Raw genomic sequence first — 57,671 nt, forward strand, 5'->3', positions numbered from 1 at the left:
CATCGCTTCAATTGGTGATGTCAAAAGTGGGCGCAACAAGTGATGAAGGTCAAAATTTCCAGATCTTTAGTCAAGATGAGCACAGCCAATGGATATCGCATGTAAGAGGGACGTTAGTAGCTAGACAAGCTAATTCTCAGCCCCAACCTATCAATCTTGAACAGCTATTGTCTGAGTGCCTCGGTGTATTGTCTGTGACAGAATTATACGCATTATGGAAGGCTCGAGGTTTGCATTTTGGCTCTGATTTTCAAGCTCTTGAGCAAGTGCAACAGGGTGAAGGGCTTGCTATAGGGAAGGTTACTCTGCCGGAGTCGTTGCTTGGTGGTGACACATCTCTAGATACCCAAGGACGAAGAATTCACCCAGCTATGTTGGATCTTTGTTTACAGGTCATGTTTGTCAACATGTTCGACCCTGCAGATAAAACCGACAAAGTTTGGCTGCCAGTGTCGATGAAAAAAGTGCAGGTTTATGGTGCCGCAAACAATACCCTATGGAGTGTGGTAAAAGTAGTCGATACCGCTGAAGTGAGCTTGGATACACAAAGTTTAACCCTGAATATTTTGGTATGTGACGATGCTGGTAAAGTAGTTGCCAGTATAGAGGGATTAACGGCTGTGCGCATAGCAGGTAAGACGCTGCGTAGTCATTTTGGTAAGGAAATAGAAGACTTTTACGAATTGAATTGGGTGCCATCATCTGAGCCTGCTATACAGGAGCAGAAAACAGGCACTGGCCATTGGTTGGTATTTGCAGACAGGTCTGGAGAGGGAGAGGCTTTAGCGGCATCACTTCAGCAGCAGGGTGATAGTTGCACCTTAGTCTACAACCAAAGCGCATCAAATGACGAGAATGTAAAGGGGGATTACAGCACTCTCAATTGTCGGGAAATATACCATATCGACCCTAACAAGCTCAGCGACTTTGAACAGCTTTTTGAACAACTTAACGAAAGTAAAAGAGAACCTCTTAAGGGAGTTGTGCACCTTTGGAGTTTAGATGTCTTACAGGTACCTGAATTAACGCTAGAGGCATTGAGCCAGGCACAAAAGCTAATCTGCGGTAGTGTATTACACCTACTACGAACATTCTCTGATCTACAGCATGCAAAGTTATGGTTGGTTACGCGTCACGCTGTGAATTTGTCGGGTGAAATAAGTGAATTAGCTGTTTGTCAGGCACCACTGTGGGGCCTTGCTAAGGTCATATCACAAGAGTATCCGAAGTTTTGGGGTGGGATTATAGATGGTCCATCTCAATGCGACTTACTTCGTGAAATCACAGTCTTCGCAAGCTGCGATAAAACCGAAGATCACATTGCTTATCAGGATGACAGGCGCTATGTCGCTAGAATGCAAAAAAGCCCCACGCTGCCGCAGCAAGGAAAAGTAGAGCTGTCTGCTGATAAGAGCTACCTAATTACAGGAGGCTTAGGCAAGCTAGGATTACATTTGGCTCGCTGGTTGGTGGAAAAAGGAGCGTGCAATATCGCGTTGGTAGGGCGGAGCACGCCTTCTGACTATGCACAAGCTGAGATTGCAAAGCTACAGCACTTGGGAGCCAATATCTTAGTTATCAAAGCTGATGTTGCCAATCCAGCCGATGTTTCTCGGGTTTTCCATCAAATCAACTTAGATATGCCGACATTAAAGGGCATTATTCATGCAGCAGGAGTGATTGACCGTAAAGCACTGCATCATCAAAGTTGGTCTCAGTTTAGTCAAGGGATGGCTGCAAAAGTTGAGGGGAGTTGGAATTTACATCATCACACGCAGTCCTTACCGCTAGACTTCTTTGTACTCTTCTCTTCGTCAGCTGCGCATTTAGGTGGCCTCAATATGGCCAGTTATGCCGCGGGTAACGCTTTTATTGATGCGCTCGCACAATATCGCTATCAACAAGGACTCACCGCACTAAGTATTAATTGGAGTTTTTGGGCTGATGGAGGTATGTCAGACAGCATTGAGGCTGAGGACAGTTTGAGTAAATTCATGATGTCCACAGATCATGGCTTGTCGACTCTTGAATCGTTACTTAGTAACCCTCAACAAGGCCGAGCGTTTGTGTTTCCTGGTGGGTTAGCTACGTTTTTAGCGGATTTTTATCCTGGAGAAATTCCAGCGTTTTTACTTGAGCTGGATCAGAAAGACTCACAGGATGCTAGCGCTATGACTATTAAACACCAGCTAGAGCAAGCGAGTTGGCGACATCACGATGAGATCTTAGAGCGTTTTATTCGTGAAAAGTTAGGGTCGGTCCTTAAACTAAGCCCCGCACAAATTGACTCACAACAACCACTGAATTCGATGGGGCTAGACTCGTTGATGACCGTTGGTTTAGGGAACCATATCCGTTCAGAGTTAGGTGTAGATATAGCCATCACTACATTAATGGGGGATGGGACTACATTGCTTGATTTGCTTGCAGAGCTTAATCCTTTACATGACCGTAATAGCAAACCACAAGATGCGCTAAAAGAAGGGGAAAAGGAGTTTAAGATATGAGTGTTGTGCAAACGGTACGTACCTTATTGGCCGACCTTAAGGAGATTAACTGTCGAATTTGGGTGGAAGGTGGGGATTTAATGGTGCGAACGACGGGATCAGGGATCACTCCAACGCTAAAAGCGCAATTGCAAGCCAATAAACAAGACATAATTGCTTATTTAACCTCGCTCAGCGATGCAGTATCAGAGACGCGAATGGCGTCCACCCTTGAAACCCGAGATATGTTAGAGCATTCAATTCAGTTGCCAGCGCTTGTGAAGCAGGAACAAGTAGAAACATATGAATTATCTTACGGTCAAAAAGCTTTTTGGTTTTTGTATCTAAATGCTCCCAAAAGTCCTGCGTACAATGTAACCATGCACTGGCGTATTTTATCTTACTTGCATGTACCTACACTGAAATTGGCGCTACAGACACTGGTTGATCGCCATCCATCATTGCGAAGCACATTTTCTGTTCGCAATGGTGAACCAATGCAAACAATACATCCCCATCAAAGTGTGTGTTTTGAAGAGTTTGATGTGGTGGGTGAAAGTGACGAGCAGGTATATCAACGGGCACGCGCCTCTTATTTGCGCTTATTTGATTTAGAGAATGGTCCATTGCTTCGGGCCAGTTTATTTAAACAAGCTGTAGATAAGCATATTTTGCTGATAACCACACATCACATCATTTCAGATGGTTGGTCGTTTTGGAATTTGATGTCGGAATTCTTAACGCTGTATCCAGAGCTAAAAGCTGGGAAACCCGCTAATTTTCCTCCACTTACCTGGCAATATCAAGACTTTGTTAGTTGGCAAAGTAAGTTGGTTTCTAGTGAAGGGGGGGAGCGGTTATGGAAATACTGGCAGAAGCAGTTGGCTGAGCAACCTCCAAGTCTAGATTTGCCTGCTGATAGACAGCGCACATTATCGCAGTCTAATAATGGGGCTTCTATTATATTTACTTTACCAAAGGCGCTGACTCAAAAACTTAAAACACAGGCTCGTACGTCTGGACATACCTTGTATGTGATGTTGGTTGCCACCTTTCAGGTATTACTTCATCGCTATACTGGACAGAATGACATTTGGGTAGGATCTGCCGCAGCAGGCCGCAGTTTAGTTGAATTTAAAGATATTTGTGGATGCTTTTTTAATTTTATAGTGCTACGCGCAAAGCTAGATGCTGAGCAAAATTTCGCTCTGTTTCTTCGTCAGGTGCAAAAAAACACGTTAGAAGCCTTGGCTCATCAAGACTATCCTTCTTTGTTGCTAATAGAGCGTCTGAAACCGCGAAGAGACAGTAATAGCTTCCCTCTGTTTCAAGTTGAATTTAACCTACAGCAACCTCAAGAAGATGATGATTTGGCGCCATTTTTCTTGGGTGCTGATGAGAGCTATACACTCAAGCGTGGTGAACTGACACTGAAGCCTTTCAGGATGACACAACAAGAAGGACAGTTTGATTTAAGTATTGATCTTATTGATGTGGCGGGAGAGTCTTTATCTGGGATATGTCGGTACAATTCAGATTTGTTTGATGCCTGCAGAATAAAGCGTTTGCTTGGGCATTATGAAACCTTGTTAGAGGCGGTGGCGGAAGATCCTCAGACTAAAATCGCTCAGTTGCCGCTGTTAACACCACCAGAGCAACAGCAGTTGTTACAAGAGTGGAGCAACATCGCGATGGCGTCTATTGACGCTCCTCAAAGCTGTGTTCATACGCTGTTCGAACAACAAGCTGTTTGCAACCCTGATGCCATAGCGCTGACATTTAGGCATCAGCAAATAAGTTATGGTGAACTTAATGTACGTGCCAATCGTCTCGCTCATTATCTTCGTATGCAAGGCGTGGGACCTGAAATACGCGTTGGTTTATTTTTAGAGCGATCCATTGATGTTGTGGTCGGATTAATGGCCATTCTGAAAGCCGGTGGTGCTTATGTTCCGTTGGACCCTGATTACCCACTTGAGCGCCTCTCTTTTATGGTTGAAGACGCGGACCTTAGGGTCTTGGTTTGCCACGATGAAACTAAATCTAAATTACCTAAAAGTACAGTGAACGTACTAGATATTACCGCCGAAACCGAAGTGATAGCACGACAAAGTAGTGCTAATCCGGAGACCTTAACTGGAGTGCAAAACCTCGCCTATATTATTTACACTTCAGGCAGCACAGGTAAACCAAAAGGAGTTTGTGTAGAACACAGGAATGTGGTGCGACTTTTCCAATCTACAGAGCAAACTTTCCATTTCGGTAAGCAAGATGTGTGGACACTCTTTCACTCGCACGCATTTGACTTCTCAGTATGGGAGATTTGGGGGGCATTAATTTACGGTGGGTCACTGGTGATAGTACCCTATATGACTACGCGCTCTCCTTCGCTGTTCTATGAATTGCTCATAGAACAAGGTGTCACTGTGCTTAATCAAACGCCATCTGCGTTTTATCAGCTGATTGAGTATGAGCAAACGCTACATGCTCACATTGCTGAACAGTTATCGCTTCGCTGGGTGATCTTTGGAGGTGAGGCTCTTACACCTTCTCGGCTTAAACCTTGGTTTGAACGCCATGCTGAACAAAGGCCAACTTTAGTCAATATGTATGGGATCACTGAAACGACAGTACATGTGACTTTGCATATCCTCACTGCAAGCGACACAGATAAGCGAGCCAGTAACATTGGCAAACCAGTCTCGGATCTGAATGCTTACATTCTTGACCAGTGGCAACAACCTGTACCGATAGGGATCCCCGGTGAGCTCTATGTTGGTGGTGGGGGAGTTACTCGAGGGTACTTTAATCGACCTGAGCTAACTGCAGAGCGGTTTATTGAAGGTGTATTTAAGCGTGATGACAACACACGCCTTTACCGTACCGGTGATCTTTGCCGATGGTTACCTGATGGGGATATCGAATATCTTGGGCGGGTTGATACACAGGTGAAGATTAGAGGGTTTCGTATCGAATGTGGCGAGATTGAGAACACTTTACGGTGCCATGCACATATTCAGGATGCAGTGGTAGGTGTTGTGGGTGAAGATGACAACAAGCAACTTGTCGCTTGGCTAGTTGGCTTCCCGATTACGACAAGCCAAAGCGATGAACCTCTTGAACTTGCTAAGGATGAGTTACGTGCTTATCTACGTACTTCGTTACCTGAATGGATGCTCCCTTCACGGTTTGTTTTGGTTGAGGATTTGCCCCTCACACCAAGCGGAAAAGTAGACCGTAAAGCATTATCTGCATCAGAAATCACACTAAAAGATGTAAAGACCGATGTCGTGCTACCAGAAACTGACCTCGAGCGAACATTAGCAGATATTTGGTGCGAATTACTGACACGTAAAGATATTGGTATCCATGAGAATTTCTTTGAAGCAGGTGGTAATTCAATGTCTATTGTTCGACTTCAGTCCAAGCTGAGAGAGCAAATTGACATAGAAGTCGCGGTAGCGAAACTATTCGCCAATCCCACTATTTATACTCAAGCTCGTTACCTAACTGGGAGCCAACATAAACGAACCACTCGCAGTAGAGCCGGTGAGCGGCGTACCCGTCAAGAGTTGATGAAAAAGCAGCAACAGGCGCGGCAACAACGTCGTTCGAGTCGCCAGACTGACATTAAGTGTTAAATAAGGAAAATACGATGATGAATTTACCAAATATAAGTGATTCGGACATAGCCATTATTGGTATGTCTTGCCGCTTTCCCGGTGCAAAGAATATAGAGACATTTTGGCAGAATCTCAAAAACGGAGTCGAATCAATCACGACTTTTTCAGATGAAGAGCTACTCGACGCAGGCATAGAGCAGACGACACTTGAGCAGCCAAACTATGTTAAGGCTGGAGGAGTATTGCCAGATGTTGATATGTTCGATGCTGCGTTTTTTGGATTTACACCACGAGAAGCAGAGATCACCGACCCACAACAGCGACTTTTTCTTGAGTGTGCTTGGGAGGCGCTCGAAGATTCAGGTTACACCGCTAAAACACATCAATATGCTATTGGTGTGTATGCTAGCGCTAACTTAAGCTCCTACATTATAGATAATTTGCAAACAGCGGATAAATCTCAGGATGTTTTCGAATTTTTCCCAAAACTAATTGGTAATGATGCTGATTATGTAGCAACACGAGTGTCGTATGAGCTTGACCTCACAGGTCCGAGTATGGGGATCGCGACTGCTTGCTCAAGTGCTTTGGTGGGAGTGCATGTGGCATGTCAAAACCTCCTTAATGGAGAGTGTGATATGGCTTTAGCTGGAGGTGCAGGGCTTGTTCTGCCACAAAAAAAAGGTTACGTGTATTACGACGATATGCATGTGTCTGATGATGGTCATTGTCGTGCCTTTGATGCTGAGTCAACAGGCACGGTATTTACCAATGGGGTTGGGGTAGTGATCCTCAAGCGTTTAGAGGATGCTATCGCTGATGGTGACATTATCCACGCTGTTATTAAAGGATCTGCTGTAAATAACGATGGTGGCATGAAAGTGGGTTACATGGCGCCGAGTGTGGAAGGGCAAGCCAATGTGATTTCAGATGCCTTAGCGGTGGCCAACGTTGAGCCGAGTAGCATTTCCTATGTGGAAGCTCATGGCACAGGTACGCGACTTGGTGATCCTATCGAAATAGAAGGGTTGAGCCAAGCTTTTGAAGCGCGTACTGGGAATAAATTGCCTATTGGTACCGTGAAAAGCAATATTGGACATATTGGTGCGGCAGCAGGGATTGCCGGCCTTATTAAAACCGTACTTTCCCTAAAAAATAAACAGCTACCACCAAGCCTTCATTTTAAGACACCAAACCCTAATATTGATTTTGATAACAGTCCTTTTTATGTGAATAGCGAACTTATTGATTGGCTGGAAGGTGATGGTCCACGCCGAGCTGGGGTTAGCTCTTTCGGGATCGGTGGCACGAATGCACACGTCATCTTGGAAGAGGCGCCTGTTCTAGAGCGACAGGAGGTAGTGAGAGAAGAAGCTCGTCCATTGCAATTATTAACATTGTCTGGGAAAAGTGAAATCGCTCTTCAACAACAAGTCGTTAACTATGTTGATTATCTCAGTTCCCATCCTGACACAGCTTTTTCTGATATATGTTTTTCAGCCGCAAATCAGCGTAGCCATTTTGAGTATCGCCTAACTTTGGTCGCAGAAAGTACTAAAGAGGCGCTACAGCGACTAACAGATAAAAACTATCATGTCGGAAGCGCTGCTGAAGAGTCTCCTAAATTGGCCTTTTTATTTACAGGTCAGGGCGCTCAGTATTTAAAAATGGGTCAACAACTATTTGAGACACAGCCGCTATTCAAAGACACACTAGAACATTGCGATGACATTCTGAGACCACTTGACATTCCATTGATTGATTTTCTGTATGCTGAAGATGCAGATCCTGAGCTACTAAATCAAACTATTTATACGCAACCAGTACTATTTTCATTGGAGTATGCCTTGGCACAGCTTTGGCAATCTTGGGGCGTACAGCCAGATGCGGTAATGGGTCATAGTGTAGGTGAGTATGTAGCGGCATGTGTTGCTGGTGTGTTTAATTTAAAAGACGCTTTAACGCTTATCACAGCGCGCGGTCGTTTAATGCAAACCCGATGTAAGCAAGGAGAAATGCTGGCATTGCCTGTCGGAGAGACCAAGGCGCTGGAGCTGATAGCAGAATTTAAGGAAAGCGTGTCAATTGCGGCAGTCAATGGCCCTGACAGTGTGGTGATTTCAGGTGATATTGAGTCTATACAGAAGATTTCCGCCAGTTTAGTGATTCACAAGATAAGCGCTAAACCATTGGTGGTATCTCATGCTTTTCATTCGGTGATGATGGAGCCTATGCTCGCTGAGTTTGAGAAAATTGCAGCAAGTATTAATTATTCAGCGCCTCATATACCGATATGCTCAAATGTTACTGGGACTACTCTCAACGAACAATTCGCCACAGCCACTTATTGGGTCGAACAAGTGCGTCAACCCGTGCAGTTTGCATCTGGTGTCAAAGCGTTGCAAGAGCAAGGTATCAAAGCTTTCTTAGAAATTGGACCTAAACCTGTGCTGTTAGGCATGGCGGCGAACTGTTTGCCACCTGATACAGACGTGATTCAATTACCAAGTTTGCGAGAAGGCGAAGACGACTGGTTACAGTTGCTGGATAGTTTAGGGCGGTGGCACCGATGTGGTGGTGATGTAAATTGGCAAGCGTTTGACGAAGGCTATCAACGAAACAAAGTACCGTTACCATATTATCCTTTCCAGCGTCAGCGTTATTGGATTGAAGCCGATAAAACAGCATCTTTAACACAAACAGCAAAAACGCACCCACTTCTTGAATTCTTATTCCAAGATGAGCTTGAGCACTTCGAACAGTTCAAACGACTGAACAGTCTTGTCGATGACAAAGTAAAAGCGATGGACCCATATGAGCGTTTAAAGCTACTTCAGGTATTTGTTGAGCAAGATAAAAGAAGCCGCACGGTTACCAAATATTACGACTCAACTGCAAATTTGGAGACCCAAGACTATCACCTTGAAGAAGGCCGTTTTTTGAACTTTGGACCATTCTTTGAGGTGGTGCCAGGCTTTTCTTGGGTCTTGGCATTTTCTGATGCTCAAAAGTATCCGGAGCACTCCCGACTGGTACTGACTGCTCAGAAATCGATGCGAGAAGTCTTATTTAGAAAAGTAGATTTTGATGCTTGTGAAAAGGTGATGGACTTTGGATGTGGCTTCGGAACGGATATTTGTGTGTTAGCAAGAAAATACCCGCATCTTCAGCTTAGCGGTTACAGCATTTCGGGCGAGCAACTTGAGGCTGCAAATAAAAAAATATCTAAATTTGGCCTTGAGGGTCGAGTAGCAGTGTTCAATCGTGATAGTGCTATAGAGGAGTTCCCAGATCAGTTCGATTTGATCTTTGGGTTTGAAGTGGCACTACATATCAAAAATAAAACGGCACTCTTTGCAAATATCGGCAGTCACCTCAATCCAGGTGGCAAACTGGTCTTGGCTGATATTATTTCTAATACCCTGTTTGACATTGATCACGTGGAAACATCGTCATTTTTGATTACCAAAGATGAATGGGTGGAACAACTTACGAAAAACCAATTGAAGGTGATTGATTGCATAGATGCTAGTCATGAAATCGCAAACTTCCTAGAAGACCCGAATTTTGAAGTCAATCTGGCGACATTTGATTTAACCGATGAAGCACGTGCCGGTATTCGTTCACATAACCAGCTGGGGGGGCTTCTACGTCGTGAACTAGCGAGCTTTGTATTACTTAGTGCCGAGAAGGACACGCAGCTAAGCAGTGCTGAACTAAAGCGTTTAAACGAAGTCGGGTTAAGCAAGTTGAAGACTTATACCGAATTATTAAAAGGCTGTGTTGAGCAACATTTGTTGCCAGATAGTCTGTACGAAACGAATTGGCTACCGAGTGAGATAAGTGTTACTGATGAGCATGTAATTACTGCAAAAGGGCGCTGGTTGATTTTTTCTGATACTGGTGGTTATGGCCAAGAATTGGCTCAGCAATTAGAAAAAATGGGTGATGCTTGTATACAAGTTTATGCTAAAAGTGCACTTTGCGAGCACACTCTTCCAACCGCTAAAGGTAGCACTGTTTACCATTTAGACCCTGCTATACCACAAGATTTTCATTCGCTATTCGCTAACGTATCGGGTTCAGATCCAGAACTTAAGGGGGTTGTGTATCTTTGGGGTTTAGATAATCCAGATACAGCTAAGCTGACAACTGAATTGCTGACTCAAGCTCAGTCCCATAGTTGTGGCAGTGTTCTACATCTAGTTCAGGCACAAATCAAGCTAAAACAATCAGCCAAACTTTGGTTAGTTACTCATGATGGGGTGCAAGTAGAGTCCAAGAAGCATCCCCTCAATATTACTCAATCTACCCTATGGGGATTGGGCAAAGTGATAGCGCAAGAGCATCCAGAACTGTGGGGAGGGATGCTTGATAAACCTACAGTGACAGAACTGTTATCTGAGCTCACTTCAAGTGATAGCGAAGATCAAGTGGCATATGCTAATGGACAGCGATATGTGGCTAGAGTTTTACCGGCTAAGGCGCTAGAGGTGCGTTCAGGTGCTGCGTTGGATCCGCATGGATGTTACCTCATTACAGGCGGGCTTGGTGGGTTAGGGTTGCAGCTTGCTAGTTGGATGGTTAGAAAAGGTGCGCGTAATTTGGTTCTGGCTGGTCGTAGCGCTCCCTCAGATGCCGCAAAGGCAACTATCAAGCAGTTGCAATCTGAAGGTGCTGAGATACTAGTAAGTAGTATTGATATCGCCAATCAAGCACAAGTTAACGCTTTGTTCGATCAAATTACTCAGCGAAAAGTCCCACTCAAAGGCATTATTCACGCAGCTGGTGTAATGGATCAAAGCAATTTATCAGATCAAAACTGGTTGCGTTTTAGTCGAGCAATGAGGGCAAAAGTAGAGGGTAGCTGGAACTTACATACGCTTTCTCAACAAATGGAATTGGATTTCTTTGTTTGTTTTTCATCCTTGTCTTCACTATTAGGAGGTCTGGGAATGGGTAGCTACGTGACAGCTAACACCTTTTTGGATGCGCTAGTTCAGCATCGCGCTCAAATAGGGCTTCCTGCTCTTAGTATTAACTGGGGAGTGTGGTCTGAAGGTGGAATGTCCAAAAATATAGCTAACCTAGCTAGAGCGGGTGATACGAGCAGCCCGGAAGAGGAGTTTATTCTCGGTGTTGATTCAGGCTTAGCAATTTTAGATGCGTTAATAGGGCAACCAAATGTGTCATGTAAAGGAGTATTGCCTGGTGATCCAGTGAAGTATCTACAGACCTTTTACCCGGTGCAAGTCCCGCCTTTCTTATCTGAGCTGACGCGCAGAGAATCGAAGGATGAGCCTTTGAATTCAATGATTCAGCTGTTGCAGCAAGCTTCACAAAAAGAGCATAAAGAGATGTTAGTTGATTTCATTCAAAGCAGCCTTGCTGAGGTGTTGCGGATGGAAACTGCACAAGTAAGTGTGCAGAAATACTTAACTGCTTTGGGATTAGACTCTCTTCGCGCAGTGGAGTTTAGAAACCGGATCCGCACAGAGCTCAATATTGATATTCCGATGAGTAATATCATGAAAGACATCAGCGTGATGGAGTTAGCAGAACAAATTGGGACCGTATTGCGGAAAACTCCAACAGACGACAAGGAGGAGTTGTTAAACCAATTGGACTCCAAAGCGTTGAGCGGTGAAGAAATTGACTCTCTTTTTGATGAATACTTCGGCTAGATGGAAAATAGGTTGAACAGATGAATAATACTCAAGAAAACAACAAAGCGCTCACCACCGAACAAAAGCGAGCACTCTTACAACAGAAGCTACGTGCCGAAGTTGAGCTCAATAAGCACCAAAAGCATGTTAAAGAAGAGCAATTTGCTTACATCAGTGAGGCGTTGCCAGAGGTTAAGTCCGATCCGGATGGACGCTTTTTACCGTTTCCACTGACTGAAATCCAACAAGCTTATATGTTAGGTCGTGAAAGTAGCTTTGATTTTGGCGGTTTTGCCTGTCATTGGTACCATGAGATAGATTGCCCTTATGATGATCAACAGTTTAGTGCGTTTAACGAGGTCTGTAGAAAGTTAATTGATCGCCATGACATGTTACGCGTTGTGATGTTACCCGATGGGCAACAGCGCGTGCTTCCTCCAGAGGAAGTTCCACCTTACTCTATTGCAATTACAGACTTGAGCGAACAATCAGAAGAGGAAGTTACGTCACAGCTCATCGCGCTTCGTGAGGAGATGTCTCATCAGGTAATTGATGCTTACACCTGGCCTATTTTCGACATTAAAGCAGTTCGTACCGGACCACAGCTTATCAGGCTGTTCGTTAGTATTGATATGTTGGTGGTAGATGGCTATAGCGGTTTCTTATTATATAAAGAGCTTTATCAATTGATGAATGAGCCGCAAATTGCACTCCCTCCGCTACCACTGAGTTTCAGAGATTATGTATTGGCCTCAGGTAATCTCCAAGACACGATATATTACCAAAAGTCGCGCGATTATTGGTTCAATCGTATAGACAAACTACCTCCAGCTGCGGAGCTACCGTTAGTGCCCGCCTCCGCTGAAAATACACCTGTTCGATTTAGTCGCAGACACGATACTCTTTCAGCCGAACTGTGGCGCAAACTTAAAGAGCGAGGAACAAAACTAGGGTTAACACCTTCTAGTATTCTTACGGCAGTGTTTGCTGAGATCTTAAGTATGTGGAGTAAAAGTTCCCATTTCATACTTAACGTAACGCAATTTGACCGCCTACACCCACAGGTAAATGATATTGTTGGAGATTTTACTGCTCCGATGTTGTTGGAAATTAACAATACCAGTGTTGAATCATTTGAGCGTCGAGCGATCCGTATTCAAAGACAACTGTGGGAAGACCTAAGTCATAATGCAATCAGTGCGGTTGGCGTGTTACGTGAGATGACCAGGCGGCGTAAAGGGGCGTATGTCACAATGCCGATAGTGTTTACAAGTACATTATGGTCTGGTTCCGAACAAGAGAGTTTTGCAGGAGATATGTCTCCAAAAGGATGGCTTGGCGAGTCTGTATATGGCATAACCCAAACGCCCCAAGTTTTATTGGACCACCAGTTAGCGGAAATAAAGGGCGAACTGATTGTAAGTTGGGATTGTGTTGAAGAGCGGTTTCCTAAAGGGCTACTCGATAACATGTTTGACGCCTATCTTGATATGTTGAAGTTGTTAGCCTCCGATGAAAGCGCATGGCAACGTATCTCTTTCCAAGAAGAGCTACTAGCCAGTCAACTTACACAGCGAGCATTAGTAAACGACACAAAAGAAGTCGTTACGACAACACTACTACACGAGCTGTTTTTGGCCAGCGCACTTGAAAACCCTGCTGCACCCGCGGTGATCTCTTCCCTGCGGACCATAACCTATGGCCAACTATTGGCGCTCGCAGAACGGACTGCTCATTGGTTGCAGCGTCATGGAGCAGCACCGAATACTTTAGTTGCGGTGGTGATGGAAAAAGGTTGGGAGCAAATTGTTGCTGTGCTTGGCATATTGATGTCGGGAGCTGCTTACCTTCCTGTGGATGTTCATCAACCCACTTCTCGTAGGCGCTCGATTTTGGCTGATGGGAGTGTGCGCCTCGCGTTGACACAAGAAAAATTTGATAGCCTAGAATGGCCAAGCGATATTGAACGATTATGTATAACCGATGACCGCTTAGCGAGAGAAAAAGCGGTGGTAGCTGAAGTGCTAACTAGTCCTGAAGATCTCGCTTATGTATTGTATACATCTGGCTCTACCGGTACGCCTAAAGGCACCATGCTACCCCATCGAGGGCCTGTGAATACTATTTTGGATGTTAATCGTAAATTCGGTGTGTCAGACAAAGATAGAGCAATCTGTCTGTCAGCACTTAATTTTGATCTCTCTGTATACGATGTGTTTGGCATGTTGGCAGCGGGTGGCGCATTAGTGCTTCCCGATCATGATAAGGTACGAGATCCTGCTCATTGGCAAGATATGATAACGGCGCACAAGGTTACTCTGTGGAATTCAGTACCAACCCTTCAGCAAATGTTGGTGGATTATCTAGCATCAAGTGGCAAGACTGATACATCAAGTATGCGCCTGGTGATGATGAGTGGCGATTGGATCCCGATTGAATTGCCTAAACGCATTAGAGAATTTTGGCCGCAGATGACGATAGTCGGACTTGGCGGGCCAACAGAAACCTCTATTTGGAACAATTATTATGTGATTGAAGACGTTGATCCTCGTTGGACGAGTATTCCGTACGGTAAACCACTCGCAAATCAATCCTTACACGTTCTTAGTGATAACTTTGAACCTTGCCCTGTTTGGGTCACTGGAGAGCTTTACGTTGCAGGTCATGGTCTAGGTAAAGGGTATTGGGGGGATGAACAAAAAACGAAAGCGTCTTTTATCACTCATCCAAAAACCGGTGAACTTCTATATAAAAGCGGTGACTTAGCGCGCTATCTTCCTGATGGCAACTTGGAGATTATGGGGCGCTCAGACTTCCAAGTGAAGATCCGAGGTCACCGTATTGAACTTAACGAGATAGAGTCAGTACTTTCTGAATACCCCGGTGTTCGCGATGCCGTTGTAACGGCGGTTGGCGACGATCGTCAACTTCAATCTCTAGCAGCATTTGTTGTACCCGATAATATATGCAAGTCGAACGGGGTTAATGAATCTTTACATAAAGAGGAGGTTATTCTAGATCAGTCGATGGGGCTTGAATTTAAACTAACGCAACCTGGGATTCGACGTATAGAAGACGACGCGTTAGAAATATCTATTACTGCGCCGGAACTTGATAGTTCAGCTTGGCTTGCGCGTCAAAGTTATCGACAGTTTCGTCAAGAGCCATTCGAACTGCAAAGCTTAGGTCACTTGTTATCTTACCTTGCTTCAGTGAAACTAGATGAATCACCTTTACCTAAGTACCTTTATCCCTCCGCAGGCAGCCTTTACCCTGTTCAATGTTATGTGTATGTAAAGCCAAATCGTATCACGGGTCTTGAAGGGGGGGGTTATTACCATCACCCAATGAAAAACTCTTTGGTGCAGATGGCAAAGACAAACGACATAGGAGAGCAAATTTTTGCTGGTAATACTGATGTTTATGCAGAAGCGGCCTTTGCCATATTTTTAATCAGCGATCTTAGTGCGATCGAACCTTTATATGCTCACTTTTCAGAACGATTTTCTATTTTAGAAGCCGGTCATATTGGGCAAGTGTTAATGGAGTCTTCAACTCGTCATGGAATTGGTCTGTGTCCTATTGGAAAACAGGATCTTTCGTCCGTTGAAGCGCTATTTGGATTAGGAGAGCGTCATCTCGCCCTGTATACCTTTCTAGGGGGAAAGATTGACCCGGATCAAACCCAAAAGCTATCTCGTCAAGCTGCAAAACCAGCTTCTATAGTGGATAAACTAAAAGAGTTTGCACGAACTCGCTTACCTGATTACATGGTCCCTAACTCAATTGAGCTGATAGATGCATTGCCTTTAACGAAAAACGGTAAGGTCGATCGTAAAGCATTGCGTGCGAAAATAGGCTCACAGGAACCGACAGGAGCGGTATTTGTCGCACCAGATACAGATACTGAAAAGTCTATAGCGGAAATATGGGCTGCACTTCTAGGTCATGAAAATATAGGTATCAATGATAACTTTTTTGAAGCCGGTGGCGACTCAATGTTGATTGTACGGATGCAAGCAAAACTTCGAGAAGTTTTTAATGAGGAAATCCCTGTAACCACATTGTTCCAGCATGCATCAATACATGCGCTCGCACAGTTTTTAAGTCATGAAGGTAAAGTAGAAAGCGCGCTACAAAGCAAGGCAGGTAAGCGTCATGATAGGCGCAATTCGACTAGTCGTCGTAAACAGACACGTAAAAAACATCGTGGAGATTCTGGGGAGGTGGGCTAATGGAATCGTCATCAAACCATGAGTCAGACATTGCCATTATTGGGATGTCGTGTCGTTTTCCGGGAGCATCTAACATAAAAGCTTTTTGGGAAAATCTTAGCGGTGGAGTCGAGTCAGTATCATTCTTTTCAGATCAGGAGCTGTTGGCTGCGGGAGTTGACCCCGAATTGCTGGCTGCGCCTAATTATGTCAAGGCCAGTCCCACTCCGTTCGATGTAGATATGTTTGATGCAAACTTCTTTAGCTTTGCGCCAAAGGAAGCGCAGATCATGGATCCGCAGCAACGTATTTTTTTAGAGTGTGCTTGGGAAGCGCTTGAGGATGCGGGGTGTATACCTGAGGTCACAAAGGAGGTTGTAGGCGTTTATGCTGGCGCAGCGTTAAATAGCTATTTTTTCTATCATTTAGACCCTGAAGAAGTTGGCTTGGCGGGTCTTGCTGGCAACGAAAAAGATTATTTGAGTACACGGGTAGCGTACAAACTAGATCTTAGAGGCCCTGCAGTAACCATTCAGTCTGCTTGCTCCAGTGCTTTAGTTGCGATTCATATGGCTTGTCAAAACTTGCTGAATGGGGAGTGTGATGTAGCTATAGCTGGAGGAGTAGCCATCCGTAATTTTTATAAGAGTGGTTACCTCTATCAAGAGGATATGATTTTCTCTCCTGATGGTCACTGTCGCAGCTTTGATGCAGATTCAAAAGGTACATTATTTGGAAATGGTGCTGGGGTCGTTGTTTTAAAACCATTGACCGATGCACTGGCTGATGGTGACAACATATATGCGGTCATTAAAGGCTCAGCCATCAATAATGACGGAGCTCAGAAAGTTGGATACACAGCGCCGAGCGCCGAAGGACAAGCGGCAGTAATTAAAGAAGCACAGGCCATTGCGAACGTAGTGCCGCAGTCCATTTCTTACATTGAAGCTCATGGTACTGCCACCGCGTTTGGCGATCCTATTGAAATCGCAGCATTGACCCGAGTATTTAGAGAGTCGACGGATAAAAAAGGCTTTTGTCCTATTGGTACGGTGAAATCTAATTTTGGCCATCTGGATGCTGCTGCAGGTGTTGCGGGGTTAATTAAAACCATCCTTGCGTTGAAGAATCGGCAAATTCCCCCAAGTCTGCACTATAAAAAAGCGAACTCTAATATTGATTTTGATAATAGTCCATTTTACGTCAATACAGAGCTGAGTGACTGGCAAAGCAACGAGCAACCACGTCGTGCTGGAGTGAGTTCATTTGGAATTGGTGGCACTAATGCTCACATCATATTGGAAGAAGCACCCGATATATTACGTAAAACCTTAGGACCGAATGAGCAACGACCACAGCAGCTGCTAACCCTCTCAGCGAAAACTAAACCAGCCTTAGCTGACTTGATTGGTATCTATGACAAATGGTTTCTTGAAAATCCACATGGAGACCTAGCTGATGTATGTTGTACGGCTGCTCAAGGTCGTTGTCATTTTGAACATAGGTTAACGTTAGTGGCTGATTCTATTGAAGAGGCGCATGTGCGACTACAAAACAAAAATTACCGGGTAGATAAAGCGGCTGTAGCGGCACCGAAAACTGCATTCTTGTTTACTGGGCAAGGAGCACAATATATTGGCATGGGTCGGCAGTTGTTTGAAACCCAGCCACTTTTTCGCGAAATATTAGTACAGTGTGACGCTATTTTGCGGCCTCTGAACGTCCCATTGCTCGAACTACTTTATGGAGACAATGCGGATTCTGATATGTTGAATCAAACGGTCTACACGCAACCAGCCCTGTTCTCAATAGAGTATGCTCTAGCAAAACTTTGGCAATCTTGGGGCGTTTTTCCAGATGCTGTAATGGGGCATAGCGTTGGAGAATATGTGGCAGCCTGTATTGCTGACGTTTTTTGCTTGGAAGATGGCCTAAAGCTCATCGCGGCACGCGCTCGATTGATGCAGACCTTGTGTAAAACAGGTGAAATGCTAGCACTACCGCTAGATGAAGCGAAAGTGCAAACACTTATTGCGCCTTATTCAGATAGAATATCGATAGCTGCGATTAATGGCCCGCAAAGTGTCGTTATTTCTGGGGAAGCTGATGCAATAAAGCTGCTATCAGATAAGCTCAAGGAGCAGCACATTGAAGCTAAATCACTTGCTGTTTCTCATGCATTTCATTCTGTCATGATGGAGCCAATGCTCGCCGACTTTGAGAAAATTGCAGCGAATGTAAACTATCGTATGCCTAGTTTACCAGTTTGCTCAAATGTGACAGGTCAGCTAATAAATGATGAATTGACAAAGCCAACGTATTGGGTTCAGCAGGTGCGCCAACCTGTGCGCTTTGCAGCGGGGGTAGTTACTCTGCAACAGCAAGCTATTGAAATATTTTTAGAGATTGGGCCAAAACCTATACTGCTAAGTTTGGCTGGTCAGAGTATTTCTAATGAAATGATCCTACCATTACCAAGCTTACGTGACAGAGGACAAGATTGGCAGCAATTATTGGATAGCTTAGGTCAATGGCACTTGCGAGGTGGTGTGGTGGATTGGCAAACATTCTATGCTGACTATAAGCACAATAAAGTATCACTCCCTAGCTATCCTTTTCAGCGTGAGCGCTATTGGGTAGATAAAAGAAGTGTTAAAAAGCGGGCGCGACGAGATCCTACCCTGCACCCGCTGCTTGGTAAAAGGTTAAGACTAGCTGATGCAGAAAAGATTTACTTTGAGTCAGAAGTTGATCTGTCGTCTAGCGCTTGGCTGACAGAACATAGCTTCTTTGATATGAACATTTTTCCTGCTTCTGGCTACTTGGAAATGGCACTTGCAGCTGCAAAAAGTCTAACTAGCGAAGCTAAAGGCAAAATATTGGCTCAGTTACAAGATGTCAGATTTGAGCAAACGTTGATTTTAGAGCTGGCAGCCCCCCAGACAATGCAAGTTGTCTTGTCTGCAGATGATCAAGGATATGAATTCAAGATTCTGAGCCAAAAAGGAGAGGCTAGTTGGACACCCCACGTCTCAGGGAGATTAGTTGCTGTTCCGTCAGAGTTACCCTCCACCGTTAACATATTGGCGGAGGTACAATCTCAATGTCCCATTGAAATGAGTGTCGATGAGCATTACGCCATGGCCGAAGAGCGAGGTGTATCTTATGGTCCACGCTTTCGTGGAATTCAGCGCCTTTATAAGGGGCACAAAATGGCTTTGGCGCATATTCAATTGCCGGAACCTACAGCTACAGATGTTAACGAGGTAAGTAAATATTATCTCCATCCCGCACTGTTTGATGCCTGTCTACAAATTTTAGGAACTGCGATACCTGTTACTTCTGCTGGAACTTTTATGCCAGTTGGCGTTCAAGATTTTCGAGTTTATCAGTCCAGTATTCGTACGTTATGGAGCTTTGTGCAACTAGTGGAGCTGAGCGACGATAAAGTGGTGACCGACATTTCCCTATTTGATTTAAAGGGGGAGACTGTTGCTGAACTTAAGGGGTTTGAAATTGGCCGAATTGCTGAAGATACGCTAGTGCGCCAGTTTCGTAAACACGCAGACGACTTTTATGAAATTGAGTGGCAAAAGCTGCAATTAGACAAAACTATTACGACGGATGATTTAACTGATGGTCAATGGTTAATTCTTGCTGATAGACAAGGTATTGGACAAGCACTTGCAGCGAAATTCGAGCGGCAAGGAAAGCGTTGTGTGTTGGTATATGCCGGTTCTGATATTGAGCAGGATGGCAAGCTATATCTCGACCCATCTAGGCCTAATGAGGTGAAATCCTACTTAAATAGTGCCTTTGCAGCGTCAGGAGCTTCGCTCGATGGCATCGTGAGTTTGTGGAGCTTGGATGCTTCTAGCGCAGATGAATTGTGTCAAGGTTCTCTTGCTGAAGCGCAAACTTTGGTGTGTGGGAGCACTTTACAGCTTGTAAAAGCTATCACCGAACTCGGGCTCATAACCAAACTATGTTTAGTAACACAAAGTGCAGTAAAAACAGCCTGTAATTTGGAAACAATGGCGATTGCGCAAGCGCCATTATGGGGTCTAGGTAAGGTGATTGCGATGGAGTACCCTGAGTTGGGCTGTAAATGTATCGATCTAGATCAGAACGGATGCATCAACATGCTGTTTGATGAGCTTATAATGGGTGATAGTGAAGCGCAAATCGCTTTGCATAGCAATAAAAGGTTTGTCGCTAGACTAGTAAGTCATGGTTTAGGAGCAAACCTAGATGCGCTTGATATACCTTTGGAACCTTACCAAATGAGTATATCTCGTCGAGGGAGTTTAGACAGTCTAAAGTTGACGAAAACGCCACGTTTGATGCCGAAGTCAGGACAAGTCGAGATCAAGGTTAGTGCAGCAGGTCTTAACTTTAGAGATGTGCTTAATGCACTCGATATGTACCCAGGCAATCCTCCCTTTGGTGGAGAATGTTCGGGGATAATTATCGGTATTGGAGACGATGTTGAAGGTCTTAGTGTTGGTGATGCTGTGATTGCTGCAGCACCGAACAGCTTTAGCCAATCAGTGGTAGTTAATGCAAGTGAAGTTGTGATTAAACCTGAGCGATTAAGCTTTGAAGAGGCGGCAACTATCCCAGTGGTGTTTTTAACTGCTTGGTATGCGTTGCGAGAGTTGGCGTATTTATCTGCAGGTGAGCGTGTACTGATCCATGCCGGTGCTGGCGGCGTTGGAATGGCCGCTATCCAAATTGCTAGGTTAGTAGGCGCAGAGGTTTTTGTAACTGCAAGCCCCGCTAAATGGCGGCAACTCGAGTCTTTGGGGGTGAAAAATATCATGAACTCTCGAACTACAGAGTTTGCAGATCAAATCATGGAGCTAACTTGTGGTGAAGGGATTGATGTTGTTTTAAATTCACTAACTTCGGATGATTTTATTCCTAAAAGTTTGTCTGTACTGAGAAGTGGTGGACGCTTTTTAGAGATCTCTGTCGTCAACACTTGGCGCCCTGAACAGGTGAAAGCGTTCAACCCTGAATTATCGTATTTTCTAATTAATCTTGCGCAATTAGGTGAAGAGCAACCTGTTTTAGTACAAGAGATGATGAAGAAGCTGATGGGGCTTTTTGAATTGGGTGAACTGAAACCGATACCATATAAATCCTTCCCAATCAGCGAGTCAATTAGCGCTTTTAGATATATGCAACAGGGGAGACATAGTGGAAAAATTATACTAACTATGCCGAACCTTGCTGAAACACAAGCGCTTGTTCGTGATGGAGTCTCGTATCTTATTACTGGGGGACTTGGTGACTTAGGGTTGGAAGTCGCGCAGTGGTTGGTTAATAACGGTGCTCGCCACATTGTGTTAAGTAGTCGAAGTCAGCCGACAAACAAAGCAACAGAGATAATTTTACAGCTGCAAAGTGCAGGTGCACAGGTTCGGGTTATCAACGCCGATCTTGCCTGTGAAACACAGGTTGCTCAGTTATTTGCAGAGATCGATAGCAATATGCCAACTCTTAAAGGCGTGATTCATGCGGCAGGTCTATTAGATGACGGTGTTATAGCGCAGCAAGATATGGAACGTTTTGAACGAGTTATGGCGCCTAAGGTCACAGGCAGTTGGCATCTTCATACGTTGACAAAGAATAAGGCATTAGACTTTTTTGTGTGCTTCTCTTCTACTGTGTCTCTTTTGGGATCTGCTGGACAGGCAAACTATGCTAGTGCCAATGCGTTTATGGATTGTCTGGTTCATTATCGTAGGCAAATGGGGTTACCCGCGCTGTCTATTAATTGGGGACCTTGGGCAAGTATTGGTATGGCTGCGAGAATGTATGGGCATGAGCGAGAACTCGGTCGATTACACGCAACAGGGATTACTGCAATCAAGCCTAACCAAGGTATGTTGTATTTAGAACAGCTATTGTTGCAAACAGCCAGTGCACAGGTGGGAGTTATACCAGTGAATTGGAGCAAGTTCTTTGAGCAGTTACCAAAAGTGCCTATCTTTTTGTCAGAGGTAGTAAAGAGTACATCTTCTGTAGTTGATCCCATTTCGATAAAACAGCAGCTAAAACAAGCCCGCAAGGAAGAGTATCCAAATGTTCTTGCTGATTTTATTCGAAATAAACTCAGCGCTGTGTTGGGGATTAGTCGCGACCAAATTGACGTGAAGCAGCCCCTTACCAGTATGGCGCTAGATTCTCTAATGACGATTGAGTTGAGAAATCGGATCCGTTTGGAACTTGGAATCGATATACCGATGAGCAAATTTATGAATGCGCAAACAACCATACTAGATTTAGTACTTGAAATTGACCCGTGGCGAGTATTAAACATCAAACCCACCGAAACATTAAAAGAAGGTGAAGAGGAGTTTGAGCTATGAGTGCTGCTGAGACAATTCGTTCACTACTCGTTGAGCTTGGAGAAGTAGGATGCCGTATTTGGGTTGAAGATGGCAAGCTCAAAGTACGGACTTCTGCTGCTGGTCTTTCATCGGTGTTGAAGTTGCAGTTACAAGCTAATAAAACTCAGTTGTTAACCTATCTAACAGAGATGACTTCCGAAGCGCTAAGCTTACCTCAGCTTACATCAACGAACTCTCCTCCACAGTTACCTAAGCTTAAACCTAGCTCAAGAGAAGATACTTTTGAGCTATCCTATGGGCAACGAGCGTTTTGGTTTCTGTATTGTAATGAGCCTGCCAGCGCGGCTTACAATGTGGCAATGCCTTGGCGCCTCTCGTCGACAATAAATGTACCGGCACTGAAATCTGCATTGCAAGCTTTATTGGAGCGACATGCTTGCCTAAGGAGCACTTTTTCAGAACAAGATGGACAAGCGGTACAGCTTATTCATCCATGTCAAGACCTCTATTTTGAACAGTTAGATGCATCTGAGGATACCGAAGAAGCGCTATATCAAAGAGTAAGAGCTGCATATATACGCCCATTTGACCTCGAACAGGGACCGCTTCTTCGAGCTCATCTATTTACTCAAGCGACGGACAAGCATGTACTACTGTTAACAGTGCACCATATTGTTTTTGATGGTTGGTCGCTGTGGAATTTGATGTCGGAACTTTTGTGTGTGTATAGCTCAATAGTAGAAAAAAATACACCTGAATTGGCAGCATTGAGTTGGTGTTATCAAGATTATGTGAGTTGGCAGAATGAATTGTTTTCTAGCAGAGAGGGTGAGCGACTATGGTCATACTGGCAAAAACAGTTAGCGGAGCCACCCCCACCACTTGACTTGCCAACAGATCGGCCTCGTTCCCCTATGCAGGCGAACAATGGCGCTTCCATTCGTTTTTCACTGTCACAAGAGTTAACTGAGCAGCTAAAAGCGTATGTACTTAGCTCGGGAACTACACTCTATGTTACGCTGCTAGCTTGTTTTCAAGTGCTGCTTTATCGATATACAGGACAACGCGATATCTGGGTTGGTTCAGCTGCAGCTGGGCGGAGTCTTGCAGAATTTAAAGATATTTGTGGTTGCTTTTTTAACTTTATCGTTTTGCGCGGCAAACTGGATGAGACACAGAGTTTTTCAACGTTTTTGACCCAGATGCAACAAACCACTCTGGATGCTTTAGCACACCAAGACTACCCTTCTTTACTATTGATAGAACGGTTAGCATTGCAAAGGGAGAGTAATCGCTTTGCACTATTTCAAGTCGAATTTAACTTACAACAACCACAGCAGGGGCACGTATTATCCCCGGCATATTCAGCGAATGGAAGTAACAAAAGTTGTGCAATTAGCCACGGTGGGTTATTGCTGCAGCCTTATGATCTACCTCAGCAAGAAGGTCAATTTGATTTAAGTCTCGATGTGCTTGATGTTGCCGGACAATCCTTATCTGGCACATTTAGATACAACGCAGCTCTTTTTGATGCGTCTCGGATCCAGCGTATGTTGGGACATTTTGAGTCGCTACTTAAAACTGCAATCAGTGAGTCACAAACACCAATTGCTCAACTGCCTCTGCTAACTGAAGGTGAGCAACTGCAGGTTTTAGCGCTGTGGAGTAACAAAGAAGAGGCCCCAACTAAGGATACGCAGCCCCCTTTTTTGTGTATACATACTTTATTTGAGCAGCAGGTTGCCACAAACCCCAATGCCACAGCGGTAACTTTCAAAAATGAAACGATTAGCTATGGTGAACTTAATGAGCGTGCTAACGGCATAGCACACCAATTACGAAGCCTCGGGGTAGGTCCAGATGTATTGGTTGGTTTATTTGTTGAGCGATCGATGGATATTGTGGTTGGTATCTTAGCGATCTTAAAAGCTGGAGGGGCTTATGTACCGTTAGACCCTGAATATCCAGCTGATCGACTCAGCTTCATGGCGATGGATGCGAAACTTAAGGTGCTACTTTGTCATGAAGCAACGGTAGAGCGCATACCTCAATGCACAGCTCAGCTGTTGAATATGTCCAGTGAGGTTTTCCATGCCGAAAATAGCAGCAATCCTGAGCAGCTTGTAGGCCCTAGTAACCTTGCTTATGTTATTTATACCTCAGGGAGTACAGGTACGCCGAAAGGCGTCTGTGTTGAGCACCGTAATGTAGTGCGTCTCTTTAAAGCAACAGAGCAAACTTATCAATTTGGTAGTAGTGATGTTTGGACTTTATTCCACTCTCATGCTTTTGATTTCTCAGTATGGGAAATTTGGGGAGCACTAATTCACGGTGGCTCATTGGTAATAGTGCCTTACACTACCGCGAGAACTCCCAAATTATTTTATGAGCTATTGATAAATTCAGGCGTCACGGTTTTGAATCAAACTCCTTCAGCATTTTGCCAGTTGATTGAATTCGAGGAGACGCTTCGCTCAGATGTGAATGGAGAGTTATCACTTCGTTGGGTGATCTTCGGTGGCGAAGCGCTCAATCCAGCAAGGCTAAAGCCTTGGTATATGAGACATGGTGAACAAGGCCCAACCTTAGTAAATATGTATGGTATTACTGAGACAACGGTACATGTGACTGCAAAAGTGCTAAAACCGCGAGATGTAGAGGGGGCTTCTAGTAATATCGGCGTGCCTATTTCGGATCTTTATGTTTATATTTTAGATGAGTACTATCAACCTCTACCGATTGGTATTCCGGGAGAGTTATACGTTGGCGGAGCCGGTGTAGCGAGAGGATATTTAAACCGCGTAGAGCTGACAGAAGCGCGATTTATCAATGATCCAGTGAATAAACAAAGTAAAGAATTTGTTTATCGAACAGGTGATTTATGTCGGTGGATGCCAGATGGCTCAATTGAATATTTAGGCCGAGTCGATACTCAAGTAAAAGTTCGTGGTTTTCGCATCGAATGTACTGAAGTCGAAGACGCTTTATTATCACATTGTAAAATAATTGGTGTGGTGGTAGATGCGTGGGGGGAGGAAGAACAGAAGCAGTTAGTTGCTTGGGTACGATTGGAGGAAGATGCTGTTGAAAGCCAAGCGCTTGCAGAGGACCTACGAGCGTATTTGTGTGGTGTGTTGCCTAATTGGATGATCCCCTCTCGATGTGTGTTTGTTGATAAGTTTCCATTGACTCCCAGTGGAAAAACGGATCGGCGCGCTTTAACAGTGAGCAAGCTGGATATTGCAGATGAAAATCGGAAATATACAGCACCTGAGAACACGACTGAAGCAAAGCTCTGCCGCATATTTGCTGACTTGCTCGGCGCATCACGAGTTGGGGTGCACGATAACTTTTTCGAGTTGGGGGGCCATTCACTTTTATCGATGCGATTACTTTCTGCGGTGAGAAAAGAAATTCAAGTCGATGTTCCTCTTGGAGTGCTTTTTCAGTATCCGACGGTACGAGATTTGGCGAAGGCAATTCGAACACGTGAAGGCTGGCCAAAGAGCCTGCTAGTTCAGCTACAACTTGGAGACTCAAAGCCTCCGCTGTTTGTTATTCATCCCGTTGGTGGCGGCGTGCTGTGTTACAACGAGCTTGCCCAAGCATTGGGTTCTAATCGAAGTGTCTATGGTATACAAGCCATTGGGTTGGAAGGAAAAGCAGAGCCTCTCAATGATATTCAAGCTATGGCCTCTCGATATATTGAAGAAATGATAGAGCTTTACCCAAGTGGCCCGTATCATTTATATGGTTGGTCCATGGGAGGCGTTATTGCCTTCGAAATAGCTCAACAATTACAAGCTGCTAACCGCGAAGTTGGACTTATCGTTTTGGCAGATACCGGTCTTCCCAGTTTAAGTGAACAACAACAGATATCTAAAGATGAAGAAGTGTTACTGCATCTTTTAGCTGAGGCGGGTGAGCTAGATAGGGCATTTCAGCAAGCGCTTCGTACTACTCATAAAGAAAGTCGTCGAGCACTGATCCTTGAGAGGTTAGCACATTCACCAAGTCCTTTGGACCCAGAGGATATTGCAAAGCTTACTCCTATTTATCGGGCAAACCTAAGTGCAGTGTCTACTTACCAGCCTAACACTACGAATAATCTAATTCATTTTATCAGAGCGCATGAGCGACTGGACGGTCAAGAGGATTCATTCGTTTACTGGTGTGAGCTTGCTAAGCAAGTTGAGCTGCACGAAGTGAACGGAAATCACTTTACGATGCATAATCGAATGGGCGCGGAAAAAATTGCGACACTCCTCGAACATTACTTAAACAGAAATTAAATACAGTAAGGAGAATAACATGAGTCTAGAGAAGTCGTTATGGCTCGGTGGAACTGATAACCCCCAAGCTAAGATGAGGCTGTTCTGTTTTCCAGCCGCTGGTGGTGGAACGTTGGCTTTTCGAGGATGGGCTGAGCAACTTCCTGAGCATATTGAGTTGCGTCCCATCAGATTGCCTGGAAGGGAGATGCGGATTGGTGAAAGCTGTTTTGATGAAGCGATAACTGCGGCGCGGGCTTTGGCTTCTGGATTGCAAACATATCTAGATAAGCCTTTTGCTTTTTTTGGTCATAGCATGGGAGCACTATTGGCTTTTGAATTGACACGAGAATTGCGCAGGCGAGGTGATCCGATGCCATTGACGTTACTGATATCCGGGCGGCGTGCACCTCAGTCTCCTCTACCCAGAGAGTATTTTCATACGTTGCCAGATGAACAATTTATAGACACTTTACGAACTAACTATGCAGGGGGAACTTCTGAAGCTGTGCTTCAAGAAGCTCAGCTAATGGCCCTTCTCATGCCAACAATCCGATCTGATTTTGCTTTAACCGATACTTACACTTATGCGCCTGAAGCCCCTCTTAGTTGTCCAATTTACGCTTTTGGTGGTGAGGATGAACGCGAATTTGAAGAAGCAGAACTTGATGCTTGGCGTCAAGAAACGACAAGTAACTTTTCTATGAGAATGTTCTCCGGAGGGCACTTTTATCTCAATCAACCTAGTCAATCAGAATTACTCCATTGTATTGGCGATGTGCTGGAAACCCACCTTGAGCTCCATAGATAAGCTACTTCTAAAAACTTTTGCTCCACAGTTACGGGTAAAACGGTTAGAAGTGTTTTCATTATCGGTAGTCAGTGAAATTTATAACTCATCATGTGGCTAAAGCGATGTATGAAATACTAAGAAACAGCCAAGGTTAGAAAAGAAGGATAATTTTGTGAAATCTATGAAAAGCCCGTCAGAATGCGAAAGCCTTAAGGATATTCGCGATGGTATTGATTCCATTGATCACGAGATCATTAAACTGTTGGGAGAGCGCATGGAATATGTGCTATCCGCAGCGCGTTTTAAGCCAAACCAAGCAAGTATTCCAGCCCCTGACCGAGTCGCTGAAATGTTGCTAGAACGTCGACAGTGGGCACTGCAACATAAGTTACCTGCTGATTACATAGAGTCGTTATATCACGAAATAATTCAGTGGTATATCGCTCAGCAAACGCAATATTGGCGAACCAAACACAGTATCACCACAGGTAACAAAGGAACACATAAACTGGGTAACGGTTAACTTGCGTAACTTTAGCGCCACTGCTATCAGGCTCTTTGGTTACTTCACTTTAGACATACCAGCGATAACCACACCCAACTAAGCGAGCCTCTGGGTGTTGAATTTTCTGGTTCACATTCGTACAAGGAAAATAAAAATGTACCTTTCTATTAGAAATATGATTTATCAAATACATAAATTGAAAAGTGTCTGCCAAATAGGGTTATTAGTATCTACACTGTTTTGTTCGCTACACAGCGTCGCACAAGTCAAAGAGGATTTTGACTTTGATGCTGATAACGCAGCATTAGATGTCATCGGTTTTGGTAGCCTTCCTGCTCTGCGTGAATATGTATCTGCAAATTATGGTGATGCTTCTTTGGTTTTTCGCTACGCTATCTTACTAACAAACGCTTGGTACGATGCAACAGCGGCTTATCATCCAACGGCTGTAGGCGTGTATTCACACCTTGGTCGCAGACCACAAAGTGAAGCAACAAACAGGAATATTAATACTGCAGTATTTTATGCTTCTTACCGTGTACTTAATAGCTATATGCCGTCATATAAGCAAACTTGGCGCCAGTTGCTGTTAAATGTTGGTCTTGACCCAGATAACAATAGCACAGACATCACAACGGCTGTTGGCTTAGGTAATGTTGCAGGTAATGCGGTTGTTGCTGGTCGCCTAAATGATGGCATGAACCAATATGGAGATGTTGGCAAAACCTTCAATCCCACACCATATGCGGACTATACCAATTATAAACCAGTTAATACGGCTTATGAGTTACGTAACCCATCTCACTGGCAGCCAGATATGCAACGTCAAGGTTTGGGTTTATATAAGATCCAACAGTTCGTGACCCCACAGTTTGCACTTGCTGAGCCATATTCGTATGAAGATCCTCGAGAGTTTGAAATTTCACCTCCGCACAATAGTAATCACCGCAACCGTAAAGCTTATCGCAAGCAAGCAAAAGAGGTGGTGCAAGCTTCGGCAGATTTAACTGATGAGCTGAAATTAAAAGCAGAATTATTTGATGATAAGTTTCGTTCATTATCATTCTCAGTTGCAACAAATACTGATGCAAGAAATTTATCTTTATTAGATTTTATGCAGTTTGAATTTGTAGTGAATATGGCAACGTTCGATGCAGGGATTTTTGTCTGGCAGGAAAAGTACAAATATGATGCAGTTAGGCCTTTTAGTGCCATTCAAAAATTATTTAAAGATGCAGATATAGAAGCTTGGGGTGGGCCAGGAAAGGGAACTGTTACTATGAAAGGGAGTGAATGGACAAGTTACCTTGAAGAAGCGGATCACCCAGAGTATCCTTCTGCTTCAACATGTTTTTGTTATGCCCACGCTCAGGCCGCAAGGCAGTTTTTTGGCGATGACAGTATGGTTTATAATCTGTCTATAGCCGCAGGAAAGTCACGCATCGAGTCTGGTGTGACACCCGCAATCGATACTGTAATTTCATACAATAATTGGACTACATTTGCTCAAGAATGTGGCCAAAGCCGCGTTTGGGGAGGGGTACATTTTCAGGCGGCTGTTGATGAGAGTGCCAAGTTCTGCCCTATGTTTGGTGATCTAGCATACAATTATATACGTAAATTGGTAAATGGTACTGCTAAGCTCAGAGAACCAAGCGAAGGTAGGGACTTAGATACGTTACCTGAGCGTTTCAAATTTGAAAAATAATTAAGTTCTGCTTTATCGGCACAACGCCAGTCTACATTAGTCTGGCGTTGTCCAACCTTAGCGCGCTTAGTGCTCTCACCTAAGATCTCTCCATTGTTCTTATACTGCATTTATTCGTGATATATATTAAATATAATATTATTTTACAGTGCTTTACATTTTTTAAGTAAAGTAAGACCTGATAAGGAATTGTTGTTGAGAATGATTTTTATTCGTGGTAGTGTTTTGGGAAACGTTGAGCATCATTTGTTTTTATCGTTTTGTCATAAGTATTTTGTTCAACCTTTTATTAAGAATTTAGCATGTATTTATCGGTAAAAAATAAAAAATCCTTGAAACTTCGTGCCGAAAATCTCACTCGCTCAATCGAAGGGTATCGACGAGAAGTTAACCGCTTTTTGACCAGACGGGTAGGCTGCGCCGACACGGCTGCTGATATCTTCCAATCTGTTGCAGAGAACTTGTTGCGCCGGGATCCCGATCCTCCAATTAAAGATGTACGCGCATTCTTATATCGAGCTGTGAAAAATGCTGCGTTTAATTTACAGCGTTCTGAGCGCACTCGAGCTGAATTAAACGTATTATTAGCACCGATAATGGAGGAATGGGATGAACGTAGCCCTGAGAACATTATTGAATCTACAGAGAATGTACAAAAAGTTGAGCAGATTATTCAGAGTTTACCTGTACTGACTCGTCAAATTTTTATTATGTATCGGCTTCATGGTATTAACCAAAAAGATATTGCCGAGCAAATGGGTGTGAGTCTTTCCACTGTGGAAAAGCATGTGAAAAAAGCACTTTCTCTCTGTTTTTCGTGTCTTTATGAGTAAATATTACGGTTTTTTGCACATGAAGTGTGTTCTATAATAACAGGGCGGTAAAAGCACTCTGTGGTTAAATCGCGACACTTTAACTGAGGAAAAAGCTGTGAATAATCAAGATACCGACAAGCGCCTACAGCGTGAAGCGTATAACCTAGTCGTTGCGGCTTTCAATGATCCAAATAACCAATCTAAACTAGATGCTTGGCGCAATCAGTCATCTTTACATGAAATTGCAGCTAGGCAAGCTGAAGCTAACTGGGCATTGTTAGGGCTAATTGATCCCCCTCCCCTTTCACTGGTCGACAAGTTTAAATTGGCTACTCAAATTCAATTTGAACGGTTAGCAGAAACACCCATCCGAATGCTACCTACAACCGGTATTGCAATGGTTTTGATTATATTTGCCCTTTTTGGTTTTGATTTTAGCAGCCCAACAGTGCCTCAAACTGAGATTGTGCAGAGGATAGAAAAAACCAATCCGGTCAGTAAACCACAGCATTATCAAACAGGTTGGGCAGAGCAGCGTAAAGTAACGCTAGAAGATGGAACAGAGATTTGGCTAGATTGGAACACCGAACTTAAGGTAACAATGACAGAGGCAAAGCGACAAGTGATGTTAGTCAGCGGGAAAGCTTTATTTAGTGTGGTTTCGCAACCAAATAGGCCATTTTCTGTTCTAAGCGAACAGGTAGAGGCAAGGGTATTAGGTACCGAGTTTGTGTTTCATAAACTGGGTGAACAAGCTGTAGAAATAGAGGTTATTGAAGGAGCCGTTGGTGTTCAGGCAGAAAAAGCCCCAGTAGAAGCACGCTTAACAAAAAATGACGTTATTCGCATTACAGCAGGTGAACTTGGTGACATAAAAACTCGAGCACTTGATGAAATGGGGGCTTGGCGAGATGGAGTCATTGTTTTTGAGCAGCGACCTTTAATAGAAGCACTTGAGGTGCTGCAGTCATATACGTCCTATGAATTAGACACCCGTTTGATCTATGAGGCTGATAGGCTAGTATCAGGTACCTTTGTATTAAATAAAGGCGATGAAGCATTACGTGCAATCATGCAAGGTTATCATTTGTCGGGTAAAGTTCAAGGTCGCAATACGCTAGTATTACGTTCACTTCCCCCAGAGCGACCGCTATAAAAACTAGTTTTAAAATTTATTGATTTATTTTTTACGGGTATAAGCTGCTTTAGTGTCTCCTTCACTAAGAGTCAATGAAATTTGTCATTGGCGTCTAATATTCAATGGAGATATTAAGCATGGTATGCATGGAATACCGAAATAAAAAACATCGTGTTAATTTATGGTGTGTTTTGGCACTGATTTCAGCTTTAACCGCTACACCCACCGCCTTTAGCCAAGACTATGCTGGCGATAACCTAACTTTTCATTTTGAAATTCAAGCTCAACCGCTCATTAAAGCACTCCGTGACTTTACGGTAGTTACTGAGCAACAAGTTATCGTGAAAGTTGACAACATTAGTCAATACAAAAGCTCGGCTATTTCAGACAAGCTAACCGCCCAACAAGCATTAATGCAATTAACCGCCAATAGCGGGCTGCGAATTACGCAAACGACGTCTGGTACGTTTTTGCTTGAACAAGATGTACCTTTAACTAAACCTGAATCGAAAGAGTTAGAAAAAATTGTTGTGGTGGGGAGTAAAATGGGAGAAACCCGCCAAGAAATAGCAACGAGCATTGGCTATTTTGGTGAAGAACAAATAAAAGATCAGGTTATTTACAACGTAGAAGATGTCTTTGACCGGACGGCAAATGTTTCTGCTGGCAGCGCTATCTCGGGGGCATACAGTATCCGTGGTGTAAATACAGATGGCATAGCGGGTTCTTTGAATCGTTCTAATGCGTTGGCATCAATACTTATTAACCAAGTGGCTATGGGGGTATCTGCAGGTAACTATGTAAAACCCTCGCTTTTTGATGCCACTTCTGCTGAGGTTTTGCGTGGGCCTCAGTCTTCATTACAAGGGCCTAATGCACTGATTGGTGCTGTTTATATCAATTATAACCGCCCTGATTTCTTTGGTTACGAAGGTTCGGTTCGTGCAGAAGTTGGCCAGTACGATACTAAGCGGTTGGCATTGATGCAAAATCTTGTACTGGCTGAAGATACATTAGCTGCGCGCTTGGTGCTAGAGACTCGTCAATCAGACGGCGATGTTATAAACATCACCACAGGCCGCGAAGATGTTCAAAATGAGGATGAAGAAACAATTCGTTTAGCGCTGCGTTGGCTGCCACTCGGTGATGAGGAGTTGGTTTTTGATCTGAGCTATTTACATAATAATTCAGACACTAACGCCACTCCATTTGTTTATGCATTACCTGAGGGCGATATTTTTGAACGTAAACAATCATACAATATTGAAGGAGACTTTCCTTCAAGCTTTGACCTTTTATCGCTGGAGGCAAATTGGCAAGTAAGTGAAAACTTACGCTTTACCTCTGTGACCGGGTTCAATAAATTTGCTGTTGATCAGCGTTTCGAAGGTGATCACACTGCCTACGATTTGTTAGGTGTGGACGGATTTATGAACGAGGAACTGCTAAGTCAAGAGCTTCGTTTGCATTATGAGGGAAAGCGTCTTTCTGGATTAGTGGGTTTATTTTACTCTGACGGCGAGTACTACAATGGATTCACAGGTGCTGGTGTTTTTCCTGATGGTCAAGGTGGTGTAATCCCGTTTAACAATACCGTACAGAGCACAGAAAATATTGAACAACAAGCTTTATTTGCGCAACTAAATTGGCTGCCTATTGATGATTGGGAGATCAAGCTAGGTGCTCGGCTAAATCGAGAAAAACGCAGCACAAAAGATTTTAAAGACAATGGTTTTGTCAGCGATCAGTCCGCATCCGAATCCTTCAATCAACTTATCCCTTCATTAACCATCGCTTATGACATTAGTGATAATACTCGGATCGGTGCCAGTTACAGTCGCGGTTTTCAAGCTGGAGGAGTTTCTTTTGCGATGTTCTTAGGTGAGGCGACGCCATATGATGAGGAGTTCATCGATAATTATGAGCTATTTTTGCGAAATCAACTGCTTGATGGAAAGTTACGGTTAAATGCCAATCTCTTCTATTTTGATTGGTCAGATCAACAAGTCACTCTGACTTTACCAGGTGGGTTAGCTGGCTTCGATGATGCCGTGGTCAATGCTGGTAAGTCTAAAGTGAGCGGTGCTGAGTTTGAAGCTGAGTGGCAAGCGACCGCAGATCTAAATCTATTTGCAAATTTTGGCTTTATTCATACTGAATTCGAAGAGTTTGTAACTAAGGGGATCGACCTTGCGGGGATGTCTTTTCCTCAAGCACCTGACTTTACTGCAAATCTAGGGGGGCTTTATCAAAATGACAATGGCTTTTTTACATCAATGACTTTTAGCTACACCGGTGATACCTATTCTAGAATTGATGCACCAGAAGTAACTAAAATCGGTAATCGTAAGCTCTTGAGTGGTCGTTTAGGTTATCAGCAAGACGACTGGAGAGCATATATTTGGGGTAACAACTTACTCGATGATGATTATGAAATTTTTGTCCAAGATGGCAGGGATTTTGGTCTTGCTGGAGCTTATGGCAGTGTTGGCGAACCTCGCACACTAGGTGTTGGTTTTCAGTTTGATTGGTAAATATGGTCAAAGTGACGCAGCCCAAAGTAAAAACAGCAAGTAACAAATGTGGCTGAACTTTGTGAATGCGTTATTTCTTAGAATTGAAAAACGGATGAGTAAACAAACATGATTAATCAACAAATGAGTGAACGTGGCCTAGTTGTTAAAGGGCTCAGAAAGAGCTACAAAGGGGGCGTAAGTGCGCTAAATGGTGTTGATCTTGAAGTAACACCAGGATTATATGGCTTACTTGGGCCAAATGGAGCTGGGAAAAGTACGCTGATGCGCACTTTAGCATCACTTCAACAACCTGATTCAGGTTCAATTACATTAGACGGTATCGACGCTTTAGCTGATCCTGACAGTTTGCGTTTTAAGTTAGGCTATTTACCGCAACAGATTGGTGCTTATCCGAACGTATCTGGGCGTGACTTGCTTGAGCGTTTCGCTTGGCTAAAGGGACGAACTGATAAAAAGGTACGCAAACAGGAAGTTGAATACCTCTTGACCCGCGTTAACTTGGAGCGCGACGCACATCGCGCTGTAGCAACATACTCTGGTGGTATGTTACGTCGCTTTGGCATTGCAGTTGCGCTAATCGGTAAGCCTCGTTTATTGATAGTTGATGAGCCAACGGCTGGTTTGGATCCCGCTGAACGAAGTCGATTTCATCGGATTCTTGCTGAGATTGGCAGTGATGCTGTTGTGCTGTTGTCGACTCACATTGTTGAAGATATTGAGAATCTTTGCACGCGTTTATCTATTATGGCGAAAGGTCGAATTGTTGCCGTAGGTACCCCTGATGCTCTTAAAGCGAGTCTGAAAGGACAAATCTGGGAAAGAGAAGTTCCACGCGACCAAGTAGTTCCTGATGATGCATTACATGCAACGGCAACACCGTACGGCACTCGAGTGGTCATTTCTGGCGCCGCACAACAAGGTTACAGCGAGCGGACTCCTCGTCTTGAAGATGTGTATTATCATGCATTGCGCGCTGCCAAGGTTGAGGAGTTGTGATGAGTCATTCACGCGTCAGTTTCTTTTTCAAAGAAGCCGCCTATGAGGCTAAACAAGGCTTGACTAGTTTGATTACGCCAATCGTATTCTTTGGTCTGAGCGCCTATATGCTGATTTTTTTGCTCAATGCTGATTACATGCGCAGCATGGGGGCGGTAGATATCTATCGTAACAGCCCCCATGTGATTTACTTAATGGTGTCAGGCCAAAGTTTGTGGCTGTTTTTTGCTTGGGCGTGGATTTTTGCACAGATCGTAGTGAGGGATCGCAGCGCTGAATTACATGAAGTTGTGCTTAGCAGTCCTATTTCTTTGCGTTTGCTACTTGCAGCACGGTTTAGTGGTGCACTTGTTGTCGCCGTTTTTCTAGGCTCTTCAATTTGTGTCGGACTACTGATGGCACCTCTACTGGTTACTGTTGGTGCGCTACCACCCGATGCTATTGGCCCAGTGCCTTGGTCGGCTGCACTATTGTCACTGGTTGTATTCACTGTACCCAGTGCATTTGCGACAGGGGTGTTGTTCTTAGCTGGTGCCGCACTTACGCGTTCTAATACTGGCGCTTTTGCGACAGCAGCAATATTGAGCTTAATTTGGATGATTTCCTTGGTGGTGTTACATGAAGGAGGCGTAAGCCCAATGCTTGCATCAATTATTGATCCCTCCGCATATGTTGAAGCAGAGCGACAGGCACTTACTTGGACCCCAGCCGAAAAAAAGGTCGCTATTATTGGCTTTACAGATAGGTTGTTACTTAATCGCGGACTGTGGCTATTTATTGGTGTCGTAATTGGGGCTATTCTCCTGCTGCGCTTACGTCGAGAGCACTTAGCTATGGAGCATGCTCCGCGTTTAAAAGCACATAAAACCTCATCCTATGTAGTTCACTCAGCAAAACCAGCTGGTGCAATTAACAGTCCTAATTGGTTGCGTACATTGGCAGCAGAGTCTGCTTGGCATTTAAAGGTTTCTTTGCAAAGCTTTGGCCTGCGCCTTGCTTTATTATTACTCACTGCGATCGGCGTAGCAGCCGCTTGGGTGAACTCTATTGGTCATATTGATGGCCCGCTCGTGCCCACGCCACAAGCGCTTATTTATTTTATGGTTGGCTTCTTTTTTGTCTTTATCGTTTTTGTTGTTGTTGGTTTTGTTGGTGCATTAATGCGTCGCGATGATTGTGAAGGCTTTATTGAATGGTTAGATACATCGCCAGTGCCGCTAGGAATAAGACTCCTTGCCCGTTTTTTTGCCGCTCTTGGGCTAACCGCTTTATTATGCTTGGTACCTGCGGTCGCGTCATTGATAATGACAGGGATCGCCGCACCGCATGCACTTAACATAAGCTACCCATTTGCATATGTCTTGCTAACCGTGTTTCCTGCATTAGCTGAGTTATGTGCAATTGCAGTACTTGCACATGCTATTTTTCAGCGAGCAGGCACAGCTTATGTAGTCTCTATACTCGCAGCTTTTATCGCCATCGTTAATCATGAAGTTGAGCTAGTGCAATATACACCTGCAGCAATTGGCACACCTATCCATGCCTATCCATCTGAGTTGACAGGCTGGTCGCCATGGATTGCAATGATTTTGGCACTAGCTAGCTTAAAGTTAGCGCTTGCTTTAGTGCTATTTGCAAGTAGCTGGATAATCTGGCGACGTGGCACAGCGTTGACACTGCGAGATCGTATCCATGCTGCGCGAAGACGCATATGGGGTTATGGTGGTTTAACGCTCGCTATCGCGTTGAGCTTGATAGTAATATGCGCCAATGTACTCAATACGCAATTTGTTGAGCTAGGCGGATATGAATCATCGTCTAACGCCATAACGCATGATGGTAATTGGGAAAAACACTGGTGGGCTAAAGCGTCGCCTTTTTCCATTAGTGGCGGTGATATTGCTGTACGCCTCAACCCATCTCAGGGAGTGGGAAAAGTAAGCTGGCGCATTGATAACCTTAAGGCTGCTACTCTTCATGGTACTTTACCACATGGCACTTCGCTAGTAAGTGCAAGCAAATTTGGGGCACCAATAGAGTTTGTAGCAGACAATAGTCACTTTGCAGTAGCAGCAGAGTGCGATACACCTTGTACGTTAACACTTAAGTTGAATATAGATGCTCAAGGATGGCAAACAGAATCAGCACCGTGGCTTGATGCTGCTAGTATTTGGTTGCGTAGCCAAAATATATTGCCAAAACTTGGGCACGACCCAGACCGTTTAGTGCGCTCTATTGGTGATCGCGCACGCTTAGGACTATCAGCCCAATTGCCCAAATTACCTAGCGCATCAGCATTAAGCTCACTGCAAGGAGCTGCCCCTATTGGCAACTGGAGCTGGTCTATTGCCATTAAGCAGAATAATGGCGAATACATAGTAACAGATGAGGGTAGTACAGACGGTGTGTTAGCGTTTGCTTCAGTGTGGCACCGTGAGCAGATACCAGAGCAGCAGCTCTTTTCGACGAAATTTTTAATAGGCGCAGCTCGTCAGCCTCAACTAGATGACTTTGCAAAAGAATTGATGGCGATGAAACAGTGTATTACTACGGAGCTAGACACTGTAGTGGATATTGAGCAGGTAATTCAAGCACCGCGTATGTCAGGAGATATCGCCTTATACGCTGGCGTACTATGGGCGCCGGAAGACATTGCTTGGTACAGCGATGGTACTGGCCAAGGTGCATGGCAGCGTCAATACAAAATAGCGACAGCATTAGCGCGCGCAGTTGTTAGCAAACGTGGAGAGCTCAGAAATGAAGCTGGAGCGCGTTGGTTGTTAGAAGGAGTCGCGGGATGGACTGCGTTACGTTGCGTTGAAGCATATAGTGGCTTTACAGCCGCGATGGCAATTCGAAAACGCGCAGCAGAGCAGCTGGCAGAGGAGTTTGCGACAATCGATAAACCTATTACGCAAGTTGTGAATGCAGATCGTCGCTGGTTGGGACTTTATGCCGCATTATCTCTAGATAATTGGGGAGTCCTTGAGCAACGCTCACCGAGCTCTATACTAACAGCACTCGATGTGGGACTCCATTCATCTTCACTATTACAGCGTCTGGCTCTATCAGTTGGCTCTGGATCGCTCGATGAATTATTGGGTGCACCAAGGAGCAGTGACGTGGTTATCAAAACAAATGATAGCACCACTGAAATAACAATTTTGAGCTGGGTGTGGGCGCAAGGCGGTTGGCAAGCTCAAGAGGCAACTAAAGATTTGTTGATACGCGGTTCTGATATCCGTGCGCAAGAATATATCCCTGAAATATTAATTGATCGTGATGTAAATCACGACGATGTATATTTATTCCATGCTGCAATTGGCTATGAACGTTCAGTAGACGATAACCACTTTAAAGCGATATGCCCTGAAGGTGGGGAGCGGCATAAAAACTGTGCAATACCCTCAATCATAAGGACAGAGAATGAGTAACCTAGTCAACAATAAAACTGTGCCAACAACGGATGCTCCATTTAGCCTGAAACCGCTTATGTTCGAAACATTTGTGTGTACGATGGCGCTAATGGCATTTGCGGCTTTGGCTGCGCCCATTGCACGCGTTATCGGGCTTGAAGCATGGCAGCTTGGTACGGCAATGACTATGGCCGGTGTTGCTTGGGTTGTTATGGCTCAGTTTTGGGGGAAACTAAGCGACCGTAACGGCCGTCGGCCAGTGATGCTATTTGGGCTTGCTGGCTTTGTTATTAGCTATGCGTTATTGGCATTGTTTATTGATTTTGCGATGCAAACGGCAATGGTGCAGGGACTCGCATTTGTCGGCATTGTGATAGGACGGAGTATAGCAGGGGTATTCTATGCTGCGGTGCCCGCAACAAGTGCTGCATTAGTGGCAGATCATATATCGCCTAAACAGCGAGCAGCAGCGATGGCTGGGATCGGGGCCTCAAGTGCCGCAGGTATGGTTATAGGCCCAAGTTTTGTAGGTCTCATTGGTCCTTATAGTTTAAGTATTCCTTTATACATCACGGCTGTTTTACCCGCCATTGCATTGATTGTAATTTGGCGTGTATTGCCAAGGCGAGAACACCACGTAAAGCCGGACGGTAACTCACTAAAATTAAACGATATACGCTTACGCTGGCCAGTAATTGTAGCCTTTGTTGCTACATTTAGTGTTGCGGTTGCGCAGATCACGGTTGGTTTTTTTGCCCTCGATCGGTTATTGCTTGAGCCTGCGAGTACGGCGCGCACCGCAGGTGTTGCACTGGCTATTGTTGGTGTAACGCTGATAGTTGCACAAGTTGTATTACAAAAGCTTGACTGGCAGCCGCGACGATTAATTAAATGTGGGGGGATCATTGCCGCAGCCGGATTTAGCTGTACGATCTTCGCCTCGACACCACTTGTGCTTTGGTTTAGCTATGGCGTAGCGGGTTTTGGCATGGGATGGGTTTTTCCATCTGTCTCGGCATTGGCTGCCAATTCAGTTGAAGATCATGAGCAAGGAGCCGCTGCTGGAACAATTTCAGCAGCGCAAGGGCTGGGAATTGTTGTAGGCCCTATTGTTGGGACTGGTGTTTATAGCATCGATAATGGCTTGCCTTATGGGCTGATTGCAGTGATGTTAATGTTAGCGATAGGTTGGCGATCACAAAAGTAATTATCTTTCAAGCGAATCTATAGCCCTTGCTTGTAGTGCGTAAAGTTGTTTAGAGAAGGGGTTTGATTACCCAGAACTAAACACTTACATAGTGATTGGTTATTACATCAAAACTAGTAAGTTATTTGCGCACTATAGCTTCGAGGTTCACCATAAGCGCCAAAAGAAAATACACCTTAACTCTGGATTTTATTCGTGATAGATAAAGCTATAAGTTGAAAATAGAAACTGTTATTATTTTTGTTTTCAAATTTGATTTGATGACAATGAAGCCCTTTGTACTATTCCTTATTTCGTTCGTTACTTTACTTGCTAATAGTTACGTACATGCAAGCCCGCAACCCATTAACCCACAACGAATTGTGGTTGCTGGCGGCTCAATAACCGAAGTTATTTATGCGCTTGGCGAGCAGCAACGTATTGTTGGTGTTGATAGCAGTAGTATTTTTCCTGCTGCAGCCACCACACAGCCTCAAATTGGCTATGTGCGTAAAATAAGCGTTGAGGGGATATTGTCATTAAACCCTGATCTTATCCTTGCAGAGGCAGATATAGGCCCGAAGAAGGTGGTTGAGCAATTAAAACGTACCGCTGCGAATCTGGTTATTTTGCACGAAAATGATAGCTTCTGGCGGATTGAAAATAAAATAGAACAAATAGCCAGCCTGTTGCAAGTCCAGAGCAAAGGAACGGAGTTAGCGCAAGCGCTAAAAGCAGATCGTGATGCCTTAACGCATATTTTAAAACAAGCAACGACTAAACCTAAAGTGTTGGTTATTCGCAGTGATCAACTCATGGTTGCAGGTTCTGGTACTACGGCAAATGAGCTCGTAGCTATTGCTGGTGGTAAGAATGTGATGGCGTCAAGCGTGGCTAACTGGCAGGCAATATCGAGTGAAGCGGCGCTTGTACTAAACCCTGATGTAATTATTACCATGAGTATTGGTGGGCATGAGCAACCATCAAGTTCTGAGTTGTTAAACGCGTTTAAGTTCTCCAATGCAGTTAAAAATAAACGCGTGCATAATTTTGATGTTGCCTATTTGCTTAGTATGGGCCCTAGAACGCCGCAAGCTCTTGTTGAATTAGCACATACTTTTTATCCTCAAGCGCAATTACCTGATGGATATCAATATAGATTTTAAAAATCAGCTGCTAATAGTGCTAAATAGTCTTAATTCAATAGGTTAAGTCGCTAATGCGTGAACAAGCGTCTCTATTTGCATAAAGTTTGTTTGCTCAAATGTTTTATTGTGGTTTGATGTTGTCATTAGCCAAGTATGGGCATCATCAAGTGATTTAACGACAGCACCGGGTATACCAAAGGCTTTTTGTACACTCATTCTTTGCATTCGTTCAAATTGCTGTTCTGGAACCACAATAAGCATTGCTTGAACATATTGCTGCATTTGCTCTGCCGCTCCCTCTTTTAACCATTTTTGCGTAGCGGGCCCTGCTCCTTTTGGATGCTGTAAAGACTCTTCATCGCTGTAAACACGAACAACGACAAAAGGCTCCGTTTTTTTAAACCACTCATCCCATCCGTGCAATGAGTTTAAATGCATCTCGAGGGTGCATCCGCCGCGTGCAACGGTGACGGCTAATGGCCAAAGGCTATGATCGTGCTTTAGAATTGCCATATTGCATGAATCCTAGTTATTGTTTTTATGAAGGGTTACGGCAAGCGAGCCTGCCGTGTAAATTATTAGTTAGATCAAAATGTATACTGTAAACCTGCGCTAATGGTTCGAGGTTGAGTTAAAACTGCTTTATCAAAATGGCTGTCTGGTTCATTGCTGTCAGCAGGTGCTGTACCTGGGTATAGCGCAACAGGCGCATCTTCATCAAAAATATTACGTACTGTAAGGTACAATTTAGCTTGCTCTGATATTGAGTAACTTAAGCTGGTATTGAAGGTGGCAAATGCGCCTGTTTTACTGCCTTCATCGTTTGAAATATTGGTATACCAACCATCAGTGTACTGACCGCTCATATTAACAACCCAGTTATTTGACTGCCATGTCCCGCCTAACTTCATTGAAGCAGAAGGAACCATAAACAATGAGTTACCTTCTAAGCCTGAGCCTGGATAATCAGTGATTTCGGAGTCTAATAGTGCAAAGCTACCGTACAAATTAAATTGCTCATCAATACGCCAATCTGCGCTAAATTCAAAACCAACAGTGGTAACTTCGTCTGCGTTTCTTACCACATAAGCTTCATCACGCGTATTTTCGGTTGTTAAATCAAAGGGTAATTGCATGTCTGTATATTGCGAGTAAAACAGGTTTTGCGATGTGCTGATGTTATTATCAGCCCATTGTTGTCGACCATATAATTCCAATGAGTTTACGTATTCTTCGTCGTACTCATAGTTTACAATCGGTGCGCCAAAAGAAATACCACCACCCCCTGCGTTATAGCCACGAGATAATTGCAAGCCAATGGTATGCTCTTCATTAACTTGATAACTAAGGCCTAGCTTTGGTAACAGAGCGCTGTAATCATTATCTGATTCAATTTTAGCTATTGCCCTATCTGGATCGCCACCTTCACGTTTGCGGTTTTCTTTTTCGTAGCGTAAACCCGCGGTTAGTTCAAATTTTTCATTAAATGGAAATGCGCCCTCTGAGTAGATTGCAAAATTATTAGAATCATCAGTAAAGCTCTGTTTGACAATAAACTGAATCCAATCATCTTGCTTAGCGCTATAGTAGCGGCTACCAATAACCCATTGTGCGCCGTTATCACCTTGATAACGTAAACGAGGTTCAATCACATATTCTTTCGTATCAACATTAGCTTTAGAGCCGTCTGGTGTGGATTTACGCTCAAAATTAAAATCTGTTGCTGATGCCGTCACTTCTAGCGCTAGTTGTTCATTTATTGCTGCGTTATATTCAACCCCCACGCTTTTCGTATGCGTTACATGTACAGGCTGTTGTGGAAAATTAGAGCGTCTTTCATCAAACGGGTAATCAATAATTTCACCATTTGGGCCGGTGTATTTATTGTCAGTAAGGGTAACAACGATGCGGGTATCATATTGGTCGTTACCCTCGTAAAGTAATTTCCCTCTAATTGCGCGGCCTTCCATCTCGGCTGGATTATCAACATCTGGGTAAGGTTCATAATCAACAGGGGAGCGACGTTCAAATTGGTCGGCAGCAATACGTACAGAAAACTGCTCTGTAAGCGGTTGATTATAAGTGGCAGATAGGCGTTTTTGGTCTAAATTCCCACCTTCGGCGCGAATTGTAAACTGTTGTTCGAATGTTGGATCTTGCGTTTCAACGCGGATTGTACCTGCGATAGCATTGCGCCCAGCGAGCGTACTTTGTGGCCCTCTAAGTACCTCAATCTGATTGAGATCCCAAATGCCTAAGTCGCCAAATACTATTTCGTTATAAGTAGCTGAGCGGCCGTCAATTTGCCAGTTTAGCCGTGCCCTGCTGCCGGCAAAAAATGCATTGGCATTTTCAGCGGCGCCAGTACCGTCAATCCCTCTTACTGTTGGCGCTTTGCCTGTGCCTGTAACCATAGTAATATTAGGGATCTCACTTAAAACATCTCTTACGGTTCTAAGTTCAGGGCGGTTTTCAAGTGTTTTGGCATCAAAAACAACAACACTATTGCCACTTTGTAGCAAGCTTCTTGATAACAATTCACCGGTAACTTCTATGACAGTCATTTGATTTTCGGTATTAGTTTCATCAGTATTTGCTAATACAGTTGTTGATACTAATGCTGCAACAGGGAGTAAGATTTCCTTAATTTTCACTTGTAGTTCATTTATTTAATAATAACCATTATCAATTGTACTTTTGTTACTTGTTTTGCGCAACGACTATATAGTTACATTTTATTTTGCTGGTTGTTGGTAATAAGTTGGCTAGCTTGAACTTGAAAAGGAATGTTAAATACGCACTTGAACAAGTGCGTATTAATGGTGTAACTTTATCAATTATATAATTTTTAAAGTGTTAGTTTTACTAAACTACACCTTAAAAATTGTACATTACCCGCAGGCTATAATTTCGTGGTTCCCCATATCGCTTGGTGTAACCTGACACTTTAGAGTAATACTCTTCATCAGTCGCATTTTCAATATTTGCTTGTACTGTTAATGCATCTGTTACGTTATACGTAGCGGTTAGGTTAACTAACGTGTAAGCATCAAGAGGTACAAAATAAAACGCATTGTTACTGTCTCTTAGGTAACCTTGGTGCTCGCCCGTTCTATTCACTGATACCGCTAAATTAAGGTCATTACTTAGTTGGTAATTTGCATTTATTTTAAACATTTCATCAGCAACAATCTCAGCAACAATTCCACCTTCAGCATCACTCACATTAAAGTTGGTGTAAGAGGCCATAATAGATAAATCCTCCGTTATGTAGCCAGATACTTCTAACTCATATCCTTCAGAGGTCATCCCTTTAACTGCTTTATAGACAAGGCTTTGGTCTGTCCATGTGGGTACATTATTCATATCTATCTGAAAAACATTGAAATCGATAGATAATGCATTGTTGATAAATGAAGACCTTAATCCAATCTCTTTATTTTCTCCAAAAGCAGGGCCTAAAAGCTCTGCGTTAATATCACGCTGCCCGCCAAAATTAAAAACATCGGTGAAAGAAGCATAAACAGAATACTGATCATTAAAGTCATAAACTACACCTATATATTTATTACCATCACTGAATGAATAGGCTTGGGATGCTGAGTTACCAGGCTCACTCACATCAAAATCTTTTTTCGCATAGGCGGTGATCACGTTTAATTGTTCAGTTAAGTTCCAATTGACTGCTGTGCGTAATACTCTACTTTTTACTAAGTTGGCATAAGGTGCCCCAGTATCACTATAGCTTGGCGCGGGGATATTTCTTGAGCTCGGATCAAAAATATCAGGCATCACTACCGTAGCAGGTGAGCTTTGGTAACGAGTATATAATTCGTTTTTTTCACCATCAGTATAAGTAATAGATACATCATGAGTAGCGCTCAGACGCTCAAATTCACCCAGTACATTAAGTTCTAATTGATTGGCAGAGTTATCTCTTGTGGAATTAATTGGCAAATAAACTAATGAATTGTCTTCACTAGAAAGAAAACTAAGGTTAATAGGTAATATTCCATCAGATTCAAATTTACTATCATCATAGCGGGCAATTACAGACCAGTTATCTGTGATTGAGTAATTTATTTCAGCCGTAGACATGGTGACTTTATCGTTGCTACCCGACCATGCTGGGGCAATATTGAGTGATTTGTCCCCTTCAAACAATGTCCCATCAGTATAAGCATAAGGCAAACCAGCAGAAGTTCCGGTAAGGTCATCTTCTTGTTGACTATGAAATAAATTAACAGTTAAGTTTGGCGTTATTTGGTAATTTAAAGTGGCATAATATGCGCTTCTATCTGATTGTTGATCGTCGACAAAATAATCTTGCGCACTATCTACAATAACAGCTCTAACAGCAAGATCTTCAGTAAGCGCCACGTTAGTATCGAGTTCAAAACGACGTTTATCCCATGAACCAACCTCAGCGGAAAGGAAAGTCTCTGTAGCATGAGCCGATGCACGTTTTCGAATTAAATTCACAGAGCCAGAAGGTTGCCCCATTTGTTGCAGCATTCCTGTTGCCCCACGAATAACTTGAACAGAGTCAAACATTGCGGTGTCTAATGTTGACATTTGCAGGTGCGTACTAACAGATTCATTGCCATCAACTAAGTAATTATTGATAACAAAGCCGCGGGAATAATAGAATCGACTATTTGAAGTTGGCAAGTTTTCACCATAGATCCCCGTAACACTATCGAGCACATCGCGAATCGATTCCATATGATAAAGCCCCATCATTTCATCATCAATGATAGAGATAGCTTGCGGTGTTTCACCAATGTTTAAATCTAACCCAGTTGTTCCTACTCGTTTTTTATATTTAGAATACGCTTCAATTTTTTCAATCTCGCTGTTTTCATCTGCGACAGCATGAGGAGCCGCGAAAAACGAGAGAAGTAATGTTAAGGCCATTGATGGCTTTTTGATTGGCATGGTATTTCGTCCTGATTTAATTAAAACTATTCACATGACGAATTACTTGTAGGAAAACTTAATATTTAATTGTTGAGGTAGAAAAAAGAGCAGAATGGCTGAGTTCACAAAGGCGTTTTAAATTCGCACTCAGTGAGTACTTGCTCGTTGTTACATTGATAAAAAACGGTTAAACAAGTGTCTTGCGGCACTTGCTCTGAGAGTGTTTGGGTTATTTTAAATTGCAGTTGTTGTTTATTAAAAGCAATAAGCTGGGCGGCTTCAAAACCAAAAAATTGTTTAACGTTTGGGTATAATGCTTTAAAAATACTTTCTTTTGCAGAAAAAATCACGGTTAATGGGTGTGTTATTTGTGTGGCTAATCGTTGAAACTGAACAAGTTCATCAGGGCGCAAAATTTGTTGTTGTAGTTCTTGCTCTTGCTGGGCACTCATTAGCTGCTCTATATCGATACCGATCCCCGCAATACCGCTACTGTCAGATGCCATTGCCATTGCTGTATTTTGGCTATGGGTAATGCTGCCCACTATTTTATTAGGCCAGATAGGAGCACGATCTGCTGCGCTTATTAGTTCAAAATTATAGATATTAAGGGCCGCCAGTACGCGTTTAGCGCACACTCTGCCAGCTAAATATTCGGCTTTACGTTTAGCAACGGCTGTTTCTAATTGTTTAGGAAAGGGGATTTGATAGCGATTATAGTCATCACCTAAAAAGTTCTCAGTCTCAAATTTACAGCAATATGATTTATGAGTAAGCAAAGGTGTTAGCTGTGTGCATTGGTGAATAGTCATAAAATAATTAGTGATGTTCGGCTTATTAAAGTATTGATAGTACTATAATTGTGCAATGGGGAATATAATTTTTAATTAACAGACTGGCCAGCATACTCTGGCTAAATTTAATCACTTACTTTACACAATGATTGCTATAGCTGCTTCAAGCCCGGCCTAAGTAGATGCTTTTTATGTAAAAGCAATTGAACTTGGCGCTACAGACGAAGGGGCGACTAGTCCACGTGGAATACCGGGATTTTATGCCGGTTATTTCCGCGATTTAGACGGTAATAAACTCAATGTGTTTTGCTTTACTCGTTAGGAATATTCAACTTGCTGCGAGTGTGAAAAATGAATACTTTTGTAATTTCGCCGATAGTGTATGCTAGATCAAAGAATAATCAAAAATATCATGACTTAGGTTACTTAACTTGAGTGGGCTTGTGCTAAGTAGGTGAGCTAAAGTAGTAAGAGTGCAGTAAATGACAAATGTAGAAAGTGAAATAGCTCAAAGCCTTACAAAATCTAAAGTATTGATTGTTGATGATCAGCAGTTAAATATTTCACTTTTAGAGAAAGTACTTTCCTCTCATTACAACACCACGGCTGTTACTAGTGGTGAACAAGCAATTAAGCATTGCGAAATCGATATCCCAGATTTAATTTTACTTGATATCGCAATGGAGGGAATTAATGGTATTGAAACGTGTAAACGGCTTAAAACCAATCCTGATTTAAAAGACGTTCCGGTTATTTTTATAACTTCGTTCGAACAACATGAAGACGTATGTTGGCAAGTTGGTGGTGTTGATTTTATTAATAAGCCTATTAATGCTAAAACTGTTTTTAATCGTGTTAAAGTCCACCTTACGCTTAAGTTACAACGTGATAAACTACTTGAAATGGTGTTTTTAGATAGTTTAACGCAGGTCTATAACCGCCGATATTTTGATTCTCACCTTATACAAACACAATTGAGTGCTATACGTGAGGTGAGTGATTATGCCCTTATATTTATCGACATTGATTATTTTAAACAATTTAATGATATTTATGGTCATGTAGTCGGCGATAAAGCCCTTCAAAGCGTAGCCAATTGTATTCAAGATACTCTTAAAAGGCCGTGTGATTTTGTATCACGTTATGGCGGTGAAGAATTTGCGGTGATTTTACCATTCACTGATTTATCAGGTGCTGTACTGGTTGCACAAAAAATTGTACAAAGTGTTGCTGCGCTAAATATTGAACATGATCATTCAGCATTTGATGTATTAACGGTAAGTGCTGGAGTTGCTACTTTTCGCAGCCTAAGTGGGCAAGATGAAATTATAAAAAAAGCTGATGAAAAGCTCTATATCTCTAAGCAAACAGGGCGTAATAAACTCACCTTTTAGCCGTGTTAACTCTGGTTTTTCACCAGATAATCACTTTTATTGTTACATAAAACTTCGCCCTTTTGGCAAGTGGTTTAGTTTTTCACCGCTAAAGACTAAATAGGCTTCTCACATTCCGCCATCTACATTATTATTCAATAACTTCAACCCACCCAAGGAAGAACTATGTATATTAGTGAAATGGCAAAGCGCAGCGGAGCGTCAATTAAAGCTGTTAGGCATTATGAAGAGATTGGTTTGTTGACAAACATAGCGCGCCAAGGCCGATACCGAGTTTACACTAAAGCGGATGTTGAGTTTGTAACCTTGATCAAACGAGCTCAGTTATTAGGGCTTAGTTTAACTCAGCTTAAACAGTTAAAAGTTGCACGCCATGATCTTAAATGGCCTGCTGTATTGGCTCTACTAGAGGACAAACAACAGCAAGTATTGAATGATATTGCTGCACTGAAAAAGCAAAAAGAGTTGCTAGATTTTTATCACATGGATATAAAAAACTGTTTGAATAACCTTGACTCTACCCCTTAGGGGAGAGGGTATGCTACTGCTTTTAAAGGAGTAGAAGTATGAATAAACGTGTATTGGTTATCGACGCCAACCCTAAGTCTGGCAGCTTTTGCGCATCACTAGCGACAATCTATCAACAAAGTAGTGAAAGTGAAGTACAAGTTGTATCACTCAGTGCGATGCATTTTGACCCTAATTTAAGCCATGGCTATGACCAGCTACAGTCACTTGAACCCGATTTAGTCTCGTTTCAAGCTCAAGTTGAGTGGGCTGAACATATTGTGTTGTTTATTCCTATTTGGTGGGGTGGGCTACCTGCAAAATTTAAAGGCTTGATTGACCGCACGTTTTTACCCGGATTTGCCTTTGAGTATCACCCAAATAAAACCATCCCAGAGAAATTATTAACAGGCCGCACAGCGCAGCTTATATTGACCTTAGATACGCCACCTTGGTATTACCGGATATTCCAAGGTGCCCCCGCTACCAAGCAACTAAAACACACAATTTTAGGTTTTTGTGGAATTAAGTTAACAGCAACTAAGTATATTGGCCCTATTATTAGTTCCTCGCAAGAGCAACGCACTAGCTGGTTAAATAAGCTTGCTGGGAAATAGTGAACGGGTATAAAGCGCTAACTTAAATTAAATTTAATAAAAAACAAATAGGTACGCACCTTAATCGGATAGAAACTGTAACCAGAAAGTGAGAAGATAGTTACCTCAATAGTTAAGCATTATAAGTGCTAAAAATAATAAGATGAGGGAATATCAGTGCGTACTAATTTTTTAAAATCCATTATAACAACAGGTTTGATGATTAACTTGGCGGGCTGTTTTGGTGATACCGTGTTTGAAGCTGCACCTTTGAGTGAGTTTCGCCACACTAATGAACCTGTATTATCAGCTGCACTTACTGTTGATGGTTCTATGAGTATCGTTGCTGAGCAAGGCAAGGTGTGTTTATGGGATAATAAAACAAATCAGCTAAAATTTAAGTGCCTTGTTGGCGACGATGCTAAACACATTGAATTAGTTGGTTTTAGTAAAGACAAAAGCAAATATTTCATTTCTAATCGTACCTCTGTGCATATGTTTTCAGCCACCACAGGTCAACTAGTGGGTAGTTGGGCGACAGGGAAAAATATTGCTCGTGATATCGCAGTCTCTGCTGATGCAAGCACTATTCTTATTGGCTATCGCTCTGGTGAAGCGCAAGTGATAAACACTCAAACATCAGTCTCTAAATTACTAAAAATTCACCGCTTAGATATTAACTCTGTGGCTCTATCTGATGATGGAACAACAGCCTTAACTGGCTCAAGTGATAAATTTGCCTACGTTTGGACAACTAACGACGGTAAAATTACGCAGCGTTTTAAATCCACAACACGCATTAATCACGTTGCTATGAATAGCAATGCAAGCATTGGGTTTTCTATCGATTCTGTGGATGATCGGCAATTTTTAGATTTAAAAACAGCTGAAGAACGAGCTGAACTAAATATTATGGCCAATTTTATCGAGTTTAATGACTCGCTATTTATTAATGATGATAAATGGTTTTTAACAGGGTTGCCAAAAAGTACTTTGTATTTATGGCGTGTTGCCGATGGCCAGCAGCTAGCAGAGTATAAGGCGGCAAAGCTACGTTTGCGCAGCTCCGTCTTGGCGGTAGCCTATGATAAAAATAGCAAAAGTATTATGACTGAAACCAGTGATGGCGTGCTTGAAGTTTGGCCTTATGAACCGCCCAAGTAGTGTAAGTAGGCCGTGTTGAATTAACAAACACGGCTTTTAAAATTAACGCTAAGTGCTATTAGTAATCAAATTTATGTTTGGTAAATAAACTTTGTACTTGTTGCCATACTTTGCCCGGTTTCCCGTCACCGACAAGTTTACCATTTACTTTTACCACAGCGCCGACTTCTTTGGTTGCGCTCGTAATCCACACTTCATCGGCGTCAAGCAGTTCTGTTTTACTAATAACACGTTGTTGTACTTTAAAATCACTATGACTATGTAGAATATTTAAAATTAACCAACGTGTTATACCCGGTAAAATTTGGTTATCTAGTGGTGGGGTACTAATGACCCCCTCTTTAACTATAAATACATTACTTGAACTTGCTTCGGTTATTTCATCTATCCGGTTATACAAAATAGTCTCTTTATTGCCAGCGGCAGCACCTTGTTGATAATGAATGACATTGCCAAGTAGCGCGGTTGATTTGATGTGACAACGCTGCCAACGCTTATCTTGTTCTAACGAAACGGTATAAGTTGTGGCGTGTTCAATGTCGCTGACGGGTTGAGGAGGAATTTCAAATACATACGCAAACACGGTTGGTGTTATATCTGTGGGGTAAGCATGAGCGCGTTTGGTATCGGCCCCTCGGCTGACGTGTAAATAAATACCTAAATTATCACCGTGATTTTTTTCACACAGCTGTTGGCAAATTTCACGCCATTTATCAGTGCTGTAACCGAGCTTAATTTCAATTTCATTAAGGCCGTTATTCATCCGCTCGATATGCGCATTAAAGCCCAGCATTTTACCTTGATAAGCAGGTATGACTTCATAAATACCATCACCAAATAAAAACCCGCGATCCATTGGTGAAATTTTCGCGTCTGCTGCTGCTAGGTAATCACCATTTAGGTAAACCGTGCTCATGGATAATCCTCATTCTCTATAAAGCCGCCGAGTTGGCGCAGTCGTGTTATTAATTGCTGGCCGTGCATAGCGTGTAAGCCATCTTCGGTTAGCTCGTTCTTGTGGGTAACGCCATCAACGCTACCACGGTCACTTAAATATTGTAAAATTGCTAAGGTATTGATATTGGCAAGTAAGTCTTGGTGATACCAGCGGCTTAAAAAAGCGATAATGCCGTACGCTGCCCAGTTAGATACATCAGCAAGTAATAGCTCATCGCAGCACGTTAAGCTTGGCCTAATACTCAGCTCAGTCATGTATTGAGCAACATTACCCATACCTATTTCGTTACCACCATCGCCAATAGCAATGGTTGGACAAGCCGCTTGCGAGATAAAAAAGTCAAAGCAGCCACAATAGGCAGATATATCTATGCCGCGCATATTGTAGTATTTATTCCCATGGCATAACCCTGGGCGCTCGATTGACAGTACGCAGTCTGGCTTCAAATTTGCCAACGCCGCTTGGCTGAATGACAGCGCCTCAGTGAAGTTATTAAGTGGTAACTCAAAGCAATTAAAGTCATTATTAAGGGCACTGTAAAGGGGGTTGCCACATACCAATATGGGGTTTTTACCAAGTGCTTGCAATGCATTGTATAAAGCAATAGCACCAACTGGGCCGTCGGTTTCAAAGGTTTGTTTTACCGCAAAACCGGTGCCAATCAGTATCGTGTTTTTTGCATCAAATAATGACTTTGCGGCGCGCAGGTAAGTGCCTGTTTGCTGATGCGCATAGAGGTTTTGCATGCCGCGAAGATTTTGTTCGACCATCATGATTTCAATGGCTTGGCTTAACTGCACATCACTTAATTGGTGTGACATAGTGCTTTGATCTCTTCGATAAGGGCGATACCAGCGGCGTTATCGCCATGTACGCATAAACTATCAGCATGCAATGGTAATTGCTTACCAGAGCGAGTAGTCACACAACCTGTAGCGAGTAACTGTTTTACTTGTGCAATCAATGCGGGCTTATCGTGGACACTGCCAACCATGCTTCGAGAAACGAGCAAGCCTTCATCTGTGTATTGACGATCAGCAAACGCTTCTAAAATTAGTTCTATCTGGTATTGCTTCGCCAATTGTTGATGCTGCTCAGCGTTAGCAGTAGCAAGTATCATCAATTTTAATTTGCTTGGATAACTGGCTACTGCTTGCATTACAGTGGTCAGTATCGTTTCATCAACCATCATATCGTTGTATAAAGCACCATGTGGTTTTACGTATTCCAAGCTTAGACCTTGCACTCTTGCCATGCCTTCAATAGCGGCTATTTGGTAATGCAGGCAGTTGCTTAGCTCTTGTGGCGTTAACACCATCGAGCGACGGCCAAAACCTTGTTTATCAGGGTAGCTTGGATGAGCGCCAATCATTACCTTATGTTGTTTGGCAAGCGCTAAGGTGTTGGCCATTACATCACTATCACCGCCATGAAAACCACAGGCAATATTGGCCATATCAATATGTGGCATGACCTCATCATCGAGGCCCATTTGCCATGCGCCAAAGCTTTCACCTAAATCACAATTGAGCTTCATTATTATTTCCGTTTAAAAAGCCGAAATATGGGCATTTTGAATATCGGTGATCAACATATGGCCTGGGCTATGAGTGATACAAAAATCAGGTGCGGCATTCGCTATCGCTATTTGCGGGGTAACACCACAAGCCCAAAATACCGGCACTTCGCCTTCTTTAATAGTGACAGACTCACCAAAGTTAGGGCGGTAAATATCTTTAATGCCGATTGCAGCAGGATCACCAAAGTGCACGGGTGCTCCGTGTACATCAGGAAAGCGACTACAAATTTGAATTGCACGAATCGCATCCGCAGGTTTCATTGGTCGCATACTCACTACCATGTTTGCATGGAATATACCGGCAGTTTCACACGGAATATTAGTCATGTACATAGGCACATTTTTGTTCTCAGTAATATTGCGTATTTCGATCCCGGCAGCTTTGAGTGGTTCTTCAAATGAGAATGAGCAGCCAATTAAAAAAGTAACTAAATCATCGCGCCATTGCTCTTTGATATTAGTGACTTCTTCAATTAATTGGCCATTTTTAAAAATCCGATAGCGAGGTAAATCAGTACGAATATCCAAGTCATGAGCGACATTAGGAATACTCGTTGCTCCCGCTAAACGGCTCGTTGCAACAATCGGGCATGACTTTTTATTTGCTTGGCAAAATTGTAAAAAGTCCAACGCATACTTCTGGGGTAAAATCACTAAATTAGCCTGCACAAAACCAGGCACAAACCCTGAAGTGTGACCTGTGTAATCTTCATTACGGATCATATTTCGAATAGCGTAAGGCGTTGTAAGTGATGCGTTATGTTGCATAGTATCCTCTTGAACTTAGTTGTTGTTAATGCCGTTTACGGTAACAGGTAAAGTACCCTGTGCTGGGTTTTCCCCAACTAGTACTTTTGCAAGAGCTGTAAAAGCTGGTCCTGCTACTTTAACACTATTATCTACATCTATGTTATACGCATAAGTTGCTAAAATTGCATCAGCATATTGGCCAAATGTGGCAATATCATAAGGGGCCCGCAGGCTCACAAAAACAGTTTTCTTATTAGCCAACTGTGCTTGCTGAAGTAGCTTTTCAAGTGCCGGGCCCTGTTCTGCTTTAGCAATTGCGAAGCTCGGGTTGTCTGATAGATCATCCATACCGCCAACCTCAACCGCACTTTGATTAGGAGACGCATTACCCGCGATGATGACATCCGCTTCGTTAAGCGCTTTTAGCGTTGCAATAGGTTCAAAGCCTTGCAAGCTGGTGCAGCTAAATGAAACTTGTTGCTGTGTATGCTCCTGCATTGCCTGCTGTAACGCGATACACTTTCGGGTATCAGGCATAATGATATGTACTTTAGTATTGGCGCTGAGTTTAATTGGTAAAGTGCTTTTGTCATTTTTAACTTCAGTAATGGCAGCAAGTGCTAACTCTGCTTCTACTTTACGATGACTTTCATCACCTAAAATCAGCTGTGCTTTTTGCATAGCTAAGGATTCGTTAAGCTCAGTTGTTAATTTAAACTTACTTTTTAAATTAATGATGCGCTGCGCCGATGTAGCGACTTCGTCGGCGTTTAAATTGCCTTTTTTTACTTCGCTGACTAAGCGAGTGATCAGTTGGTCAAGCACCGCTAAATCTTTAGGGCTACGAATTTCAATCGGCATTAATGCAATATCAACACCCGCGGCAAAAGTATTTACAACTGCCTCGATAGGTTCAAAAAAGTGGCTAATACCAGCCATATCGAGTGCATCGGTGATCACCACACCTTGATAGCCCATTTCATCGCGCAATAATTCGCTGATGATTTTATGTGACATAGTGGCGGGTTTGATCATGGTTTTGCCATCTTTACTAACAAACGTACTGCTATCAAGCGCTGGGTATTGAATATGCGCAGTCATGATCATGCCAGGGTTTTGTTCTTTAATAATACGTTGAAATGGCGGTAAATCTTTAGCCCAAATGGTTTCTTTGTCATGCATAACCTTTGGTAAGCCAGTGTGACTATCAACATTGGTATCGCCATGACCTGGAAAATGCTTTAACGAGGTAATCACACCGTTGCCTTCAAAACCTGCAACTTGTGCACCACCTAAAATGCTTACTAGAGTTGGATCTTCGCCGTATGAACGTACATTGATCACCGGGTTATCAGGGTTCATATTAACATCAACAGTCGGTGCGTAGTTAACATTAACCCCCACAGCTTTTAGCTCATCGGCAATCACTTGTGCCGACTGTGTCGCAAACTTAGTGCCGTGCACTTTATAACTAGCACCGATTGACATATTGCCAGTAAATGAGGTCGCTACATCGCGAGGAATACGGGCGACACGACCGCCTTCTTGGTCAATTGAGATAAATAACGGCGCACCTAAGCTTGATTTTGCCGCCGCTTGTTGCATGGCATTGTTTAATTTAACGATTTGCGAAATGTTTTCAATATTCTCGGCAAATAAAATAACGCCACCAATATTATGTTTGGTGATCACTTTGGCTAAATCTGCTGGTAATTCAGTCACTGCCTTGCGACATTTTTGCTCTGAATCTTGCTCACAATAATAACGAAAATCGAGCATTAGCTTTTGACCAAGCTGTTGCTCAAGGGTTAAATTTGTCGCTGCAAAGGTCGATTTCATTGGTAATAAACACCCTAATCCAAAGAGAATTGATGATATGGCAAACTTATTTAACACAGTAGGCTCCAAAGCTGAATTGCTTATTTTAATTGTGAATATTTTATTCCTGATGTTAATGCCATTTTGGACTAAAATACAACATATTTCTATCACATTAACGGTTTTTTTTCTGAACTGCAAAAACCACCGATGAATCACGTGGTTGCCTTAATACTACATAAATATTAAGTCTTAATAGCTATTTAGATGAAAAAAATTAATATGATATAGGTTTTTATTGATAGTAATTCACCTTTGTTTCAAGTAATAATATATTCCATAAAGATTGGTAGGTCGCCAATCAAGTTAACGACATCACCAAGGGGCAAAATAATGGCAACAGCACTGACACTTTTTCAACAACAACTTAGTGATAAGCTGCCTGCCTCAGCGTTTATTGAAGATTACGCTAGGCGCTATGCGTTTGGCACCGATGCCAGTTTTTACCGTTTAGTGCCCCAGTTAATAGTACTGGTCGCTGATCAGCAACAAGCACAACAAGTTATTAGTGCTGCTGCTACGTATAAAGTAGCGATCACTTTTCGCGCGGCTGGCACTAGCTTATCTGGGCAAGCGATTACTGACTCAGTGTTAGTATTACTTGCTGATTCATGGTCAGGCTATGAAATTGAAAACCAAGGCCACAGTATTCGCTTAGAGCCTGCTATTATTGGTGCCCGTGTTAATCAGTTACTGGCGCCTTTTGGTCGTAAAATTGGCCCTGATCCAGCCTCAATCAATAGTTGCAAAATTGCCGGTATGGCGGCAAACAACTCATCCGGTATGTGTTGTGGGGTTGCACAAAATAGTTATCACACTGTAAAGGACATGACCTTAATCTTCGCTGACGGCTCAGTACTAGATACCCGCTCAGAGCAAAGTTGTGCTGAATTTTTACAAACTCATTCGTTATTTATTAAAGACCTAACTGAACTTGCCCAACAAGTTGCTAGTAATACTCAGTTAGCGCAGCGTATTGCGCATAAATACCGGTTAAAAAATACTACCGGTTATGGCTTAAATGCGTTACTCGATTACACAGACCCAATTGAAATTATTAAACATTTAATGATTGGCTCGGAAGGTACACTCGGATTCATCGCCGATATTACCTATCATACGGTGGTTGAGCATGCCCATAAAAGCACTGCGTTTATTATTTTTGACGATATAAGCCAAGTGTGTGAGCTAGTAAAACAATTGGCAAACTTGGAGGTCGCCGCAGTTGAGTTACTAGATAAACGTTCACTGATATCGGTGGCACATCATGACATCATGACATTATGCCCAAAGACGTACACAGTTACCCTGAGGATAGCGCGGCGCTACTGATTGAAGTTCGCGCAGAAGATGCAGTTAAGCTCGCTGGTTTACAACAACAAGTTGATAGATTGGTGGCTAAATTTAGTAGCCATCAATTAGCAACAATGGCGTTTTCAACGGATGTAAAACGCAACGCGCTATTGTGGAATATTCGTAAAGGCACCTTTCCTGCGGTAGGGGCTGTACGTGAAAATGGTACTACCGTGATCATCGAAGATGTGGCGTTTGAACTGGACGTTTTAGCCCAAGGCGTGCAGGCACTGCACCAGCTATTTGATAAGTACAGCTACGATGAAGCGATTATTTTTGGTCATGCGCTAGCGGGTAATTTACATTTTGTGTTTACTCAAGCCTTTGATACTCCTGAGCAAGTAGCGCGTTATGAGCAATTTATGCAAGATGTTTCGCAGCTGGTAGCGGTAGAGCTGAATGGTTCATTAAAAGCCGAGCATGGCACAGGGCGTAATATGGCACCGTTTGTGGCCACGGAGTGGGGAGCTGATGGTTTTGCGGTGATGCAGCGTATTAAACAGCTATTTGATGAAGATAATATCTTAAACCCAGGGGTGATCATCAATGCAGATGAAAATTGCCATATTCAAAATCTTAAATCCATGCCCAGCAGCGACGACATCATCGACAAATGTATAGAGTGTGGTTTTTGCGAAACTGTTTGCCCCTCAAAAGGGCTTACGCTCACTCCACGCCAGCGGATAACTTTGTGGCGACGTCGCACTGAGTTAGTTAATACATTAGCTATAACTGACGAGCTAAGTGTTAAACAGCAACTTAATCGGCAATTAAAAAGTATTGAAAATGACTTTCAGTATTTAGGCATCGATAGCTGCGCGGCGACCGGATTATGTGGCATGAAGTGCCCGGTTGGGATCAATACAGGCGAATTTATTAAGTCATTACGAACACAGCAATTACGCGATAATAAAACA

Annotated in this window: 31 protein-coding genes (2 of these 31 only partly in view); 22 read left to right on the plus strand and 9 right to left on the minus strand. The window is 43.1% G+C overall.

Features of this window, described 5'->3' with window-relative positions:
- The 16 genes from NDQ71_RS22240 to NDQ71_RS22315 form a co-directional block, all read left to right on the plus strand.
- Positions 1-2,507, plus strand: partial view of a type I polyketide synthase gene (locus NDQ71_RS22240; RefSeq protein WP_301562769.1) — the end only. The gene continues 2,944 nt to the left of window position 1, outside the view; 2,507 of the gene's 5,451 nt are visible here — the last part of the coding sequence; its start codon lies beyond the left edge, outside the window; the stop codon is at positions 2,505-2,507.
- Positions 2,504-6,127, plus strand: a complete 3,624-nt coding sequence (locus NDQ71_RS22245; protein WP_192540191.1) for a non-ribosomal peptide synthetase — start codon at positions 2,504-2,506, stop codon at positions 6,125-6,127. The genes NDQ71_RS22240 and NDQ71_RS22245 overlap by 4 nt, the downstream gene beginning before the upstream one ends.
- Before the next feature lie 14 nt (positions 6,128-6,141).
- Positions 6,142-11,793: a type I polyketide synthase gene (locus NDQ71_RS22250; RefSeq protein WP_301562770.1), complete on the plus strand. Its 5,652-nt coding sequence runs from the start codon at positions 6,142-6,144 to the stop codon at positions 11,791-11,793.
- A gap of 20 nt (positions 11,794-11,813) precedes the next feature.
- Positions 11,814-16,010 (plus strand): non-ribosomal peptide synthetase, encoded by a 4,197-nt coding sequence (locus tag NDQ71_RS22255; protein ID WP_192540193.1) that lies wholly within the window; start codon positions 11,814-11,816, stop codon positions 16,008-16,010.
- Positions 16,010-22,366 carry a type I polyketide synthase gene (locus tag NDQ71_RS22260; RefSeq protein ID WP_225736423.1) on the plus strand — a complete coding sequence of 2,119 codons (6,357 nt, stop codon included), beginning with the start codon at positions 16,010-16,012 and terminating at the stop codon, positions 22,364-22,366. Before NDQ71_RS22255 ends, NDQ71_RS22260 begins: the two co-directional genes overlap by 1 nt.
- Entirely contained in the window at positions 22,363-26,640 is a 4,278-nt protein-coding gene (locus NDQ71_RS22265) for a non-ribosomal peptide synthetase (RefSeq protein ID WP_192540195.1), read from the plus strand. The genes NDQ71_RS22260 and NDQ71_RS22265 overlap by 4 nt, the downstream gene beginning before the upstream one ends.
- 19 nt (positions 26,641-26,659) lie before the next feature.
- Entirely contained in the window at positions 26,660-27,430 is a 771-nt protein-coding gene (locus NDQ71_RS22270; protein ID WP_192540196.1) for a thioesterase II family protein, read from the plus strand.
- Between the two features lie 163 nt (positions 27,431-27,593).
- The gene (locus NDQ71_RS22275; RefSeq protein ID WP_192540238.1) at positions 27,594-27,935 is read left to right on the plus strand and encodes an isochorismate lyase; all 342 of its coding nucleotides are present in this window, start codon (positions 27,594-27,596) and stop codon (positions 27,933-27,935) included.
- 136 nt (positions 27,936-28,071) lie between these two features.
- On the plus strand, positions 28,072-29,625 hold the full coding sequence (locus NDQ71_RS22280) for a vanadium-dependent haloperoxidase (protein ID WP_301562771.1): 1,554 nt from the start codon (positions 28,072-28,074) through the stop codon (positions 29,623-29,625).
- Between the two features lie 302 nt (positions 29,626-29,927).
- Positions 29,928-30,458 carry an RNA polymerase sigma factor gene (locus tag NDQ71_RS22285; RefSeq protein WP_301562772.1) on the plus strand — a complete coding sequence of 177 codons (531 nt, stop codon included), beginning with the start codon at positions 29,928-29,930 and terminating at the stop codon, positions 30,456-30,458.
- Positions 30,459-30,555: 97 nt separating this feature from the next.
- Positions 30,556-31,596, plus strand: a complete 1,041-nt coding sequence (locus tag NDQ71_RS22290) for a FecR family protein (RefSeq protein WP_192540199.1) — start codon at positions 30,556-30,558, stop codon at positions 31,594-31,596.
- A 173-nt stretch (positions 31,597-31,769) separates the two neighbouring features.
- Positions 31,770-34,112, plus strand: a complete 2,343-nt coding sequence (locus tag NDQ71_RS22295; protein WP_301562773.1) for a TonB-dependent receptor — start codon at positions 31,770-31,772, stop codon at positions 34,110-34,112.
- A 108-nt stretch (positions 34,113-34,220) separates the two neighbouring features.
- Positions 34,221-35,111, plus strand: coding sequence for an ABC transporter ATP-binding protein (locus tag NDQ71_RS22300; RefSeq protein ID WP_225736424.1), 891 nt, complete (start codon positions 34,221-34,223; stop codon positions 35,109-35,111).
- Positions 35,111-38,545: a hypothetical protein gene (locus NDQ71_RS22305; RefSeq protein WP_192540201.1), complete on the plus strand. Its 3,435-nt coding sequence runs from the start codon at positions 35,111-35,113 to the stop codon at positions 38,543-38,545. The genes NDQ71_RS22300 and NDQ71_RS22305 overlap by 1 nt, the downstream gene beginning before the upstream one ends.
- Positions 38,538-39,734 carry an MFS transporter gene (locus NDQ71_RS22310; RefSeq protein ID WP_192540202.1) on the plus strand — a complete coding sequence of 399 codons (1,197 nt, stop codon included), beginning with the start codon at positions 38,538-38,540 and terminating at the stop codon, positions 39,732-39,734. The genes NDQ71_RS22305 and NDQ71_RS22310 overlap by 8 nt, the downstream gene beginning before the upstream one ends.
- Positions 39,735-40,000: 266 nt before the next feature.
- On the plus strand, positions 40,001-40,879 hold the full coding sequence (locus NDQ71_RS22315; protein WP_192540203.1) for a hemin ABC transporter substrate-binding protein: 879 nt from the start codon (positions 40,001-40,003) through the stop codon (positions 40,877-40,879).
- A gap of 42 nt (positions 40,880-40,921) precedes the next feature.
- On the opposite strand, the gene NDQ71_RS22320 is transcribed toward NDQ71_RS22315, so the two are convergent.
- The 4 genes from NDQ71_RS22320 to NDQ71_RS22335 form a co-directional block, all read right to left on the minus strand.
- On the minus strand, positions 40,922-41,374 hold the full coding sequence (locus NDQ71_RS22320) for a hypothetical protein (RefSeq protein WP_192540204.1): 453 nt from the start codon (positions 41,372-41,374) through the stop codon (positions 40,922-40,924).
- Positions 41,375-41,448: 74 nt separating this feature from the next.
- Positions 41,449-43,515 carry a TonB-dependent receptor gene (locus tag NDQ71_RS22325; RefSeq protein ID WP_192540205.1) on the minus strand — a complete coding sequence of 689 codons (2,067 nt, stop codon included), beginning with the start codon at positions 43,513-43,515 and terminating at the stop codon, positions 41,449-41,451.
- Positions 43,516-43,738: 223 nt separating this feature from the next.
- A complete protein-coding gene (locus tag NDQ71_RS22330) occupies positions 43,739-45,799 on the minus strand; it encodes a TonB-dependent siderophore receptor (protein WP_192540206.1) in 2,061 nt (686 codons plus the stop codon).
- 104 nt (positions 45,800-45,903) lie between these two features.
- Positions 45,904-46,593 (minus strand): 4'-phosphopantetheinyl transferase, encoded by a 690-nt coding sequence (locus NDQ71_RS22335; protein ID WP_192540207.1) that lies wholly within the window; start codon positions 46,591-46,593, stop codon positions 45,904-45,906.
- A gap of 464 nt (positions 46,594-47,057) precedes the next feature.
- On the opposite strand from NDQ71_RS22335, the gene NDQ71_RS22340 reads away from it, so the two are divergent.
- From NDQ71_RS22340 to NDQ71_RS22355, 4 genes are all read left to right on the plus strand, one after another.
- Positions 47,058-47,969 carry a diguanylate cyclase gene (locus NDQ71_RS22340; RefSeq protein ID WP_192540209.1) on the plus strand — a complete coding sequence of 304 codons (912 nt, stop codon included), beginning with the start codon at positions 47,058-47,060 and terminating at the stop codon, positions 47,967-47,969.
- A gap of 165 nt (positions 47,970-48,134) precedes the next feature.
- A complete protein-coding gene (locus NDQ71_RS22345; protein ID WP_192540210.1) occupies positions 48,135-48,497 on the plus strand; it encodes a MerR family transcriptional regulator in 363 nt (120 codons plus the stop codon).
- Between the two features lie 38 nt (positions 48,498-48,535).
- Positions 48,536-49,093: an NAD(P)H-dependent oxidoreductase gene (locus NDQ71_RS22350; protein WP_192540211.1), complete on the plus strand. Its 558-nt coding sequence runs from the start codon at positions 48,536-48,538 to the stop codon at positions 49,091-49,093.
- Between the two features lie 156 nt (positions 49,094-49,249).
- Positions 49,250-50,236 carry a WD40 repeat domain-containing protein gene (locus NDQ71_RS22355; protein WP_192540212.1) on the plus strand — a complete coding sequence of 329 codons (987 nt, stop codon included), beginning with the start codon at positions 49,250-49,252 and terminating at the stop codon, positions 50,234-50,236.
- A 58-nt stretch (positions 50,237-50,294) separates the two neighbouring features.
- Here the strand turns inward: NDQ71_RS22355 and NDQ71_RS22360 are convergent, their stop codons facing one another.
- Genes NDQ71_RS22360 through NDQ71_RS22380 form a run of 5 tightly spaced genes read right to left on the minus strand, consistent with a single transcriptional unit; the run spans position 50,295 to position 55,362 of the window.
- Entirely contained in the window at positions 50,295-51,152 is an 858-nt protein-coding gene (locus NDQ71_RS22360; protein ID WP_192540213.1) for an aminotransferase class IV, read from the minus strand.
- Positions 51,149-52,015: a glutamate cyclase domain-containing protein gene (locus NDQ71_RS22365; protein ID WP_301562774.1), complete on the minus strand. Its 867-nt coding sequence runs from the start codon at positions 52,013-52,015 to the stop codon at positions 51,149-51,151. The genes NDQ71_RS22360 and NDQ71_RS22365 overlap by 4 nt, the downstream gene beginning before the upstream one ends.
- Complete coding sequence (locus tag NDQ71_RS22370; RefSeq protein WP_192540188.1) at positions 52,000-52,731, minus strand: 5-oxoprolinase subunit PxpA; 732 nt, start codon at positions 52,729-52,731, stop codon at positions 52,000-52,002. The genes NDQ71_RS22365 and NDQ71_RS22370 overlap by 16 nt, the downstream gene beginning before the upstream one ends.
- Positions 52,732-52,743: 12 nt before the next feature.
- On the minus strand, positions 52,744-53,541 hold the full coding sequence (locus NDQ71_RS22375) for a putative hydro-lyase (protein WP_192540189.1): 798 nt from the start codon (positions 53,539-53,541) through the stop codon (positions 52,744-52,746).
- 15 nt (positions 53,542-53,556) lie between these two features.
- Positions 53,557-55,362: a glycoside hydrolase family 3 protein gene (locus tag NDQ71_RS22380; RefSeq protein WP_283709303.1), complete on the minus strand. Its 1,806-nt coding sequence runs from the start codon at positions 55,360-55,362 to the stop codon at positions 53,557-53,559.
- A gap of 372 nt (positions 55,363-55,734) precedes the next feature.
- On the opposite strand from NDQ71_RS22380, the gene NDQ71_RS22385 reads away from it, so the two are divergent.
- Both NDQ71_RS22385 and NDQ71_RS22390 read left to right on the plus strand, forming a co-directional pair.
- A complete protein-coding gene (locus tag NDQ71_RS22385; RefSeq protein ID WP_301562775.1) occupies positions 55,735-56,733 on the plus strand; it encodes an FAD-binding oxidoreductase in 999 nt (332 codons plus the stop codon).
- Positions 56,685-57,671, plus strand: the 5' portion of a protein-coding gene (locus tag NDQ71_RS22390; protein ID WP_301562776.1) for an FAD-binding and (Fe-S)-binding domain-containing protein. It continues 936 nt past the right edge of the window; only the first 987 of its 1,923 coding nucleotides appear in the window; it begins with the start codon at positions 56,685-56,687; the stop codon falls past the right edge of the window. The genes NDQ71_RS22385 and NDQ71_RS22390 overlap by 49 nt, the downstream gene beginning before the upstream one ends.

It is taken from the genome of Pseudoalteromonas sp. KG3 (assembly GCF_030436385.1).
In the GTDB taxonomy this organism is placed as follows: Bacteria; Pseudomonadota; Gammaproteobacteria; order Enterobacterales; family Alteromonadaceae; genus Pseudoalteromonas; species Pseudoalteromonas prydzensis.

Excerpts from the sequence above, each read along its gene's own strand:
- NDQ71_RS22280 (WP_301562771.1), top strand. The coding sequence starts at position 28,072 with ATGTACCTTTCTATTAGAAATATGATTTATCAAATACATAAATTGAAA.
- NDQ71_RS22275 (WP_192540238.1), top strand. The coding sequence starts at position 27,594 with ATGAAAAGCCCGTCAGAATGCGAAAGCCTTAAGGATATTCGCGATGGT.
- NDQ71_RS22270 (WP_192540196.1), top strand. The coding sequence starts at position 26,660 with ATGAGTCTAGAGAAGTCGTTATGGCTCGGTGGAACTGATAACCCCCAA.
- NDQ71_RS22305 (WP_192540201.1), top strand. The coding sequence starts at position 35,111 with ATGAGTCATTCACGCGTCAGTTTCTTTTTCAAAGAAGCCGCCTATGAG.
- NDQ71_RS22380 (WP_283709303.1), bottom strand. The coding sequence starts at position 55,362 with ATGAAATCGACCTTTGCAGCGACAAATTTAACCCTTGAGCAACAGCTT.
- NDQ71_RS22350 (WP_192540211.1), top strand. The coding sequence starts at position 48,536 with ATGAATAAACGTGTATTGGTTATCGACGCCAACCCTAAGTCTGGCAGC.
- NDQ71_RS22255 (WP_192540193.1), top strand. The coding sequence starts at position 11,814 with ATGAATAATACTCAAGAAAACAACAAAGCGCTCACCACCGAACAAAAG.
- NDQ71_RS22335 (WP_192540207.1), bottom strand. The coding sequence starts at position 46,593 with ATGACTATTCACCAATGCACACAGCTAACACCTTTGCTTACTCATAAA.
- NDQ71_RS22260 (WP_225736423.1), top strand. The coding sequence starts at position 16,010 with ATGGAATCGTCATCAAACCATGAGTCAGACATTGCCATTATTGGGATG.
- NDQ71_RS22370 (WP_192540188.1), bottom strand. The coding sequence starts at position 52,731 with ATGAAGCTCAATTGTGATTTAGGTGAAAGCTTTGGCGCATGGCAAATG.
- NDQ71_RS22265 (WP_192540195.1), top strand. The coding sequence starts at position 22,363 with ATGAGTGCTGCTGAGACAATTCGTTCACTACTCGTTGAGCTTGGAGAA.
- NDQ71_RS22375 (WP_192540189.1), bottom strand. The coding sequence starts at position 53,541 with ATGCAACATAACGCATCACTTACAACGCCTTACGCTATTCGAAATATG.
- NDQ71_RS22385 (WP_301562775.1), top strand. The coding sequence starts at position 55,735 with ATGGCAACAGCACTGACACTTTTTCAACAACAACTTAGTGATAAGCTG.
- NDQ71_RS22330 (WP_192540206.1), bottom strand. The coding sequence starts at position 45,799 with ATGCCAATCAAAAAGCCATCAATGGCCTTAACATTACTTCTCTCGTTT.
- NDQ71_RS22320 (WP_192540204.1), bottom strand. The coding sequence starts at position 41,374 with ATGGCAATTCTAAAGCACGATCATAGCCTTTGGCCATTAGCCGTCACC.
- NDQ71_RS22300 (WP_225736424.1), top strand. The coding sequence starts at position 34,221 with ATGATTAATCAACAAATGAGTGAACGTGGCCTAGTTGTTAAAGGGCTC.
- NDQ71_RS22310 (WP_192540202.1), top strand. The coding sequence starts at position 38,538 with ATGAGTAACCTAGTCAACAATAAAACTGTGCCAACAACGGATGCTCCA.
- NDQ71_RS22245 (WP_192540191.1), top strand. The coding sequence starts at position 2,504 with ATGAGTGTTGTGCAAACGGTACGTACCTTATTGGCCGACCTTAAGGAG.
- NDQ71_RS22340 (WP_192540209.1), top strand. The coding sequence starts at position 47,058 with ATGACAAATGTAGAAAGTGAAATAGCTCAAAGCCTTACAAAATCTAAA.
- NDQ71_RS22285 (WP_301562772.1), top strand. The coding sequence starts at position 29,928 with ATGTATTTATCGGTAAAAAATAAAAAATCCTTGAAACTTCGTGCCGAA.
- NDQ71_RS22345 (WP_192540210.1), top strand. The coding sequence starts at position 48,135 with ATGTATATTAGTGAAATGGCAAAGCGCAGCGGAGCGTCAATTAAAGCT.
- NDQ71_RS22315 (WP_192540203.1), top strand. The coding sequence starts at position 40,001 with ATGAAGCCCTTTGTACTATTCCTTATTTCGTTCGTTACTTTACTTGCT.
- NDQ71_RS22250 (WP_301562770.1), top strand. The coding sequence starts at position 6,142 with ATGATGAATTTACCAAATATAAGTGATTCGGACATAGCCATTATTGGT.
- NDQ71_RS22360 (WP_192540213.1), bottom strand. The coding sequence starts at position 51,152 with ATGAGCACGGTTTACCTAAATGGTGATTACCTAGCAGCAGCAGACGCG.
- NDQ71_RS22365 (WP_301562774.1), bottom strand. The coding sequence starts at position 52,015 with ATGTCACACCAATTAAGTGATGTGCAGTTAAGCCAAGCCATTGAAATC.